The 55,295-nt window shown below is 67.7% G+C and carries 53 protein-coding genes (1 of these 53 running past the window's edge); 24 read left to right on the forward strand and 29 right to left on the reverse strand.

Features of this window, described 5'->3' with window-relative positions:
* Positions 1-192 precede the first annotated feature (192 nt).
* The 4 genes from L3N39_RS18205 to L3N39_RS18220 all read left to right on the forward strand — a co-directional run bounded on the left by L3N39_RS18205 (position 193) and on the right by L3N39_RS18220 (position 3,791).
* Positions 193-1,530 (forward strand): TRZ/ATZ family hydrolase, encoded by a 1,338-nt coding sequence (locus tag L3N39_RS18205; RefSeq protein WP_237258834.1) that lies wholly within the window; start codon positions 193-195, stop codon positions 1,528-1,530.
* 109 nt (positions 1,531-1,639) lie between these two features.
* Complete coding sequence (ubiG, locus tag L3N39_RS18210; RefSeq protein ID WP_237258835.1) at positions 1,640-2,338, forward strand: bifunctional 2-polyprenyl-6-hydroxyphenol methylase/3-demethylubiquinol 3-O-methyltransferase UbiG; 699 nt, start codon at positions 1,640-1,642, stop codon at positions 2,336-2,338.
* The gene (mupP, locus tag L3N39_RS18215; protein WP_237258836.1) at positions 2,338-3,009 is read left to right on the forward strand and encodes an N-acetylmuramic acid 6-phosphate phosphatase MupP; all 672 of its coding nucleotides are present in this window, start codon (positions 2,338-2,340) and stop codon (positions 3,007-3,009) included. The genes ubiG and mupP overlap by 1 nt, the downstream gene beginning before the upstream one ends.
* A gap of 38 nt (positions 3,010-3,047) precedes the next feature.
* Entirely contained in the window at positions 3,048-3,791 is a 744-nt protein-coding gene (locus tag L3N39_RS18220; RefSeq protein WP_237258837.1) for a YciK family oxidoreductase, read from the forward strand.
* Between the two features lie 54 nt (positions 3,792-3,845).
* Here the strand turns inward: L3N39_RS18220 and rluB are convergent, their stop codons facing one another.
* From rluB to zwf, 4 genes are all read right to left on the reverse strand, one after another.
* Entirely contained in the window at positions 3,846-4,928 is a 1,083-nt protein-coding gene (gene rluB / locus L3N39_RS18225; RefSeq protein WP_237258838.1) for a 23S rRNA pseudouridine(2605) synthase RluB, read from the reverse strand.
* A gap of 84 nt (positions 4,929-5,012) precedes the next feature.
* Positions 5,013-5,657: a bifunctional 4-hydroxy-2-oxoglutarate aldolase/2-dehydro-3-deoxy-phosphogluconate aldolase gene (locus L3N39_RS18230; RefSeq protein WP_237258839.1), complete on the reverse strand. Its 645-nt coding sequence runs from the start codon at positions 5,655-5,657 to the stop codon at positions 5,013-5,015.
* A 17-nt stretch (positions 5,658-5,674) separates the two neighbouring features.
* A complete protein-coding gene (pgl, locus tag L3N39_RS18235) occupies positions 5,675-6,388 on the reverse strand; it encodes a 6-phosphogluconolactonase (protein ID WP_237258840.1) in 714 nt (237 codons plus the stop codon).
* Positions 6,375-7,844, reverse strand: coding sequence for a glucose-6-phosphate dehydrogenase (gene zwf, locus L3N39_RS18240; protein ID WP_237258841.1), 1,470 nt, complete (start codon positions 7,842-7,844; stop codon positions 6,375-6,377). Before zwf ends, pgl begins: the two co-directional genes overlap by 14 nt.
* 173 nt (positions 7,845-8,017) lie before the next feature.
* Between zwf and L3N39_RS18245 the strand changes: the two genes are divergently transcribed.
* The gene (locus L3N39_RS18245) at positions 8,018-8,884 is read left to right on the forward strand and encodes a MurR/RpiR family transcriptional regulator (RefSeq protein WP_237258842.1); all 867 of its coding nucleotides are present in this window, start codon (positions 8,018-8,020) and stop codon (positions 8,882-8,884) included.
* 41 nt (positions 8,885-8,925) lie between these two features.
* Here L3N39_RS18245 and L3N39_RS18250 read toward each other — a convergent pair whose 3' ends face one another.
* From L3N39_RS18250 to edd, 9 genes are all read right to left on the reverse strand, one after another.
* A complete protein-coding gene (locus L3N39_RS18250) occupies positions 8,926-10,107 on the reverse strand; it encodes a maltoporin (RefSeq protein ID WP_237258933.1) in 1,182 nt (393 codons plus the stop codon).
* Positions 10,108-10,427: 320 nt separating this feature from the next.
* Complete coding sequence (locus L3N39_RS18255; RefSeq protein WP_237258843.1) at positions 10,428-11,588, reverse strand: ABC transporter ATP-binding protein; 1,161 nt, start codon at positions 11,586-11,588, stop codon at positions 10,428-10,430.
* Positions 11,589-11,599: 11 nt separating this feature from the next.
* Positions 11,600-12,445, reverse strand: a complete 846-nt coding sequence (locus L3N39_RS18260) for a carbohydrate ABC transporter permease (protein ID WP_237258844.1) — start codon at positions 12,443-12,445, stop codon at positions 11,600-11,602.
* Positions 12,438-13,346 carry a carbohydrate ABC transporter permease gene (locus tag L3N39_RS18265; RefSeq protein ID WP_237258845.1) on the reverse strand — a complete coding sequence of 303 codons (909 nt, stop codon included), beginning with the start codon at positions 13,344-13,346 and terminating at the stop codon, positions 12,438-12,440. The genes L3N39_RS18260 and L3N39_RS18265 overlap by 8 nt, the downstream gene beginning before the upstream one ends.
* 131 nt (positions 13,347-13,477) lie before the next feature.
* Positions 13,478-14,731, reverse strand: coding sequence for an ABC transporter substrate-binding protein (locus L3N39_RS18270; protein ID WP_237258846.1), 1,254 nt, complete (start codon positions 14,729-14,731; stop codon positions 13,478-13,480).
* A gap of 138 nt (positions 14,732-14,869) precedes the next feature.
* Positions 14,870-16,288 (reverse strand): ATP-binding protein, encoded by a 1,419-nt coding sequence (locus L3N39_RS18275; protein WP_237258934.1) that lies wholly within the window; start codon positions 16,286-16,288, stop codon positions 14,870-14,872.
* 50 nt (positions 16,289-16,338) lie between these two features.
* A complete protein-coding gene (locus L3N39_RS18280) occupies positions 16,339-17,079 on the reverse strand; it encodes a response regulator (RefSeq protein WP_237258847.1) in 741 nt (246 codons plus the stop codon).
* Between the two features lie 85 nt (positions 17,080-17,164).
* On the reverse strand, positions 17,165-18,118 hold the full coding sequence (locus L3N39_RS18285; protein ID WP_237258848.1) for a glucokinase: 954 nt from the start codon (positions 18,116-18,118) through the stop codon (positions 17,165-17,167).
* Entirely contained in the window at positions 18,115-19,944 is a 1,830-nt protein-coding gene (gene edd, locus L3N39_RS18290; protein WP_237258849.1) for a phosphogluconate dehydratase, read from the reverse strand. Before edd ends, L3N39_RS18285 begins: the two co-directional genes overlap by 4 nt.
* Before the next feature lie 128 nt (positions 19,945-20,072).
* Here edd and gap point away from each other — a divergent pair, with 128 nt between their 5' ends.
* Positions 20,073-21,077, forward strand: a complete 1,005-nt coding sequence (gene gap, locus L3N39_RS18295; protein WP_237258850.1) for a type I glyceraldehyde-3-phosphate dehydrogenase — start codon at positions 20,073-20,075, stop codon at positions 21,075-21,077.
* Positions 21,078-21,099: 22 nt separating this feature from the next.
* Positions 21,100-21,573 (forward strand): methylglyoxal synthase, encoded by a 474-nt coding sequence (locus tag L3N39_RS18300; RefSeq protein WP_237258851.1) that lies wholly within the window; start codon positions 21,100-21,102, stop codon positions 21,571-21,573.
* A 35-nt stretch (positions 21,574-21,608) separates the two neighbouring features.
* Here L3N39_RS18300 and L3N39_RS18305 read toward each other — a convergent pair whose 3' ends face one another.
* From L3N39_RS18305 to L3N39_RS18330, 6 genes are all read right to left on the reverse strand, one after another.
* Entirely contained in the window at positions 21,609-21,794 is a 186-nt protein-coding gene (locus L3N39_RS18305; RefSeq protein ID WP_237258852.1) for a DUF1289 domain-containing protein, read from the reverse strand.
* Positions 21,791-22,591, reverse strand: coding sequence for an SMC-Scp complex subunit ScpB (gene scpB, locus L3N39_RS18310; RefSeq protein WP_237258853.1), 801 nt, complete (start codon positions 22,589-22,591; stop codon positions 21,791-21,793). The genes L3N39_RS18305 and scpB overlap by 4 nt, the downstream gene beginning before the upstream one ends.
* 17 nt (positions 22,592-22,608) lie before the next feature.
* A complete protein-coding gene (locus L3N39_RS18315; RefSeq protein ID WP_237258935.1) occupies positions 22,609-23,307 on the reverse strand; it encodes a segregation and condensation protein A in 699 nt (232 codons plus the stop codon).
* A gap of 164 nt (positions 23,308-23,471) precedes the next feature.
* Positions 23,472-24,686, reverse strand: a complete 1,215-nt coding sequence (locus L3N39_RS18320; RefSeq protein WP_284691955.1) for a tryptophan--tRNA ligase — start codon at positions 24,684-24,686, stop codon at positions 23,472-23,474.
* A 40-nt stretch (positions 24,687-24,726) separates the two neighbouring features.
* Positions 24,727-25,350: an L-threonylcarbamoyladenylate synthase gene (locus L3N39_RS18325; protein ID WP_237258854.1), complete on the reverse strand. Its 624-nt coding sequence runs from the start codon at positions 25,348-25,350 to the stop codon at positions 24,727-24,729.
* Positions 25,351-25,364: 14 nt separating this feature from the next.
* On the reverse strand, positions 25,365-26,231 hold the full coding sequence (locus L3N39_RS18330; RefSeq protein ID WP_237258855.1) for a PHP domain-containing protein: 867 nt from the start codon (positions 26,229-26,231) through the stop codon (positions 25,365-25,367).
* A 253-nt stretch (positions 26,232-26,484) separates the two neighbouring features.
* On the opposite strand from L3N39_RS18330, the gene L3N39_RS18335 reads away from it, so the two are divergent.
* The 5 genes from L3N39_RS18335 (at position 26,485) to L3N39_RS18355 (ending at position 29,873) form a co-directional block, all read left to right on the forward strand.
* A complete protein-coding gene (locus tag L3N39_RS18335) occupies positions 26,485-26,784 on the forward strand; it encodes a YciI family protein (RefSeq protein WP_237258856.1) in 300 nt (99 codons plus the stop codon).
* Between the two features lie 59 nt (positions 26,785-26,843).
* Positions 26,844-27,224: an SH3 domain-containing protein gene (locus L3N39_RS18340; RefSeq protein WP_237258857.1), complete on the forward strand. Its 381-nt coding sequence runs from the start codon at positions 26,844-26,846 to the stop codon at positions 27,222-27,224.
* A 10-nt stretch (positions 27,225-27,234) separates the two neighbouring features.
* Positions 27,235-27,912: a response regulator transcription factor gene (locus L3N39_RS18345; protein WP_237258858.1), complete on the forward strand. Its 678-nt coding sequence runs from the start codon at positions 27,235-27,237 to the stop codon at positions 27,910-27,912.
* Between the two features lie 131 nt (positions 27,913-28,043).
* Positions 28,044-28,454 carry a Spy/CpxP family protein refolding chaperone gene (locus L3N39_RS18350; RefSeq protein ID WP_237258859.1) on the forward strand — a complete coding sequence of 137 codons (411 nt, stop codon included), beginning with the start codon at positions 28,044-28,046 and terminating at the stop codon, positions 28,452-28,454.
* Between the two features lie 81 nt (positions 28,455-28,535).
* A complete protein-coding gene (locus L3N39_RS18355) occupies positions 28,536-29,873 on the forward strand; it encodes a sensor histidine kinase (protein ID WP_237258860.1) in 1,338 nt (445 codons plus the stop codon).
* A 3-nt stretch (positions 29,874-29,876) separates the two neighbouring features.
* Here L3N39_RS18355 and L3N39_RS18360 read toward each other — a convergent pair whose 3' ends face one another.
* Positions 29,877-30,443 (reverse strand): NAD(P)H nitroreductase, encoded by a 567-nt coding sequence (locus L3N39_RS18360; protein ID WP_237258861.1) that lies wholly within the window; start codon positions 30,441-30,443, stop codon positions 29,877-29,879.
* 71 nt (positions 30,444-30,514) lie between these two features.
* Positions 30,515-30,886 carry a YkgJ family cysteine cluster protein gene (locus L3N39_RS18365; protein WP_237258862.1) on the reverse strand — a complete coding sequence of 124 codons (372 nt, stop codon included), beginning with the start codon at positions 30,884-30,886 and terminating at the stop codon, positions 30,515-30,517.
* Positions 30,887-31,074: 188 nt separating this feature from the next.
* Between L3N39_RS18365 and L3N39_RS18370 the strand changes: the two genes are divergently transcribed.
* Positions 31,075-32,526: a TrkH family potassium uptake protein gene (locus tag L3N39_RS18370; RefSeq protein WP_237258863.1), complete on the forward strand. Its 1,452-nt coding sequence runs from the start codon at positions 31,075-31,077 to the stop codon at positions 32,524-32,526.
* On the opposite strand, the gene L3N39_RS18375 is transcribed toward L3N39_RS18370, so the two are convergent.
* Both L3N39_RS18375 and L3N39_RS18380 read right to left on the reverse strand, forming a co-directional pair.
* Positions 32,520-33,455, reverse strand: a complete 936-nt coding sequence (locus L3N39_RS18375) for a DUF808 domain-containing protein (protein WP_237258864.1) — start codon at positions 33,453-33,455, stop codon at positions 32,520-32,522. The two genes, L3N39_RS18370 and L3N39_RS18375, sit on opposite strands and share 7 nt — an antisense overlap.
* 4 nt (positions 33,456-33,459) lie before the next feature.
* Positions 33,460-34,554 (reverse strand): AraC family transcriptional regulator, encoded by a 1,095-nt coding sequence (locus L3N39_RS18380; protein ID WP_237258865.1) that lies wholly within the window; start codon positions 34,552-34,554, stop codon positions 33,460-33,462.
* Between the two features lie 155 nt (positions 34,555-34,709).
* On the opposite strand from L3N39_RS18380, the gene L3N39_RS18385 reads away from it, so the two are divergent.
* From L3N39_RS18385 to L3N39_RS18395, 3 genes are all read left to right on the forward strand, one after another.
* Positions 34,710-35,027: an Mpo1-like protein gene (locus L3N39_RS18385; RefSeq protein WP_237258866.1), complete on the forward strand. Its 318-nt coding sequence runs from the start codon at positions 34,710-34,712 to the stop codon at positions 35,025-35,027.
* 214 nt (positions 35,028-35,241) lie between these two features.
* Positions 35,242-36,630 (forward strand): adenylate/guanylate cyclase domain-containing protein, encoded by a 1,389-nt coding sequence (locus L3N39_RS18390; RefSeq protein WP_237258867.1) that lies wholly within the window; start codon positions 35,242-35,244, stop codon positions 36,628-36,630.
* A gap of 55 nt (positions 36,631-36,685) precedes the next feature.
* Entirely contained in the window at positions 36,686-37,555 is an 870-nt protein-coding gene (locus L3N39_RS18395) for a DMT family transporter (RefSeq protein WP_237258868.1), read from the forward strand.
* Positions 37,556-37,560: 5 nt separating this feature from the next.
* On the opposite strand, the gene L3N39_RS18400 is transcribed toward L3N39_RS18395, so the two are convergent.
* On the reverse strand, positions 37,561-37,845 hold the full coding sequence (locus L3N39_RS18400; RefSeq protein WP_237258869.1) for an Rdx family protein: 285 nt from the start codon (positions 37,843-37,845) through the stop codon (positions 37,561-37,563).
* A 73-nt stretch (positions 37,846-37,918) separates the two neighbouring features.
* Between L3N39_RS18400 and L3N39_RS18405 the strand changes: the two genes are divergently transcribed.
* Positions 37,919-40,102 carry a patatin-like phospholipase family protein gene (locus tag L3N39_RS18405; protein WP_237258870.1) on the forward strand — a complete coding sequence of 728 codons (2,184 nt, stop codon included), beginning with the start codon at positions 37,919-37,921 and terminating at the stop codon, positions 40,100-40,102.
* Between the two features lie 8 nt (positions 40,103-40,110).
* On the opposite strand, the gene L3N39_RS18410 is transcribed toward L3N39_RS18405, so the two are convergent.
* Positions 40,111-40,542 carry a MarR family transcriptional regulator gene (locus L3N39_RS18410; protein WP_237258871.1) on the reverse strand — a complete coding sequence of 144 codons (432 nt, stop codon included), beginning with the start codon at positions 40,540-40,542 and terminating at the stop codon, positions 40,111-40,113.
* Between the two features lie 171 nt (positions 40,543-40,713).
* Entirely contained in the window at positions 40,714-42,837 is a 2,124-nt protein-coding gene (gene recQ, locus L3N39_RS18415) for a DNA helicase RecQ (protein WP_237258872.1), read from the reverse strand.
* 163 nt (positions 42,838-43,000) lie between these two features.
* Here recQ and L3N39_RS18420 point away from each other — a divergent pair, with 163 nt between their 5' ends.
* From L3N39_RS18420 to L3N39_RS18435, 4 genes are read left to right on the forward strand one after another with little or no spacing between them, the layout of a single operon-like run.
* Positions 43,001-43,588, forward strand: a complete 588-nt coding sequence (locus L3N39_RS18420) for a UPF0149 family protein (protein ID WP_237258873.1) — start codon at positions 43,001-43,003, stop codon at positions 43,586-43,588.
* A gap of 16 nt (positions 43,589-43,604) precedes the next feature.
* Positions 43,605-44,024: a YbaN family protein gene (locus L3N39_RS18425; protein ID WP_237258874.1), complete on the forward strand. Its 420-nt coding sequence runs from the start codon at positions 43,605-43,607 to the stop codon at positions 44,022-44,024.
* A 46-nt stretch (positions 44,025-44,070) separates the two neighbouring features.
* A complete protein-coding gene (gene lapG, locus L3N39_RS18430) occupies positions 44,071-44,784 on the forward strand; it encodes a cysteine protease LapG (protein ID WP_237258875.1) in 714 nt (237 codons plus the stop codon).
* Positions 44,785-44,792: 8 nt separating this feature from the next.
* Positions 44,793-46,739, forward strand: coding sequence for a bifunctional diguanylate cyclase/phosphodiesterase (locus tag L3N39_RS18435; RefSeq protein ID WP_237258876.1), 1,947 nt, complete (start codon positions 44,793-44,795; stop codon positions 46,737-46,739).
* A gap of 91 nt (positions 46,740-46,830) precedes the next feature.
* Here L3N39_RS18435 and L3N39_RS18440 read toward each other — a convergent pair whose 3' ends face one another.
* The 3 genes from L3N39_RS18440 to L3N39_RS18450 form a co-directional block, all read right to left on the reverse strand.
* Positions 46,831-47,175, reverse strand: a complete 345-nt coding sequence (locus L3N39_RS18440) for a tryptophan synthase subunit beta (protein ID WP_237258877.1) — start codon at positions 47,173-47,175, stop codon at positions 46,831-46,833.
* Positions 47,176-47,237: 62 nt separating this feature from the next.
* Positions 47,238-49,460 carry a type I secretion C-terminal target domain-containing protein gene (locus L3N39_RS18930; RefSeq protein ID WP_237258878.1) on the reverse strand — a complete coding sequence of 741 codons (2,223 nt, stop codon included), beginning with the start codon at positions 49,458-49,460 and terminating at the stop codon, positions 47,238-47,240.
* Between the two features lie 41 nt (positions 49,461-49,501).
* On the reverse strand, positions 49,502-50,668 hold the full coding sequence (locus tag L3N39_RS18450; RefSeq protein WP_237258879.1) for a retention module-containing protein: 1,167 nt from the start codon (positions 50,666-50,668) through the stop codon (positions 49,502-49,504).
* Positions 50,669-51,100: 432 nt separating this feature from the next.
* Here L3N39_RS18450 and L3N39_RS18455 point away from each other — a divergent pair, with 432 nt between their 5' ends.
* The 3 genes in view from L3N39_RS18455 to L3N39_RS18465 are tightly spaced (at most 49 nt apart) and all read left to right on the forward strand, a layout consistent with a single transcriptional unit that may run on beyond the window.
* Positions 51,101-52,453: a TolC family outer membrane protein gene (locus tag L3N39_RS18455; RefSeq protein ID WP_237258880.1), complete on the forward strand. Its 1,353-nt coding sequence runs from the start codon at positions 51,101-51,103 to the stop codon at positions 52,451-52,453.
* A gap of 27 nt (positions 52,454-52,480) precedes the next feature.
* Entirely contained in the window at positions 52,481-54,631 is a 2,151-nt protein-coding gene (locus L3N39_RS18460) for a type I secretion system permease/ATPase (RefSeq protein WP_237258937.1), read from the forward strand.
* A gap of 49 nt (positions 54,632-54,680) precedes the next feature.
* Positions 54,681-55,295, forward strand: the beginning of a protein-coding gene (locus tag L3N39_RS18465; RefSeq protein WP_237258881.1) for an HlyD family type I secretion periplasmic adaptor subunit. The gene runs 738 nt beyond the window's last position; only the first 615 of its 1,353 coding nucleotides appear in the window; the start codon lies at positions 54,681-54,683; its stop codon lies beyond the right edge, outside the window.

The raw sequence follows: 55,295 nt of genomic DNA on the forward strand, positions 1-55,295 counted from the left end.
TGATTTATCAGGCTTTTCCATCGAAGTGCGCTGCGAAAGTGGTGCGCATTATAGGCGGGTTTCGGAGGGCGTCAACAATTGAGAGCAAAATAAATAATGGTCGGGTTCGGGTGACCAGCGCTACTTCCATTTCCTTCAAAGGTCAGATGACAGCCGATAAACTGATAACCCACTTCCGCGATGCCTCCCTATATGTATAAAGCCGACGCCGCGCCGCTGGATCTCGTTCTGTTTCCAACCTGGCTCGTGCCGGTGGAGCCAGCCGGGGTCGTTCTGACGAATCATGCCCTGGGCGTGCGCGATGGGCGCATTGCGCTGATTGCCGCTCGCGCCGAAGCAGAGGCATATCCCGCTCGGCAGAGGCTCGAGTTGCCGGGGATGCTGCTCGCGCCCGGACTGGTGAACGCTCACGGCCATGCGGCGATGACCTTGTTCCGCGGCCTCGCTGATGACCTATCGCTGCGGACCTGGCTTTCGGATCATATCTGGCCCGCAGAGCGACGCTGGGTCGATGAGGCCTTCATCCGGGTCGGCACCGAACTGGCGATCGCCGAGCAGCTCCAGGGCGGTATCACCTGCTTCTCCGACATGTATTTCCACCCGGAAGCCGTCAGCGAGGTCGTCCATCGCACAGGCGTCAGGGCTCAGATCACCATACCGATCATGGACTTCCCCGTCCCTGGCGCACGGGATTCGGCCGAGTCGCTGCGCAAGGGCCTGGCGCTGTTCGACGACCTGAAGCACCACCCGAGGATAACTGTCGCATTCGGGCCCCATGCGCCGTACTCGGTGAGCGATGACAAGCTCAGTGCACTCCAGGTGCTGATAGGGGAGATGGATGCAGGCATCCACATGCATGTTCACGAAACGGCGCACGAGATCGACGAGGGCATGCGCCTGTATGGCGAACGACCGCTGGCCCGACTGGCGCGCCGGCAGTTGCTTGGCCCGCGTTTCCAGGCCGTGCACATGACCCAGGTGAACGAAGCGGACCTGGCGCTGCTCGTCGAGCACAACTGCAGTGTGATCCACTGTCCTGAATCCAATCTCAAGCTGGCCAGCGGCTTCTGTCCGGTGGAGCGACTGTGGGAAGCAGGCGTCAACGTCGCCATCGGTACTGATGGCGCGGCGAGCAACAATGATCTCGACCTGCTTGGCGAAACCCGCACCGCGGCACTGCTGGCCAAGGCGGTGGCTGGCTCTGCTACCGCACTCGACGCCCATCGCGCCCTGCGTATGGCGACGCTGAACGGAGCACGCGCGCTGGGTCTCGAAGACAGCATCGGTTCGCTGGAAGTCGGCAAGGCCGCAGACCTGGTCGCATTCGACCTGTCCGGCCTGGCCCAGCAGCCAATCTACGATCCCGTCTCGCAGCTCATCTATTCCTGCAGCCGCGACCAGGTGCGCCACGTCTGGGTCGCGGGAAAGCAGCTGCTGGACAACCGCCGACTGAGCCGAATCGATGAGCAATCCCTCGCCGGACAGGTACGCGACTGGGGCGAGCGCATCGCCAGCGGAGACAAATCTTGACCCACGAGGGCGGCCACTGCCGGAATGTCGTGTACAGTGCCGTTTTCAGAACGAAGCCGGGCACCAAGCGACTGCGCTGCCCCATCTACAGCTTGCAACGGACCTGATCATGAGCAACGTCGACCACGCCGAAATCGCGAAATTCGAAGCCCTGGCCCATCGCTGGTGGGACCGCGAGAGCGAGTTCAAGCCCCTGCACGAAATCAATCCGCTACGGGTCAACTGGATCGACGACCACATCAGGCTCGCCGGCAAGAAGGTACTGGATGTCGGGTGTGGCGGCGGCATCCTCAGCGAGGCCATGGCCCGTCGCGGCGCTACAGTCACCGGCATCGACATGGGCGAGGCGCCCCTGGCGGTGGCTCGCCTGCACCAGCTCGAATCCGAACTGGAAATCGACTATCGGCAGACCACCGCCGAAGCGATGGCAGCCGAATGTCCCGGACAGTTCGACGTGGTGACCTGCCTGGAGATGCTCGAGCACGTCCCCGACCCGGCATCGGTCATTCGCGCCTGCCATGCGCTGGTCAAGCCCGGCGGCCAGGTGTTCTTTTCGACCATCAATCGCAATCCGAAGGCCTACGCCCTGGCAATCGTCGGCGCCGAGTACGTACTGCAACTGCTGCCCAGGGGTACCCACGACTACCGCAAGTTCATCCGCCCTTCCGAACTGGGCGCCTGGAGCCGGGCGACCGGCCTTGCCGTCCACGAGATGATCGGCCTCACCTACAACCCGCTGACCAAGCAGTACAAGCTCACCGACGACGTCGATGTGAACTACATGGTCCGCACCGTCAAGGAGGCCTGATGCGCCTGCGCGCCGTACTGTTCGACATGGATGGCACCCTGCTGGACACCGCGCCGGACTTCGTCGCCGTGATCCAGGCCATGCGCCAGGCTCGCGGCCTGCCACCGGTCGAAGAAGACTGCGTACGCGACGTGGTGTCCGGTGGCGCCCGCGCGATGGTCCTCGGCGCCTTCGAAGTGGACCCGCAGTCGGCCGAGTTCGAACAGCTTCGGCTGGAATTCCTCGATCGCTACCAGGATCACTGCGCCATTTACAGCCGGCTCTACGACGGCATGGAGCAGCTGCTGGCCGATATCGAACGCGCCGGGCTGCTCTGGGGCGTCGTGACCAACAAGCCGGTGCGCTTCGCCGAACCGATCATGCATCGGCTCGGCCTGGCCGAGCGTTCTGCCGTACTGGTCTGCCCCGATCACGTATCGCGCAGCAAGCCGGACCCGGAGCCCATGCTGCTCGCCTGCAGCAAGCTGAATCTGGACCCTGCCAGCGTGCTCTTCGTCGGCGACGACCTGCGCGACATCGAGTCCGGGCGAGCCGCCGGCAGCCGGACCGCCGCGGTGCGCTACGGCTACATCCACCCGGCCGACAATCCGGGCAACTGGGGCGCCGACGTGGTGGTGTCCCACCCGCTGGAGCTTCGCACCGTTCTCGACCACGCGCTTTGCCGCTGCTGACCACCACCGCCTCAACCTTCATCGCTGTGAGACATTCCATGTTCGACTACACCGCCCGCCCCGAGCTGCTCGCCGGCCGCATCATCCTCGTGACCGGCGCTGGCCGCGGTATCGGCGAAGCCGCCGCCAAGGCCTATGCAGCCCACGGCGCCACGGTGCTGCTGCTGGGCAAGACCGAAGAGAACCTCAATCGGGTGTACGACGAGATCGAGGCGGCCGGCCATCCGCAGCCGGCGGTCATTCCGTTCAACCTGGAAACGGCGCTGCCACACCAGTACGACGAACTGGCAGCGATGATCGAGCGGGAGTTCGGCCGCCTCGACGGCCTGCTGCACAACGCCTCGATCGTCGGCCCGCGCACACCGGTCGAGCAGCTGTCCGGCGAGAACTTCATGCGTGTCATGCAGGTGAACGTCAATGCGACCTTCATGCTCACCAGCACCCTGTTGCCGCTGTTGAAGCTGTCGCCGGATGCCTCGATCGTCTTCACCTCGAGCAGCGTGGGCCGCAAGGGCCGCGCCTACTGGGGCGCCTATGCGGTGTCGAAATTCGCCACCGAAGGCCTGGTGCAGGTCGTTGCCGACGAACTGGACGGCACCGCCTCCGTGCGTGCCAACAGTGTCAACCCGGGGGCGACGCGCACGGACATGCGGGCCAAGGCCTACCCGGGCGAGAACCCGATGGTCAACCCGTTGCCCGCCGAGATCATGCCGGTCTACCTCTACCTGATGGGGCCGGACAGCGCTGGCATCAACGGCCAGGCCTTCGACGCCCAGGGCTGAGCAGGTACGCCGGCCGAAGCCCCATGAAAAAGCGCCCCGAGGGGCGCTTTTTTTTCAGCTGTCGCGTCGACGACCGCCACGACCGCCGGGCTTGTCGGACGAACCGCCACGACTCGGCGCCGGCTTGCGCCGGTTGTCGCTCGGACGCTCGGCCAGTGGCGTACCCCGTCCTTCGGCCGGACGCGGCTTGCGCGCGGCCGGCTCACGCGGCGCGCGGCTGCCTTCGGGGCGCACATCGGCATCCTCGGCGGGCCGCAATACACGCGCGCGGCGGTCAGTACGGGCGACGGGCTTGGCGATCTTGCGCTGCATGCGCTCGATCTTCTCCTTGGTGCGCGTCTTCATTTCCGGCAGCGCCACCGGCTTGAGGCCGACTTCCTCGCTGAGGATGTCCACCTCGGCCTGGGCCATTTCCCGCCAGCGTCCCATGGGCAGGTCGGAGGTCATGAACACCGGGCCGAAGCGCACGCGCTTGAGCCGGCTCACCACCACGCCCTGGGATTCCCACAAGCGGCGTACTTCGCGGTTGCGGCCTTCCATCACCACGCAGTGGTACCAGTGGTTGAGCCCCTCGCCGCCGGGCGCCTGCTTGATGTCGGTGAAGCGCGCCGGGCCGTCTTCGAGCATGACGCCGGTCTTCAACTGCTCGAGCATCTCCTCGGTCACCTCGCCACGCACGCGCACGGCGTACTCGCGATCCATCTCGTAGGACGGATGCATCAGCCGGTTGGCCAGTTCGCCATCGGTGGTGAACAGCAGCAAGCCGGTGGTGTTGATGTCGAGACGACCGACATTGATCCAGCGCCCGTCCTTCAGGCGCGGCAGGCGATCGAAAATGGTCGGCCGGCCTTCCGGGTCGCTGCGCGTGCAGATCTCGCCTTCGGGCTTGTTGTAGATCAGTACGCGGCGAACGACCTGGCCCGCGTCCTCGCGCTTGATCAGGCGGCCATCGACAGCGATGGCATCCTGCGGCTCCACGCGCTGGCCGAGGCTGGCCACCACGCCGTTGACCTTCACCCGGCCTTCGCTGATCCAGGCCTCGGCGTCGCGTCGCGAGGCCAGGCCCATACGCGCCAGCACCTTCTGCAGCTTCTCGCCGCTGGTGGTATGGGGAACGGAATCTTCGTGTTCGGTCATCCTGGCACCTCCCGGTGTGTCATATCCGATGGAAAAGGGCGCGCATCATACTCGCATCCCCGACGAATCACGAGCGCCGCCCGTTCAGCCCAGTGCGGCCAGCGCCGCTGCACTGGCCTGCTCGATCGCCGCCCACTGGCCGCCCTTGAGCGCGGCCGGTTCGATCATCCAGGTCCCGCCGACGCACATGACGCTGCCCAGCGCCAGATAGTTCGACGCGTTGCCGGCATTCACCCCACCCGTGGGGCAGAAGCGCACGTCCGGGAAGGGCCCGGCGAACGCCTTCAGCGCGCCGATGCCGCCGCAGACCTCGGCCGGGAACAGCTTGAAGCGTCGATAGCCCAGCGCGTAGCCCTCCATCAGCTCGCTGGCGGTGGCCACGCCGGGCAGCAGCGGGACGGAGCAGACCACGCCGGCCTCGAGCAGCTCGCGGCTGGCGCCCGGCGAGACGATGAACTGCGCGCCGGCAGCTTCGACCTCGTCCATCATCCGTCGGTCGAGCACCGTGCCGGCGCCGACCACCAGTTCCGGCCGCTGCTCGCGCAGCAGGCGGATGGCGGTCAACCCATGGGCCGAGCGCAGGGTGATCTCCAGGGTTTTCAGGCCACCGGCGGCCAGCGCATCGGCCAGCGGGAGGATCTGCTCCTCGCTGGCGATGGTGATGACCGGCAGGATGCGCGCTCGATTGCAGATCGCTTCGATCAGGGCAGCCTTCTGCTCCATCGACATATCAGGACTCCTCGGCCTCAGGGGCACCAGTAGATTTCCAGGGGGGAATGCAGGAACGCACGGATCGGCATGCGCAGCGGATCGGCGGTGAGCGCCAGGCGCAGGGTCTCCAGCTTGGCCATTCCCTGAATGGCCAGGTACTGGGTGCGCGCGGCAGACAACAGCGGGTAGCTCATGCTCAGCCGCTCGCGCGGCTCGCTCGGCGCCTGGGTCGGCACGCACAGCTGCGGGCAGTCGTCGCCCAGCGCATGCGCCAGGTTGTCGTTACCGGGGAACAGCGACGCGGTGTGCCCGTCCTCGCCCATGCCCAGCACCAGCACGTCGATCGGCTGGGCCAGCGCCTCGAGACGCGCATCCGCCAGGCGTGCGGCCGCGGCCAGGCTGGCCGCCGGCTGGTACAGGCCGATAAACTGGGCCTGCGCCGCACGGCCCTGCAGCAGATGGCGACGCACCAGGCCTTCGTTGCTGGCTGCATCGGTCGGCGGCACCCAGCGTTCGTCGGCGAGGCTGACCTGGACTTTGCTCCAGTCCAGCTCGCGCCGGCACAACGCCTCGAAGAACGGCACCGGGCTGCGCCCACCGGAGACCACCAGGCTCGCCACGCCATGGGTGTGCACCGCGTAGTCGAGCACTTGGGCCGCGCCATCGGCCATGACCTCGGCCATGCGCTCGGCGTCAGCCAGGCTGTGGGCCACGACGCCAGTGGGTAGATCGAGTTCAGAGATCGCCATACCAGGACCTCCCGTCACGTGTGATCAGTGCGATGGATGCGACCGGCCCCCAGGAGCCGGCCGGGTAGTGCTTGAGGCTGTCGCCCATGCGCGTCCAGCCGTCGATCAGCTGGTCGCACCATTGCCAGGCGTACTCCACCTCGTCGCGCCGGACGAACAGGTTCTGGTTGCCCTGCATGACTTCCAGCAGCAGCCGCTCGTAGGCGTCGGGAATCCGCGAGCTCTTGTAGGTTTCGGAGAAATTCAGCTGCAAAGGGCCGCTGCGCAGGTGCATGCCCTTGTCCAGGCCCTGCTCCTTGGTCATCACCTGCAGCGAGATGCCCTCGTCCGGCTGCAGGCGGATGATCAGCCGGTTGCTGATCAGCGAGCGCTGTTCGGGGGCGAAAATGTAGAACGGCGGTTCCTTGAAGTGGATGACGATCTGCGACAGCTTCTGCGCCATGCGCTTGCCGGTGCGCAGGTAGAACGGCACCCCGGACCAGCGCCAGTTGCAGATGTCCGCCCGCAGCGCGACGAAGGTTTCCGTGCTGCTTTCGGCGTTGGCGTTGTCTTCCTCCAGGTAGCCGGGTACCGGCTTGCCGCCGGCGATCCCGGTGGCGTACTGGCCGCGCACCACGCGCTGGCCGATCAGCTCGGGGGTGATCGGCGCCAGCGCCTTGAGCACCTTGACCTTCTCGTCGCGGATGCTGTCGGCGGTGAGGTTGCTCGGCGGGTCCATGGCGATCAGGCAGAGCAGCTGCAGCAGGTGGTTCTGCACCATGTCGCGCAGCTGGCCGGCCTGGTCGAAGTAGCCCCAGCGCCCCTCGATCCCCACGGTCTCGGCGACGGTGATCTCGACGTGGGAAATGTGGTGCTGGTTCCACTGGGTCTCGAACAGGCTGTTGGCGAAGCGCAGGGCGATCAGGTTCTGCACCGTCTCCTTGCCCAGGTAGTGGTCGATCCGATAGATGCGGTTTTCCGGGAAGAACCGCGCGACCGCCTCGTTGACCACACGCGACGACGCCAGGTCGTGGCCGATGGGTTTCTCCAGCACCACCCGCGTGCGTTCGGCGAGGCCGGCCGCCGAGAGGTTCTCGCAGATCGCCCCGTAGACGGACGCCGGCGTGGCGAAATAGGCGATCAGCGTCTCGGCATCGGCGACCCGCTCGGCTAGCGCGGCATAGGCCTGGGCATCGCGGAAATCCATGGTCAGGTAGCTCAGGCGCGCCTGGAAGCGCTGCATGCTCGCCTCGTCGACCTCCCTGGCCGGTACGTGGCGGCGCAGGTGCTCGTCGATGCTGGCCAGGTACTGCCGCTCGTCGCCGGCGTCGCGGGCCAGCGCCAGGATGCGTGTGTCGGCGTGCAGCAGGCCGGCACGATCCAGTTGGTAGAGCGCCGGGAACAGCTTGCGCAACGCCAGGTCGCCAAGCGCGCCGAACAGGGCAAAGGTAGAGGGATCAACCGTAATCGCTGGCATAATTTGATTCTACTAACAAGGTAACGGAAGTACACGCCAAAGCCCGGATTGAATCAAGCCTCAAACGTAGTAATAAATACAACATTTCCAGAAAACGATATCCCGTTGGTGGGAAACCGGGCGCACCAGTAGGATAGGCCACCGAATCCGTAGCCCCAGACAAAGGAACAGACATGGAGCGCGCGAGAAATCTCCTGGAGCAGATCCAGAATCGTCTCGACGACCTGAACAAGGCCGAACGCAAGGTCGCCGAGGCGATCCTGCAGGATCCCCAGCAGGCGACCCGCTACAGCATCGCCGCGCTCGCCCAGGCGGCGAAGGTCAGCGAGCCGACGGTCAACCGCTTCTGCCGCTCGTTCAACGTCGGCGGCTACCCCGAGCTGAAGATGCAGCTGGCGCAGAGCCTGGCCAGCGGCGCCGCCTATGTCAGCCGCGCGGTGGAAGCCGACGACGGCCCCGAGGCCTATACCCGCAAGATCTTCGGCAGCACCATCGCCTCGCTCGACGCCGCCTGCCAGAGCCTCGACCCGCAGCTGATCAGCCGCGCCGTGGACCTGTTGATCCAGGCGCGGCAGATCCACTTCTTCGGCCTCGGCGCCTCGGCCCCGGTGGCGCTGGATGCGCAGCACAAGTTCTTCCGCTTCAACCTCGCGGTGTCGGCGCATTCCGACGTACTGATGCAGCGCATGCTCGCCTCGGTGGCGCATACCGGCGACCTGTTCGTGATCATTTCCTACACCGGGCGCACCCGCGAACTGGTGGACGTCGCCCGGCTGGCGCGGGAGAACGGCGCCTCGGTGCTCGGCCTGACCGCCGCCGGCTCGCCGCTGGCCCGGGTCTGCACCCTGAGCCTGGACATCCCGTTGCCGGAGGACACCGACATCTACATGCCGATGACCTCGCGGATCGTCCAGCTGACCGTGCTCGACGTGCTGGCCACCGGGGTGACCCTGCGCCGCGGCGTGGACTTCCAACCGCACCTGCGCAAGGTCAAGGAGAGCCTGGTGCCGACCCGCTACCCGGGCGAGGAAGGCCACTGAGGCCGCGCCCGCCCGCCTAGCGGCGGCGGGCCCGGCACCCATCACTTCCACCAGTACTCGACCTGCACGCCGAAGTTGGAGCCATGCCGCGCACTGCCGAAGGCACCGGTGTCGGACAGCGCCGCCCCCGGATCGAGCTGGCTCGCCGCGACCTGCGCCGCCTTGTTCCAACTCGCATAGGTGTAGTACAGGCGGACCTCGGGACGCGCCCAGAAGCCCGGACCCGAAGGCGACCAGGTTGGCGCGACGGTGAACTTGGTCAGCTTGCGGGTGCCATCGCTGGCGTCCACCTGGTCGTGGCCAAGCTCGGTGACCAGCTTGAACTGCTCGCTGAGCGCATAGGCCGGCCGCACACCGATGGACAGCCAGTCCTGGTCGGCGCCATCGGCGCGGGTGTCCTTCTGGTAGACCACCTGGAACTGCCCGCCGAAGCGCGGCGTGACCTGCCAATCGAAGAACTCCACCACCCGCCAGCTTTTGGCGCTGTCATCCAGGGTCACGTCGCCGGTATAGCCCAGCCCGGTACCCGGCCCACGCCCGTACTGCACGGCGAAGGTGTTGCCGCCGCCGAGGAAACCGGCCTGCTTGTGCTGCGCGGTCACCGCCCAGCCGCTGTGGGCACCGGTGCGGTCGGGCTTGTCGATGTAGCTGACGCCGAACTCCAGCTCACCGCCGGGGTTGGTGTCGAAGCCGCCGACGTTGAAGTCATGCCGGTTGACGTAGTCCTCCTGGAACAGGTTGTCCTTGCGCGAGAAGGCGTAGCTGTACTTCAACCCGCCCAGCTCGTAGTCCTCGATGCCGGCACCGGTAGCGCTCTGGTTCCAGTAGTAGAAGTCGGAGATATGGATGTCGTTGCGCTTGTAGAAACGCCGCCCGGCCCACAGGGAGCCGCCATTGAGCGCCGGCACCTTGCTCCACTCGGCATACATCTGGTTCATCCGCGCGAAGCCATGGTCGCCGGTGAACTTGGGCGTATGGCCGTACTGGTTGTACAGCTGGGCCATGCCCTCGACGCTGAGGACCGAGCCGTCGTCCAGGGTGAACAGGTCCTGGCGCAGGTCCAGCTCGATGTACTGCTCGCACTCGTTGCCGAGGCGGTACTTGCTCTGCGCGCCGGGCAACTGGAAGCAGGACTGCGTCCCGCCTTCGCTCGAGCCGCCGACGCCGCTGCGCAGATAGCCGCTGAACTCCAGGGCCTGCGCCTGCGGCGCGGCGAGCGCCATCACCAGCAGGCTGGGTGCGCCGCACGCGGCGAGGAAACCACGGGACAGCACTGGGTTGGTACTGATCTTCATGCTTGCTCCTGATTATTCTTATTTGCGGATGCCGCGGATTACCGCCGCGGCGACGGGTTCCTTGCGTTGCCCTTGTGCGTATGCGCACCTCACCGAACAGTGGGTACGCATGGCGCGGCCAGGCCGAGCACGCGGGGCACTCGGCAGGCGGTGTGGCGATTGGTTGCGCGGCGCAGCCTACGGTCGGCTGGCCCTGTGCGCGGGGCGCGCCATGCGCACGGCGCTGTTCGCGGAGGCCGCGGCGGCGCTCAGCCGCGCTTCAGCTGGGCCACCTTGCGCTCAGTGGCCTGGCGCTTTCCCGGCCGCAGGCGCTCGCCGCTGGCGGCGTCGAACAGCAGCACCCGAGCGGGATCGAACTGGAGCTGGAGGCGCGCCCCGGCCTGCGGCGCGGCGTCCGGTGCGACGCGGCAGCAGACCTTGGTGTCGTTGAGCGAGACGAACACCAGGGTGTCCGGGCCGGTCGGCTCGACCACCTCGACCTCGGCAGTCAGGCTCGGCAGCGTCGAGTCGGCGCCGGCCAGCTGGATCTGCTCGGGACGCACGCCAAGCAGCAGCTCGCGCCCTTCCAGCTCGGCGGCCTCGCCCAGCGCCAGTTCGCAGCGCGCCTGCCCCGCCACCCCGGTCGCCGACTCGAGCAGGCCGAAGCACTGGCCGTCGTGCAGCCGGGTGCGCAGCGGGACGAAGTTCATCGGCGGCGAGCCGATGAAGCTCGCCACGAACTGGTTGGCCGGGTCGTTGTAGATCTCGTGCGGCGTGCCGAACTGCTGGACGATGCCATCCTTCATCACCGCGACTTTGTCGCCGAGCGTCATCGCCTCGATCTGATCGTGGGTGACATACACGGTGGTGGTCTTCAGCCGCTGGTGCATCAGCTTGATTTCGGTGCGCATCTCCACGCGCAGCTTGGCATCGAGGTTCGACAGCGGCTCGTCGAACAGGTAGATCTTCGGTCGCCGCGCCAGCGCCCGGCCCATGGCCACGCGCTGCTGCTGGCCGCCGGACAGCTGCGACGGCTTGCGCATCAGCAGGTGTTCGATCTGCAAGAGCTTGGCGACCCGCGCCACCTCCTCGTCGATCTTCTCCTGCGCCACCTTGCGCATCTTCAGGCCGAAGGCGATGTTGTCGCGCACGTTCATGGTCGGGTACAGCGCGTAGGACTGGAACACCATGGCGATGTCGCGATCCTTCGGGCTCATGCCGCTGACGTCCTGGCCGTCAACCAGGATCTGCCCGCCGGTGATGTCCTCCAAGCCGGCGATGGAGTTCATCAGCGTGGATTTGCCGCAGCCGGACGGGCCGACCAGGATCAGGAACTCGCCGGAGTCGATCTTCAGCTCGATGTTCTTCAGGGTGTCGGGTTGGCCGGCGCCGTAACGCTTGTGGACGTTGCACAGTTGCAGGGATGCCATCGTGAATCACCTCAGCCTTTGACGGCGCCGGCCGTCAGGCCGCGCAGGAAGTACTTGCCGGCCAGCACATAGACGACCAGCGTGGGGAGGCCGGCGATCATCGCGGCGGCCATGTCGACGTTGTATTGCTTGGCCCCGGTGCTGGTGTTCACCAGGTTGTTCAGCGCCACGGTGATCGGCTGCGAGTCGCCGCTGGCGAACACCACGCCGAACAGAAAGTCGTTCCAGATCTGGGTGAACTGCCAGATCAGGCAGACCATGATGGTCGGCACCGACATCGGCAGCAGGATGCGCCCGAAGATGGTGAAGAAGCCGGCGCCATCGAGCCGCGCGGCACGCACCAGGGCATCCGGGATGCTCACGTAGAAGTTGCGGAAGAACAGCGTGGTGAAGGCCAGGCCGTAGACCACGTGGACCAGCACCAGCCCCGCCGTGGTGTCGGCCAGGCCGAGCTTGCCGAGGGTGAACGAGGCCGGCAGCAGGATCACCTGGAACGGCAGGAAGCAGCCGAACAGCAAGAGGCCGAAGAACAGCTGCGAGCCGCGGAAGCGCCACATCGACAGCACGTAGCCGTTCAGCGCGCCGAGCAGCGTGGAGATCAGCACCGCCGGCACGGTGATCTTCACCGAGTTCCAGAAGTAGCCGCCGACGCTGTCCCAGGCCTTGATCCAGCCGATCAGGCTGAACACCTCCGGCAGCGACAGCAGGTTGCCGGCGCGGATGTCGTCCGGCGTCTTGAAGCTGGTCAGCAGCATCACCAGCAGGGGGACGAGATAGACCGCGCAGGCCAGCAGCAGGGTGGCGTGGATCGCCACGCGGCCGAGGCTCAGGGGCTTGTGCCCGACGACACTAGTCATGGCGCTTGTTCCTCAGTTCCGAATACAGGTAGGGCACGATGATGGCCAGCACGGCGCCAAGCATGAGCATCGCGCTCGCCGCCCCCAAGCCCATCTGGCCGCGGGTAAAGGTGTGGGCGTACATGAACATCGCCGGCAGGTCGGAGGCGTAGCCGGGGCCGCCGGCGGTCATCGCCGCGACCAGGTCGAAGCTCTTGATGGCGATGTGGGCGAGGATCATCAGCGCGCTGAAGAACACCGGGCGCAGGCTCGGCAGGACGATGCGCAGGTAGATGCTCGGCAGGCTGGCGCCGTCGACCTGGGCGGAACGGATGATCGACGGGTCGACGCCACGCAGGCCGGCAAGGAACAGCGCCATGACGAAGCCCGAGGACTGCCACACCGCAGCGATCACCAGGCAGTAGACGACCCGCTCCGGGTCCACCAGCCAGTCGAAGCGGAAACCCTCCCAGCCCCAGTCACGCAGCAGCTTGTCCAGGCCCAGGCCGGGGTTGAGCAGCCACTTCCAGGCGGTGCCGGTGACGATCATCGACAGCGCCATGGGGTACAGGTAGACGGTGCGGATGAAGCCCTCGCGGCGCACGCGCTGGTCGAGCAGCACGGCCAGCAGCACGCCGATCACCAGGCTGATGCCGATGAACAGGCCGCCGAACAGCAGCAGGTTCTTGCTCGCCACCCACCAGCGGTCGTTGTCCCACAGGCGCAGGTACTGCTGCAGGCCCACCCACTTGTAGCTGGGCATGAAGCGCGAGTTGGTGAACGACAGCAGGAAGGTCCAGAAGATGTAGCCGTAGAAGCCGACCAGCACGATCAGCATGCTCGGTGCCAGCACCAGCCGGGGCAGCCAGTTTTGCAACGCATCCAGCGGCGAGGCCTTGGCGAAGACAGCGGTTGAGCTCATGGGAAACAGCTCCGTAGTCGGTGGAAGTCGTCCCGCACGGGTTTCTTGCGGGTGCAGGCAGCCGTGGCGCCTGGCCGGCACCTTGAAAAACCAGGGGGAGAGTTGCGGGGCCGCCTAGGCAGCCCGCTGCGTCACTGCACGGCCTGGATCGCCGCGGCCAGCTGCTGCACGGCCTTGTTCGGATCGGCCGCCGGGTCGTTGAAGAAGTTGGTCACGACATCGAACACTGCGCCCTGCACGTAGCTGGAGGCAGCCATGCCGTGGGCCAGGCTGGGCTGCAGGCCCGGCCCCTTGGCAGCCGCCTTGAAGTCGGCCATGGACTGCTGGGCGCAGCTGTCGAAGCTGCTCATGTCCTCGTCCAGGCGCACCGGGATCGAGCCCTTGTTCTGGTTGAAGAACTGCTGGAACTTCGAGCCGAGCACGGTGCGGGCGAGGTCGTCCTGGGCCTTGCGGTCGTCGTCGTCGGTCAGCTTGAACATGGCCAGGGAATCGACGTTGAAGGCGAAGCTGCCCTGGGTGCCGGGGAACGGCAGGCACTGGTAGTCCTTGCCGGCGACCTTGTTGGCGGCCGACCACTCGCTCTTGGCCCAGTCGCCCATGATCTGCATGCCGGCCTTGCCGTTGATCAGCATCACCGTGGCGGTGTTCCAGTCGCGACCGGCGGCATCGGCGTCGATGTAGTCGCGCAGCTTCTTCAGGGTGGCGAAGGCCTGGACCATCTTGTCGCCGGTGAGGACGTCGCGGTCGAGGTCGACGAAGGCCTTGCGATAGTCCTGCGGGCCGAGGACGCTGATGACGATGTCCTCGAACACGGTGCCGTCCTGCCAGGGCTGGCCGCCGTGGGCGATGGGCACGAAGCCGGCGGCCTTGAGCTTGTCGGCAGCGGCGAAGAACTCGTCGAGGGTGGCCGGCGGCGTGGCATCGGCCTTGGCGAACACCTCGGGGTTGATCCACAGCCAGTTGACCCGGTGCACGTTGACCGGCACGGCGACGTAGGCATCGTCATATTTCATGATGCGGGCGACCTGCTCGGGCAGGATCTGGTCCCAGTTGCCTTCGGCGGCCACCTCGTCGAGCTCGGTGAGCAGGCCCAGCTCGCCCCACTCCTGGATGTCCGGGCCCTTGATCTGCGCGGCAGCGGGCGGGTTGCCGGATACCGCGCGGGTCTTCAGTACGGTCATGGCCGCCTCGCCACCGCCGCCGGCGACGGCGAAGTCCTTCCAGGTGTGCCCCTGTTCCTCGACCAGTTGCTTGAGGGTATCGGCCGCGCGCTTCTCGCCACCGGAGGTCCACCAGTGGAGCACTTCGACTTCGCCGGCCTGGGCGGCGAACGGGAGCAGGGAAGCAAGGGAAACAGCCGCGGCAAGATGCGTGAACGCTTTCATGGGTGTGTTCCTTTCTTGTTTTTATCGAGGCAAGTCGGGGCTTGCGTTGCCTGGATTCTATGCACGGCCGCTGCGCGCCCGGGTAACGAAGGGAGGGGAGTTGGTCACAGGCTCGTTACATTCGCGTGCCTTGAGGGTTCAACGCGGCAACGCCAGGGTGACCCGCAGCCCACCCTCACGCAGGTTCTGCAGGGTGACCTCGCCACCGTGGGCGTGGGCGATGTTGCGCGCGATGCCCAGGCCCAGGCCGTAGCCCTGCTGGTTGCCGGCCAGGCGGAAGTGCGGCTCGAAGATCTTCTCCAGACGCTGCTCGGGCACGCCCGGCCCTTCGTCGTCGACGTGCAGGACGAACGCACGGTCATCGTCCTCGATGTGCAGGTGGGCCTTTTCGCCGTACTTCAGCGCGTTGTCCAGCAGGTTGCCGATGCAGCGCTTGAGCGCCAGCGGCTTGCCCGGATAGGGCGCCAGCGCCCTGCCCTGCAGCGTCACCCGGCCGTTGCCGGCCGGCGCCAGATAGGGCTCGGTGACGGTATCGAGCAGCAGGTTGAGGTCGACCGGCTCGATGTTCTCGTGGATGTCGGTGTCCTTGACGCACTGCAGCGCGCCCTTGACCAGCAGCTCCAGCTCGTCGAGGTCGCGGCCGAACTTGGCCTGCAGGGCTTCGTCCTCGAGCAGCTCCACGCGCAGGCGCAGGCGCGTGATCGGCGTGCGCAGGTCGTGGGAAATCGCGCTGAACAGCTGGCTGCGCTCGTTCAGGTAGCGGCCGATGCGCTCGCGCATGCTGTTGAACGCCCGGCTCACTTCCACCACCTCGCTGCCGCCATGCGCGGGCAGCGGTTCCACCTCGCTGCCCAGCGACATTTCCCGTGCTGCCCGCGCCAGGCGCTTGAGCGGCCGGCTCTGCCAGTGCACCAGGAGGCCGATGAACAGCAGCAGGAAGGCGCTGGTCAGCACGATGAAGCCGATCTGCTGCGCCGGCAGCCCTTCCTGCTCGAGGCTGACGTAGGGCGCCGGCATCAGCGAGGCCAGGTACAGCCATTCGTTCGGTGCGATCTGGATCTGCGTGACCAGCACCGGCGGGTTCAGCGGCTCCAGGCTCAGCGCGTAATGGGCCCAGGAGCGCGGCAGCTCGTCCAGGCTGATGCCACTGTTGAAGATGCGCAGGTCATCGGGGCTGACGAATTGCACCGAGAGATCCGCCTGCTTGCCCAGCCGCTGGCGCAAGGCGCCTTCCACCGTTTCCAGCACCGCGCGCTTGCGCGGCGTTTCCGGCAGGACCTGCATGCCCAGCGGGCGGTCGTTGAGCGAGACGAAGAAGCGCGTGCCGCCCATGCTGCGCAACTGGTCGAGCACCAGCGGCCGGTAGCCGACCGGCAGCGACTGGAAGTAGCTGACGCTGGCGCCCATCGACTGCGCCAGGCTGCGGGCGCTGGTCAGCAAGCCCTCCATCTGGCTGGCACGCAGCTGCGAGACCCAGATCAGGCTGGACAGCGTCTGCGCCAGCAGCACCGCCAGCAGGGTCAGCAGCAGCATGCGCCCGAGCAGCGAGCGCGGCACCGGCAGGCGCCAGCGCCTGGCCTCGCGCGCGGCTGGCTCCTCGTCCTCGATCATGGGCGGCCGGCCTCGGCGCAGGGCACCACCTGGGCGGCCAGCAGGTAACCGGCGCCGCGCACGGTACGGATCAGCCGCGGCGCCTTGCCGGTGTCGCGCAGGCGCTGGCGCAGGCGGCTGACCGCCATGTCGACGATGCGCTCGAGCGGCATCACCTCGCGGCCGCGGGTGGCGTTGCCGATGGTGTCGCGGTCGAGGATCTGCATGGGGTGGTCGAGGAACAGCTTGAGCAGGGCGAAGTCGGCACCGGAGAGGAATACCTCCTCGCCATCGGCATGGAACAGCCGGTGGCTGACCAGGTCCAGCCGCCACTCGTCGAACGCCAGCACGTCGCCGGAGGGGCGCTCCTGGGCGAACTGGGCGCGACGCAGCAGCGCCTTGATCCGCGCCAGCAGTTCGCGCGGGCTGAACGGCTTGCCCAGGTAGTCGTCGGCGCCCAGCTCCAGGCCGATCACCCGGTCGGCCTCGTCGGAACTGGCGGTGAGCATGATCACCGGCATCTGCGCCAGGCGCTGGTGCTCGCGCACCCAGCGGCAGAGGCTGAAGCCGTCCTCGTCGGGCAGCATGACATCGAGGATCACCAAGTCAGCGGCTTCGTCCTGCAGGGCCTGGCGAAAGCCGGCGCCATCGCCGACCGTGCGCACCTGGAAGCCGGCACGGCTCAGGTAGGCCTGCAGCAGCTCGCGGATCTCCTGGTCGTCGTCGACCAAGAGGATGGTTCTAGCGGATGGGCTCACGACGGCCTTCCTTGTTGTTCTGACTCATACGACGGACCGGGCACACACCGCGCATCCCTTCCTTGCACCTCAACCGCCCCGGCCCCTAGAGCGACTGCTGCAGTGCCACGCCGGCGCCCTCCAGCCCGGGGTACTCGGCGGTCACCAGCCACACCGGGATGCCGTCGAAGTAGCCGCTCATGCAGCCCTTGTCGGCCAGGGCGCGGGCGAAGCCGCTGGCCTTGAACAGCTCGGCGAAGCGCGGCACCACGCCACCCACTATATACACGCCGCCCCGCGCGCCAAGGGTCAGCACGTCATCGCCGGCGACCCGACCGAGCCACACGCAGAACTGCTCGAGCACCGCGGCGGCCCGGGCGTCGCCGGCCAGCGCGGCGGCGGTGATCTGCGCCGGCGAGGCCAGCACCGGCTCCTCGCCGGCGACGCTGCAGCTGGCGCGATACAACTGCAGCAGGCCGTTGCCGCTGAGCACATCCTCGGCGCGCACGTGGCCGAGGCGCTGGTACAGCACCTGCCACAAGGCCATCTCGCGCAGGTTGCCGATCGGCAGGTCGACATGCCCGCCTTCGCCCGGCAAGGCTCGCCAGCGGCCATCGCCGAGCGGCAGCAGGGTACCGACGCCGAGCCCGGTGCCCGGCCCGATCACCAGGCGCGGGCGCTCGGGGTCGGCGCTGCCCGGGCAGATCTCCATCAGCTCGTCCGGCCGGAGCCGGGTCATGCCCAGCGCCATGGCCGAGAAATCGTTGATCAGCAGCAGCTCGCAGAGCCCCAGTCGACGGCAGAATTCGGCACGCGACAGCCGCCAGTGATTGTTGGTAAAGCGGAACTCGTCGCCCTGCACCGGCCCGGCGCAGGCCAGGCAGACCGCCTCGACCTCCGCCACATCCTGCCCGATCGTCTCCAGGTAGCTGCGGATCGCCTGCTCGGGGGTGGGAAAGTCCGCCACCGCCAGCACCCGCACCGCCTCCAGCCGCTCGTTGCGCCACAGCGCGAAGCGCGCGTTGGTACCGCCGATATCGCCAACCAGCCCGAGCTTCACTTGAGACCCTCCAGGCTGGAGGTGAAGGCGCTGGCGCCCTGCTCCGCCGAACTGAACGCGGCGCGCATGAAGGCAAACAGCTCGCGGCCGCAACCGACGCCCTTGTCTTCCGGCGCCGCCACGGCTTCGCGCGCCGCCCAGTCGGTCGGATCGACCAGCACCTCCAGCCGCCCCTCGATGCCATCGACGCGGATCAGGTCGCCATCGCGCACCCTGGCCAGCGGGCCGCCATCGATCGCCTCCGGGCACACGTGGATCGCCGCCGGTACCTTGCCGGAGGCGCCGGACATGCGCCCGTCGGTGACCAGCGCGACCTTGAAGCCGCGGTCCTGCAGCACGCCGAGGAAGGGCGTGAGCTTGTGCAGTTCCGGCATGCCGTTGGCCTTCGGCCCCTGGAAGCGCACCACGGCAATGAAGTCGCGCTCCAGCTCGCCGGCCTTGAAGGCCGCGGCCAGCTCGGCCTGGTCATGGAAGACCCGCGCCGGCGCCTCGACCACCTGGTGCTCGGGCGCCACCGCCGAGACCTTGGTCACCCCGCGGCCGAGGTTGCCTTGCATCACCCGCAGGCCGCCTTCGGCCGAGAACGGCCTGGAGACCGGCCGCAGGATGCTTTCGTCCAGGCTCTGCGCGCTGCCGTCGCGCCAGGCCAGCCGGCCATCCTCGAGGAATGGCTCGCGGGTGTAGCGCTGCAGGCCGTGCCCGGCCACGGTGTTGACGTCCTCGTGCAGCAGCCCGGCCTCGAGCAGCGTGCGCACCAGGAAGCCGACGCCGCCGGCGGCATGGAAGTGGTTCACGTCGTCCTTGCCGTTGGGATAGACCCTGGCCAGCAGCGGCACCACTTCGGACAGCTCGGCCATGTCCTGCCAGGTCAGCTGGATGCCGGCCGCCTGGGCGATCGCCGGAATGTGCAGCGTGTGATTGGTCGAGCCGCCGGTGGCGTTCAGCGCGACCACCGAGTTGATGATCGCCTTCTCGTCGATGATCCGCCCCAGCGGCATGAACTCGCCGCCCTGCCGGCTCATGCGCGCGGCCCGGCGGGCGGCTTCGCGGGTCAGCTCGTCGCGCAGCGGGGTGTAGGGATTGACGAAGGAGGAGCCGGGCAGCTGCAGGCCCATGATCTCCACCATCATCTGGTTGGTGTTGGCGGTGCCGTAGAAGGTGCAGGTGCCGGGGCTGTGGTAGGACTTCATCTCCGATTCGAGCAGTTGCTCGCGGGTCGCCTTGCCCTCGGCGAACAGCTGGCGCACCTCGGCCTTTTCCTTGTTGGAGATGCCCGAGGGCATCGGCCCGCCCGGCACGAACACGCCCGGCAGGTGGCCGAAGCGCAGCGCGCCGAGCAGCAGGCCGGGGACGATCTTGTCGCAGATGCCGAGGTACAGCGCGGCGTCGAACATGTTGTGCGACAGCGCGATCGCGGTGGACAGGGCGATCACCTCGCGGCTGGCCAGGCTCAGCTCCATCCCCGCCTCGCCCTGGGTAACGCCGTCGCACATGGCCGGCACGCCGCCGGCGAACTGGCCCACCGAGCCGATCTCGCGCAGCGCCTGCTTGATGAGCTCGGGGAAGTGCTCGTAGGGCTGGTGCGCCGAGAGCATGTCGTTATAGGCCGAGACGATGGCCACGTTGGCTTCGTCCATCAGCCGCAGGCGCTGCTTGTCGGTGGTCGAGGTACAGCCGGCCACGCCGTGGGCGAAGTTGGCGCACTGCAGCCGACCGCGCTGCGGGCCCTCGCTGGCCGCGGCGTCGATCAACGCCAGATAGCGCTCGCGGGTGGGTCGGCTGCGCTCGATCAGCCGCTGGGTTACCTCAAGCACACGGGGATGCATGTCACGACTCCTGGCTTCGATGTATTTATGTTTTTACGACAAAAATTCTGCCATCCAAAAGGCTTGATTTCTAGGCTCACGGGAATAATCTTGTAATTCCAACAACAAATAACTCGGGACCGTGACCCATGACCCTACGCATTGCCATCAACGGCTTCGGCCGTATCGGCCGTAACGTTCTGCGCGCCCTCTACAGCGGCGCATACCGACAGCAACTGCAGGTGGTGGCCATCAACGACCTGGGCGATACCGCCCTCAACGCCCACCTCCTGCGCTATGACAGTGTGCACGGCGCCTTCGACGGTGTCGTCGAAACCGACGAGGAACACCTGATCGTCAACGGCGACCGCATCGCCGTCAGCGCCATCCGCAACCCGGCCGAACTGCCCTGGCGCCGCCTCGGCGTGGACGTGGTGTTCGAATGCACCGGCCTGTTCACCGAACGCGACAAGGCGAGCGCCCATCTGACCGCCGGCGCCGGCAAAGTGATCATCTCCGCGCCGGCCAAGGGTGCCGACTACACGGTGGTCTACGGGGTCAACCACGACGGGCTGCGCCAGCACCACCAGATCGTCTCCAACGCCTCCTGTACCACCAACTGCCTGGCGCCGGTGGCCCAGGTGCTGCACCGCGAGCTGGGCATCGAGCATGGCCTGATGACCACCATCCATGCCTACACCAACGACCAGAACCTGTCCGACGTCTATCACAGCGACCCGTACCGCGCGCGCTCGGCTACCCAGTCGATGATCCCGACCAAGACCGGCGCCGCCGAAGCCGTCGGCCTGGTGCTGCCGGAGCTGGCCGGCAAGCTGACCGGCATGGCCGTGCGGGTGCCGGTGATCAACGTCTCGCTGGTCGACCTGACGGTGGAGCTGCGCCGCGAAACCAGCGCCGCGGAAGTCAACGCGCTGCTCAAGGCCGCCAGCGAACACTCCACGGTGCTCGGCTACAACAGCCTGCCGCTGGTGTCCTGCGACTTCAACCACAACCCGCTGTCGTCGATCTTCGACGCCAGCCACACCAAGGTCAGCGGCAAGCTGCTCAAGGTGATGGCCTGGTACGACAACGAGTGGGGCTTCTCCAATCGCATGCTCGACAGTTGCCTGGCGCTCTGCCAGGCGCCAGGGTAAGCGCCATCACCGGGACCTGCACATGAGCCGCATCGCCTTCACCAGCGCCAGCCTGCCGGCGCGCAAGCGCATCGCCCTGGTCGCCCACGACCATTGCAAGGGTTTCCTGCTGGACTGGGCCGGGCGCCAGCGCGAGCGCCTGGCGCGCCACGAACTGGTCGCCACCGGTACCACCGGCATGCTCCTGCGCGAGCGACTCGGCCTGCCGGTGGAGAGCCTGATCAGCGGCCCGCTCGGCGGCGACCAGCAGATCGGCGCGCGCATCGCCGAGCGGCGGGTGGACCTCCTGGTGTTTTTCTGGGACCCGTTCGAGCCGCAGCCCCACGACCCGGACGTCAAGGCCCTGCTGCGGGTCGCCGCGGTATGGAACATTCCGGTGGCCAGCAACGAGAGCACGGCCGACTACCTGCTCAGCAGCGCGTTGCTGAAGCAGGCGCATGAGTACCGGATTCCCGACTATGCCAGCTACCTGCGGGGACGCCAGGCCGCGGACTGAGCCGCCGGCGAGGCGCCAGGCCCCGGGCAACGCGCCTAGCGCTTCTTCTTGCGCCGACCGGTGGCCTGCAGGGCGAGCAGGCGCAGCTCGGCCTCGGCCAGGACGACGCGCCGCCCGGGTTTGTCGAGCTTCTTCCAGGCACGGATTTCCTGGCGCGTGCGCCCGCAGCCGCGGCAGACCTCGTCGTCGAAGGCGCAGACGCCGATGCAGGGGTCCTTCACCGGCGTGCGTCCGGCGCCCCGGACGCCTCCTCGGCGATGTCCTCGTCGTCGGCCTGCGGCTCGGCGGTCGGCAGGTCGTCGAAGTCGGTCTTCAAGCCCTGTTCCATGGAATCGAGGTCGGCCAGCAGGCTGCGGAAGCTGGTCTCCTCGCGCGGCCCGGCCGGCGCCGCGTCGCCCTCCTCCAAGGCCAGGTCGGCCCGCGCCTGCAACCCGGCCGGCACCGGCGCCTCGTCATCGAGTGCCGACTGCGGCTCGGGCTCCATCTCGCGCAGCACGGCGAGCGGCGGCAGCTCGTCGAGACTGGCCAGGTTGAAGTGGTCGAGGAACAGCCGGGTGGTGGCGAACATCGCCGGGCGGCCGGGCACGTCGCGGTGGCCGACCACGCGGATCCACTCGCGCTCGAGCAAGGTCTTGACGATCTGGCTGTTGACCGCCACGCCACGGATGTCCTCGATCTCGCCGCGGGTGATCGGCTGGCGATAGGCGATCAGCGCCAGGGTCTCGAGCAGCGCGCGCGAATAGCGCTGCGGACGCTCCTCCCAGAGACGGCCGACCCAGGGCGCGAAATGCTCGCGCACCTGCAGGCGATAGCCGCTGGCCACCGCCTTGAGCTCGAAGGCGCGCCCCCGGCAGGACTTGTCCAGCACCTCCAGCGCCTTCTTCAGTTGCGCCGTCGACGGCCGTTCGGCCTCCTCGAAGAGCTCGCCCAGGCGCTCCAGCGACAGGGGCTTGCCGGCGGCCAGCAGGAAGGCCTCGAGCAGGGAAGCGAGTGCCTTGGGGTCGGAAAGATCGAGCACGGGGTTACCTCGGGAAATCAATCGCTGCGGCTGCGCACATGGATCGGCGCGAAGGGCTCATTCTGCACCAGCTCGACCAGCGATTCCTTGATGAGCTCGAGCACCGCCATGAAGGTGACGACCACGCCGAGGCGGCCTTCCTCCACGGCGAACAGCTCGACGAAGGGCACGAAGCCGCCACCCTTGAGGCGCTCGAGCACCTGGCTCATGCGCTCGCGGGTCGACAGCGCCTCGCGTGTGACCTGGTGGCTTTCGAACATGTCGGCGCGGCGCAGCACCTCGGCCATCGACAGCAGCAGCTCTTCCAGGCTGACCTGCGGCAACAGCTTGCGCGCCCGCGCCTCGGGCGCATCCAGGCGCGGCACATGCAGTTCGCGGCCGACGCGCGGCAGCTCGTCCAGCCCCTCGGCCGCGGCCTTGAAGCGCTCGTATTCCTGCAACCGGCGGATCAGCTCGGCACGCGGGTCGTCCTCTTCCTCCAGCGCCTCGCTGGAACGCGGCAGCAGCATGCGCGACTTGATTTCGGCGAGCATGGCCGCCATCACCAGGTACTCGGCGGCCAGTTCCAGGCGCACCGACTTCATCAGCTCGACGTAGCCCATGTACTGGCGGGTGATCTCGGCCACCGGGATGTCGAGGATGTCGATGTTCTGCTTGCGGATCAGGTAGAGCAGCAGGTCCAGCGGCCCCTCGAACGCCTCGAGGAACACCTCCAGCGCATCCGGCGGGATGTACAGGTCCTGCGGCAGCTCGGTGACCGCCTCGCCGTAGACCAGCGCCAGGCGCAGCTGCTCCGGGCCGGACGGCGCGGATGCGGGGAGTTCGGCGTCGGCCGGTGTGTGCTGCATCGAAGGCTCCGCAAAAGAGCCGAGCCGGCGGCTCAGCGGTGATTCATGCCCATCGCCTGGCGCACTTCGGCCAGGGTGTCGCGCGCCTCGTCGCGGGCGCGCTCGGCGCCTTCGGCAAGGATGCTGCGCACCACATCGGGGCTCTGCTCGTAGTCCAGCGCGCGTTCGCGCAGCGGCGCGAGGTCGGTGGTGATCGCCTCGATCAGCGGCGCCTTGCACTCCAGGCAGCCGATGGACGCGCTGCGACAGCCCTGCTCGGCCCACTGGCAGACCTCGGCGCTGGAGTGGGTCAGGTGCATCGGCCACACCGGGCAGCGCGTCGGCTCGCCCGCATCCTCGCGGTGCACGCGCGCCGGGTCGGTGGGCATGCGGCGGATTTTCTCGTCGATCTGCGCCGGCGTGTCGCGCAGGAAGATCGCATTGCTGGTCGAGTTGGACATCTTGGCCCCATCCAGGCCGGCGAACTTCGGCATGTCGCCAAGCATGGCGGCCGGCTCGGGCAGCACCAGCTTGCCGCCGCCTTCGAGGTAGCCGTACAGCCGCTCGCGGTCGCCGATGGTTATGGTCTGCTGTTCCTTGAGGATCGCCCGCGCGGTGTTCAGCGCCTCGACGTCGCCCTGCTCCTGGTAGCTCTTGCGCAGGCTGGCGTAGAGCTTGGAGGTCTTGCGCCCCAGCCGGCGGATCGCCGCCTCGGCCTTGAGCTCGAAGTCCTCCTCCTTGCCGTACAGGTGGTTGAAGCGCCGCGCGATGTCGCGGGCGAACTCGACGTGGGGCAACTGGTCGGCGCCGACCGGCACCTGCCCGGCGCGGTAGAGCAGGATGTCGGCCGCCTGCAGCAGCGGGTAACCGAGGAAGCCGTAGGTATCCAGCTCGCGCCCGGCCAGGCGCTGCTGCAGCTCGCGGTAGGACGGCACGCGCTCCAGCCAGCCGAGCGGGCAGATCATTGACAGCAGCAGATGCAACTCGGCGTGCTCGGGCACGTGCGACTGCACGAACAGGGTCGCCGAGCTCGGGCTGACGCCGGCGGCCAGCCAGTCGATGGCCATCTCCTGCGCGTGGCGGCCGATCTCGCCGCTGTGTTCGTAGTGGGTGGTCAGCGCATGCCAGTCGACGATGCAGAAATAGCAGTCGTACTCGTGCTGCAGCCTGATCCAGTCCTTCAGCACGCCATGGTAGTGGCCCAGGTGCAGCGGGCCGGTCGGCCGCATGCCGGACACCACGCGGCGCTGGAAATCGATCGAACTCAAAAGGCTGTCCTTGTCGGGGGTCGCATGGCCTGCCGGTCACTCAGAGCATGAAGGGGGCCGGATCGCCGGCGCCGGCGCGCAGGACTTCCGGCTGATCATCGACCAGGCTGATGACGGTCGATGCCTCGACGCCGCCGTAGCCGCCATCGATGATCAGGTCCACCTGGTGCTCCAGCACGTCGCGCATCTCGTAGGGATCGCTCATCGGCAGCTCTTCGCCGGGCAGGATCAGGCTGACGCTCATCAGCGGCTCGCCCAGCTCGGCCAGCAGCGCCTGGGCGATGGGCTTGCTCGGCACGCGCAGGCCGATGGTGCGGCGCTTGGGATGCAGCAGCATGCGCGGCACCTCGCGGGTGGCCGGCAGGATGATGGTGTAGAGCCCTGGCAGGTTGGCCTTGAGCAGGCGGAACGCGGCGGTGTCGACCTTGGCGAACACGCCGAGCTGCGACAGGTCGCGGCAGGCCAGGGTGAAGTTGTGCTTGTCGTCGAGCTGGCGGATCCGGCGGATGCGCTCGATGCCCGCCTTGTTGCCGATCGCGCAACCCAGGGCGTAGCTGGCATCGGTGGGATAGACCACCACACCGCCGCCGCGGATGATTTCCACCGCCTGCTTGATCAGCCGCGGCTGCGGGTTGTCCGGATGGATCTGGAAGAACTGGCTCATCTGCTGCTCCCTGTTCAGCCGGCGGCCGGTAGCCGGCCGTCATCTCCGAAATGCCGCCACAGCGGCGCGAGGTCCTCGGGCAACGGCCGGTACAGGCCCAGCTCGGACCACTGCCCCGGCCCGTGGAAGTCGCTGCCGGCGCTGGCCATCAGGCCGAACTCGCGGGCCAGGATCGACAGCCCGCCGACCTGCTCGGCCGGCTGCATGCCGTTGGAAACTTCCAGCGCATGACCGCCCGCCTCGGCGAACGCGGCGACCAGCCGGCGGCGCTTGCTGCGGGTGAACTCGTACTGCCAGGGATGCGCCAGGCTGATCCAGGCGCCCGAATCCTGCAGCGTCGACATCGTCTGCTCCAGCGAGGGCCAGTGTTGCTTGACGTCGCCCAGCTTGCCGGCACCCAGCCATTTGCGGAACGCCTCGGCGCGGTCGCGCACGTGGCCGGCGCGCACCAGCGCCTCGGCGAAATGCGGCCGGGCCGGGGCGTTGTCGCTCTCGCCGAGTTCCTGCTGCACCGCGCGGGCACCCTCGAGCATGCCGGCCATGCCCTTGGCCTCCAGGCGCTGGGCAATCAGTCGTGCGCGCTGCCAGCGCCCGTCATGGAGGGCCGCGATGGCGTGCTGCAGCGCCGGCGCCTGGGGCTCGAAGGCGTATCCCAGTACATGAATGGTAGCCCCGTTCCACTGGCAGGACAGCTCGATGCCGCTGACCAGCGAGACCCCCAGGCGCGCCGCGGCCTGGCCTGCCTGCTCCAGGCCGTCGAGCGTGTCATGGTCGGTCAGCGCCAGCAGGCGCACGCCCTGGGCGTGGGCGCGGGCCACCACCTCGGCCGGCGCCAGCGTGCCATCGGAAGCGGTGCTGTGGCAGTGCAGATCCACGCTCATCAAAATCGAAACTCTCCTGGTGACCTCGCCGCAGCGCCTGCGACGAGTGCGAAGGCGCCGAAGTGTAACGCCGGGCGCCACGGCTGTCCGGGCTTTCGCTGCTGAGCCTTTGACCCACGGCCCCGGCAGAGGTGCGACGGCAGCCGCCAGCCCTTGCCGGGCCCGCTTTTCTGCAACAGCCGGTTTGCTATTATCGCCGGCTTCATCCCCGCGGCCGGCACGCCCGCCGGCCGCCGCTGCCCAGGAGTCCTCCATGCTCTACGCCATCATCGCCACCGACGCCCCCGGCTCGCTGAACGAGCGCCTGGCTACCCGTCCGGCCCACCTCGCCCGCCTCGAGCAGCTCAAGCAGGAAGGCCGCCTGGTGCTGGCCGGCCCGCATCCGGCAGTCGACAGCAACGACCCGGGCGAAGCAGGCTTCAGCGGCAGCCTGGTGGTCGCCGAATTCGACTCCCTGGAGGCCGCCCGCCAGTGGGCCGACGCCGATCCGTACAAGGCCGCCGGCGTCTACAGCGACGTGCTGGTCAAACCCTTCAAGAAAGTGCTGCCCTGAGCCGATAGCGGACCAAGCGGTGCCTCCTGTCGAGGCGCCGAGACCGGAAAGGAGTCCCGATGCGTCCTGCCCCGCTGATCACCTCGCTCGCCCTGCTGCTGGCGCCTTCGCTGACCCATGCCCAGGCGCTCGAGCCGGCGCCTGATACCGCCGAAGCCAGCACCAGCGCCGCGCTCGTCCAGCCGGCGGCGCCGCTGGAGCAAGCCCACGCCAGCGACTTCGATATCGAGGCCACGCGCACGCTGCTGACACGGCTGCGCCAGGAAAACCAGCGGCTGAAACTGCAGCTGGAGGAAGCCCGCCAGGAGGTCGGCGAGCTGGCACCGCTGCTCGACGAGCGCCAGCAGTGGTTCGTGACCGGCGCGGGCGTCGGCGTGGTCAGCTTCATTCTCGGCCTGCTGGTCACGCGCAACCGCCGCCGGCGGGAATGGATCAACTGATCGGAACACCATGACCGAACTATTGCTGATCGACGACGACCAGGAGCTGTGCGAGCTGCTTGGCAGCTGGCTCGCCCAGGAAGGCTTCGTCACCCACGCCTGCCATGACGGCCAGAGCGCCCGCCAGGCGCTGGCCGAGCTGCAACCGGCGGCGGTGGTGCTCGACGTGATGCTGCCCGACGGCAGCGGCCTCGAGCTGCTCAAGCAGTTGCGCAGCGACCATCCCGGCCTGCCGGTGCTGATGCTGTCCGGGCGCGGCGAGCCGCTGGACCGGATCCTCGGCCTCGAACTCGGCGCCGACGACTACCTCGCCAAGCCCTGCGACCCGCGCGAGCTGACCGCCCGCCTGCGCGCCGTGCTGCGCCGCAGCCAGCCACCGGCGACCCCCTCGCAACTGGAGCTGGACGATCTCTGCTACAGCCCGGCACGCGGCGTGGCGAGCATCGACGGCCACGAGGTCAGCCTGACGCTGTCCGAGGGCCGGATCCTCGAAGCGCTGCTCGCCCAGCCCGGCGAGCCGCTGGACAAGCAGGCGCTGGCGCAGCATGCGCTGGGGCGCAAGCTCACCCTCTACGACCGCAGCCTGGACATGCACGTCAGCAACCTGCGGCGCAAGCTCGGCCCGCACGCCGACGGCCGCCCGCGCATCGTCGCGCTGCGCAGCCGCGGCTATCTGTATGCCCCCTGAGGCTTTACCCAGGCTTTACCGAGCACTGACGGCAGCTGACCTTGCGCTACCTAGACTGGGCTCCATCCGGTGCAAGCGGGCCTGAACCCGCACCACCAGGCACCGGTCACGGAACCAGGAGAACCCAGACCATGCGCAAGACCCTCACCGCCGTACTGTTCGCCGCTGCCCTGCCCACCCTCGCCTTCGCCATGCCCGATGCCGGCCCCGGCGAGCACCACGGCAAGCGCGGCCAGCACATGTTCCAGGCGCTCGACCTCAGCCGCGACCAGCAGAGCGAGATCCGCAAGCTGATGGGCGAGCAGATGAAGAGCCGCCACGACATCACCCAGCGCTACCTCGACAAGCTGCCCGATGCCGAGCGCAAGGCCATGCAGGACGAACTGGCGAGCAGCCAGGAGAAGACCCGCCAGCAGATCAACGCCTTGCTCAAGCCCGAGCAGCAGAAGCAGTTCGAGGAACTGCAGAAGAAGATGGAAGACAAGCGCGCCGAGCGCGAGGAATTCCTCAAGTGGAAAGCCGAGCAGAACAAGCAGAGCTGACCGCCGCAACCCTGACCGCCCGCTGCCGACCGGTCGCCCGTGCGACCGGCCCGGCCGCGGGCTTTGCCGTGGAGGACCACCGTGCGCTCACTGTTCTGGCGAATCTTCGCGACCTTCTGGCTGGCCATCGCGCTGGTCGCCGGCCTGGCCCTGCTGCTCGGCCACGCGCTCAACCAGGACGCCTGGATCCTCAGCCGCCATCCGGGCGTCAACCGCCTCGCGCCGACCTGGACCGCGGTCTACGAGATGCACGGCCCGACCGCCGCCCAGCTCTACCTGGAGGAGCACCGGCGGCGTTTTCGCATCGACGTGCAGGTGCTGGCCGAGAATGGCCAGCCGGTGATCCGCGGCACCTTCCCGGCGCGCGCGGCGATCTTCGAAGCCCGCCAGAACCAGCATGACCAGCGCCTGCCCTGGCGCCGCCTGACCGACGACTACACCAGCCCGGCCACCGGCGCCACCTACCTGTTCATCTACCGTATCCCGCTGCCTGAATTGCAGGCGTGGCACCGCGGCAGCCTGCTCTGGCCGATCAGCGCGCTGGGCATCGCGCTGGTGGTGCTGGCCGGCTTCAGCCTGCTGCTGACCCTGTCGATCACCCGCCCGCTGGGCCGGTTGCGCAGCGCGGTGCACGACCTCGGCCAGACCACCTACCAGCAGAACTCGCTGGCGCGGCTGTCGCGCCGCCGCGACGAACTGGGCACCCTGGCGCGCGACTTCAACCGCATGGGTGCGCGCCTGCAGAGCTTGATCAACAGCCAGCGCCAGCTGTTGCGCGACGTCTCCCACGAGCTGCGCTCGCCGCTGGCACGCCTGCGCATCGCCCTGGCGCTGGCCGAACGGGCGACGCCCAGCGAGCGCGAGGCGATCTGGCCGCGCCTGCGCCTGGAGTGCGACCGCCTGGAGGCGCTGATCCAGGAGATTCTCGAACTGGCGCGCCTGGACGCCGACCCGGGCGATGCCGTGCCCGTCGAGCTGGAGCGGATCTTCGAACAACTGAAGGAAAATGCGCGACTGGTCGCGCCGGACCAGCGCATCAATAGCCACCTGCAGGCCGACATCGCCCTGCGCGGCTGGCCGGACATGCTGGAGCGGGCGCTGGACAATCTGTTGCGCAACGCCCTGCGCTTCAATCCCGAAGGCCAACCCATCGAGCTCAGCGCCACGACGGTCGACGGTCAGCTGGAACTCGCCGTACGCGACCATGGCCCGGGCGTCGAGGCCGACCACCTGCCGCAGCTCAGCGAACCCTTCTTCCGCGCCCCGGGCCAAACCGCTGCCGGCCACGGCCTGGGCCTGGCCATCGCCCGCCGCGCCGCGGAACGCCACGGCGGCAGGCTGCTCCTGGGCAACCACCCGCAGGGCGGCTTCGTCGCGACGCTGCAGCTGCCGCTGCAAGGCACCGCGAAAGGCGCCTGAGCCCTACTGCTGGCGCGGCGGCCAGGACGAGACGAAGTCCAGCGGGTCGAGCTGCGGCGCACTGCGCAGGCGGCCCTCGGGCGTGCCGAGATAAATGAAGCCGAGCAGGCGCTCGTCGGCGGCGAGGCCGAGCCCGGTGGCCACGTGCGGATCGAAGGCCAGCTCACCGCTGCGCCAGATGCCGCCGAAGCCGAGCGCCTGGGCCGCCAGCAGCAGCCCGTGGGCCGCGCAACCCGCCGCCAGCAGCTGCTCGCTCTCCGGCACCTTCGGGTGCGCCTGCAGACGCGCGATGATGGCCACCAGCAGGGGCGCGCGCAGCGGCATGTTGCGCGCCTTGGCCTGGGCCTCGGCCGCCGCCGGGTCGCGCTGGCGCACGGCATCGGCGAACAGCTCGCCGAGCGCCTGGCGCGCCTCGCCCGCGATGGTCAGGAAGCGCCAGGGGCGCAACTGGCCATGGTCCGGCGCACGCAGCGCCGCACGAAACATCAGGTCAAGCTGGTCGGCAGCCGGTGCCGGGTCGCCGAGGCGGGGCACCGATACACGGTTGAGCAGCAGGTCGAGCGCATCCATCCATCAACTCCTCGAGAGGTTGGCCGCCCATTAGAGGCGCATCTGCCGCGCCGTACAACCGCCGGCCCGGCTCAGGCCACCCGGTCCGGCGACAGCTGCGGCTGCAACGGCGGCACCAGCGGTGGCAGCCCGTGGGCGGCGCGCGCGGCATCGCAACGCTCGTTCGGCTCGCCGTTGCTCCAGGCCGCCTCGAACTCACGGCAGGCCGAGGAGCGCTGTTCGTAGACCGTGCAGCGTACGCCGCAGCCGACCTCGCCGAGCAGGCCGACACAGCGCGCCGGCTTGCTTTCGGTGCCGCGCATGGCGACGTGGAAGGGGCTGACCTGCACCGTCAGGTCGTCGGGCACGCTGCCGCCGGAAGAGGCGCATTCGCCCCAGAAGAAGGACACACGAAAGTGCGCGCAGCAGGCGCCGCACGTGAGGCAGGGATTGTTCGCGGACATGTGGGGTTACTACGGAAGAACCGGAAAGGGCCGGCGCCCGAGCGCGCTATTCTATTCATCGCCAGGCGCTTGGGAAGATGCCCGCGGCGTCGGCGCAAAAGCCGCCGGCAAAGCATTCGATGGACGGTTTACTGGCCCGAAGGCGCAGGTACAATGTGCGGCCTCGTTCACCTGAGCCGAGCCCCCGAATGGCCCTGCCGACCCTGCGCATCATCGGTTTCATCCTCGGCATCTTCCTCATCACCCTGGCCGCCAGCATGGGCGTCCCGATGGGCACCCTGCTGGTCTTCGACCGCACCGAGGAACTCAACGCCTTCCTCTGGGCCAGCCTGATCACCTTCGGCTGCGGCATGGCGCTGGTGATTCCCGGCCGCCCGGCGATGACCCAGTTGCGCCCGCGCGACATGTACTTCCTCACCACGGTCAGCTGGCTGGTGGTGTGCTGCTTCGCGGCGCTGCCGATGATGCTGCTGCAGCACATCAGCTACACGGACGCCTTCTTCGAGACCATGTCGGGCATCACCACCACTGGCTCGACGGTGCTCACCGGGCTGGATCACGCCTCGCCGGGAGTGTTGATGTGGCGCTCCATGCTGCAGTGGCTGGGCGGCATCGGCTTCATCGGCATGGCGGTGGCGATCCTGCCGCTGCTGCGCGTCGGTGGCATGCGGCTGTTCCAGACCGAGTCGTCGGACTGGTCGCAGAAGGCCCTGCCCCGCTCGCACGTGATGGCCAAGGCGATCCTCATCGTCTACCTGGGGCTGACGCTGGCCTGCGGCATCGCCTACTGGCTCAGCGGGATGACGCCCTTCGAGGCGATCAACCACGCGATGACCACCATCGCCACCGGCGGCTACTCGACCTCCGACAACTCGATGGCCAACTTCAGCCCCTCGGCGCACTGGGTCGCGGTGGTGTTCATGGCGCTCGGCGGCATGCCGTTCATCCTCATGGTCTCGACGTTGCGCGGCAACCGCTATGCGCTGCTCAAGGACCAGCAGGTCCAAGGCTTCGTGGTCATGCTGGTGCTGATCTGCCTGGGCTTCTCGCTGTGGCTGTGGGCCAAATCGGAGCACGCCTACCTCGATGCCCTGCGCATCGTTTCGCTGAACGTGGTCTCCGTCGTCACCACCACCGGCTACGCCCTGGGCGACTACACCCTGTGGGGCGAGTTCGCCGTGCTGGTGTTCTTCTACCTGACCTTCATCGGCGGCTGCTCGGGCTCGACCTCCGGCGGCCTGAAGATCTTCCGCTTCCAGGTCGCCTATTCGCTGCTAAGGGCCAACCTGCAGCAGCTGGTGCATCCGCGCGCGGTGATCAAGCAGCAGTACAACCGCCACCCGCTGGACGAGGAAATCGTCCGCTCGATCCTGACCTTCTCGTTCTTCTTCACCATTTCCATCGGCGCGCTGGCCCTGGCCCTGGCCCTGCTCGGCCTGGACATGCTCACCGCGCTGACCGGCGCCGCCACCGCGGTGTGCAATGTCGGCCCGGGCCTGGGCAGCATCATCGGCCCGGCCGGCAACTTCTCCACCCTGCCGGACGCCGCCAAGTGGCTGCTGTCGGCCGGCATGCTGCTCGGCCGCCTGGAAATCATCACCGTGCTGGTGCTGCTCACCCCGGCCTTCTGGCGTCACTGAGCAGGCGTCTCGCGCCTGCTGCCGAACAGGCGCTTGCCAAGACCGACCAGTGCCAACACCAAGCCGCCGGCGAGCACGCCGAACAGCGCGTTGAGCAGCGTCGGCAGCAGGCCGCCGAGCACGCTGCCGACGTAGGGGATGGCCAGGCTCTGCTCGGCGCTGTTCTCGATCAGGTGATGCACGGCGCCGATGCCGTGGGCGAGGATGCCGCCGCCGACCATGAACATCGCCGCGGTACCGACCACCGACAGCCCCTTCATCAGCCAGGGCGCCACCGCCAGGATGCCGTGGCCGATGCCCTGCAGCGCCGCGCTGCCGGCCCTGCTCAGCGCCAGGCCGAGGTCGTCGAGCTTGACGATGCCGGCCACCAGCCCGTAGACGCCGACGGTCATGATCAGCGCGATGCCGACCAGCACCGCCACCTGCGTGGCGAAGGTCGCTTCGGCCACCGTGCCCAGGGTGATGGCGATGATCTCGGCCGAGAGAATGAAGTCGGTACGCACCGCACCGCTGATCTTGCGCTTCTCGAAGGCGACCATGTCCACCGTCGGGTCCAGCAGCGCTTCGCGGCTGCCGGCGTGCTCGTCCTGGCCGCGGTGCAGGAAGCGGTGCGCGAGCTTCTCGAAGCCCTCGTAGCAGAGGAAGGCACCACCGAGCATCAACAGCGGCGTGATCAGCCAGGGCGCCAGCGCGCTGATCAGCAGCGCCGCCGGCACCAGGATCGCCTTGTTGCGCAGCGAGCCCTTGCACACCGCCCAGACCACCGGCAACTCGCGGTCGGCGCGCACACCGGCGACCTGCTGGGCGTTGAGCGCCAGGTCGTCGCCCAGCACGCCGGAAGTCTTCTTGGCGGCCACCTTGGTCATGACCGATACGTCGTCGAGGATGGATGCGATGTCGTCGAGCAGTGCCAGCAGACTGGAAGCCAATTGATCACCTGTCTTGCAAGTCGGAGGGGCGCGGCCTCGGCAGCCGCTCTGTGTTTAGGGCCGCGTGCTCGGACGTGGGTTCCTCGCCGGCACAGCGGGCGGCACGGAATTCGCTCGGCGTCAGCCGGTACCAGCGCTTGAACGCGCGGTAGAAGTTGCTCGGATCGGCAAAGCCCAGCAGGTAGGCGACTTCGAGCAGCGCCATGTCCGCCTGCGCCAGGTACTGGCCGGCCAGGTCGCGGCGGGTATCGTCCAGCAGGCGCTGGAAGCTGCTGCCTTCGGCGTGCAGGCGGCGCTGCAGCGTGCGTTCGGACAGGTGCAGCGCCTGGGCCACCGCGTCGCGGCGCGGCTCGCCATGCGGCAGCAACCTGCAGAGCACCTGGCGCACGCGATGGCTGATGCGACTGCCGGCGAAGCGCGCCAGGTAGTCACCGGCGAAACGGTCGTGCAGCTGCGCCAGCGCCTCGTTGGCGGTAGGCAGTGGCCGCTCGAGATCGGCAGCGGCGAACAGCAGCCGGTAGTCCGCACAGTCGAAGCGCAGCGGGGCCTGGAACAGTGCCTGGTAGGGCTTTGCATCCGCCGGAGGCGGGCTGGCGAAGCAGACCTCGAGGGGCTGCAGCGCGCGGCCGGCCAGCCAGCGGCAGAAGGCCAGGCAGGCAGCCAGCGAGGCCTCTGCCGCCTGCGGCGCTGCCGGCAGGTCGTCGCCGTGTACGCTGAGCACCAGCGCATAGCCCTCGGCCACCGGCTGCAGCCGCAGGTCGGCCGCCTCGGCGATGATCCGCTGGTAGCGCACCAGCCGGGCCAGGCCGTCCCTGAGGTTCTGACTGGCCATCAAGGCATAGCCGACGACGTGCAGGCTGCCCGGGTGGGTGACCTCGGCCAGGCTCAGGCCGATGGCCGGGTTGCCGGAGCGCTGCACCGCGCGCTGCCACAGCCGGGTCATGTCATCCTGGGCGAAACGGGCATCGGGGTCGGCCAGCGCGCCATGGTCCAGCCCCAGTTCGGCGAACAGGCTGCGCCCATCCAGGCCGCTTCGCTCCAGCGCCTGGACAATCGCACCGGCCCAACTGGAGGAGGTCGTGCGTGGAGTGCTCGTCATGGTCGTTGCGGTCTTCATCCGGCGGCAGGGCTGCGCTGCAAGGCTACTAAACTGGCACCGGCGGACACTGGCCTGCAAGCCCGGCGTTGCTAGGGTGCGCAGGCCCCGGGCGCAACGCCGGCCCGGACAATTACAACAACAACAGGAGGTTCGCCATGCGCAGCCAGACCACCGAGCGCTTCACCAGCTTCGCCGAGTTCTACCCCTTCTACCTCGCCGAGCATCGCAACCGTACCTGCCGCCGCCTGCACTTCGCCGGCAGCCTGCTGGTGCTGGCCATCCTGGCCTATGCCCTGGCCAGTGGCCAGTGGCTCTGGCTGCTGGCGATGCCGGTCGCCGGCTACGGCTTCGCCTGGGTCGGCCACTTCGTCTTCGAGAAGAACCGCCCGGCCACCTTCCAATACCCGCTGTACAGCTTCATGGGCGACTGGGTAATGCTGCGCGACATGCTGACCGGTCGCCTGCCCCTCTGATTCCAGGCGTCTAGACCGGGCCGTTGCGCGCGTTTGGCGTGGACGCGGGGCTTGGTTATCATCGCTGCCTCGGTCTGGCCGGGAAGGGCTGGTGCGATGCTTGCATCCAGCCGCCGGACCACCCAGATGTGCCTGGTTCGCCAAATAACCGTCGCGACCGGCCGCCAACAGCGCCTGGAACAGGGCGTCGTACAAATTCAGGGAAGCACGCCAGATGAGCACCATCACGGTCGAACGCCGCAACGGCCTCGCCACTCGCACGTTGCGCGAGTACTACTCGCGCGTCCTGGCCTACCTGGCCTGCGCCGCCACCCTGGCCGCCGGCACCTATACCCAGTTCTTTTCCGCCGACCTGCTGTGGATGGTGCCCTACGCCCTGCTCTACCCGCACTTCGCCTATCACCTGTCCTACCGTTTCAAACGCGACCACGCCGAGCGCACCTCGCAGGTACTGATCTGCCTGGACGCCTTCAACGCCGGCACCGGGGTCGTGCTGCTGGGCTTTGCCGTGGTGCCGAGCCTGATGTTCCTGCTCGCGCTGTGCTTCAGCGCGCTGGTTGGCGGCAGCCTGCATCGCATGCTGCTGGCGATGTTCTGCGCCGGCCTGGCGATCGGCGCCGGCTACCTGCTGCTGCCGTTCGAGTACCTGGGCACCACGCCGGCGCTCGTCTCGCTGGTGAGCATCCTGGTCACCTCGCTGTACATCTGTGCCACCGCCTACTACGTGCACCAGCAGGGCCTGCGCCTGGCGCAGGCGCGCAGCGAGATCGAGGCCGAGCAGGCCAAGGCCGCACGCCTGGCGCGCAGCCTCGCCAAATACCTGTCGCCGCAGGTGTGGGAATCGATCTTCAGCGGCAAGCGGCACGTGCGCCTGGAGACCCAGCGCAAGAAGCTCTCGGTGTTCTTTTCCGACATCAAGGGCTTCACCGAACTGTCCGAGGAGCTGGAAGCCGAGGCGCTGACCGACCTGCTCAACAACTACCTCAACGAGATGTCGAAGATCGCCCTCAAGTACGGCGGCACCATCGACAAGTTCGTCGGCGACTGCGTGATGGTGTTCTTCGGCGACCCCACCAGCCAGGGCGCCAAGAAGGACGCCGTCGCCGCGGTGTCCATGGCCATCGCCATGCGCAAGCACATGAAGGTGCTGCGCCAGCAGTGGCGCGCCCAGGGCATCACCAAGCCCATGGAGATTCGCATGGGCATCAACACCGGCTACTGCACGGTCGGCAACTTCGGCGCCGACACGCGCATGGACTACACCATCATCGGCCGCGAAGTGAACCTCGCCAGCCGCCTGGAAAGCGCCGCCGAAGCCAGCGAGATCCTCATCTCCCACGAGACCTACTCGCTGGTCAAGGACGTGATCATGTGCCGCGACAAGGGCCAGATCGGCGTCAAGGGCTTCTCGCGGCCGGTGCAGATCTACCAGGTGGTCGATTTCCGCCGTGACCTGGGCGCGACCTCCAGCTTCGTCGAGCACGAGATGCCGGGCTTCTCCATGTACCTGGACACCAACGGCGTGGAGAACTTCGACAAGGAACGCGTCATCCAGGCGCTGAACCTAGCCGCACAGAAGCTGCGCGACAAGGTCATACTCTGACCCGCATCGGCGTACGGCCAGCCTCGACCCGCACGCCATCGCCACCGGAACCACGATGACCCCACGCAACGCCCTGCTGGCGATCCACCTCGGCGCGCTGATGTTCGGCCTGTCCGGCGTGCTCGGCAAGCTGGCCGCCAGCACCCCGCTGACCATCACTTTCGGCCGCGCCCTGTTCGCCGTGCTGGCGTTGCTGCTGGTCGCCGCGCTGCTGCCGCGCAGCGGTGCCCTGCCCGACTGGCGCCAGCGCGGCCGGCTGCTGTTCGGCGGCCTGCTGCTCGGCGGGCACTGGCTGACCTTCTTCATCGCGGTCAAGACGGCCGGGGTCGGCATCGCCACCCTCGGCTTCGCCAGCTTCCCTGCCTTCACCATCCTGCTCGAGGGCCTGCTCTTCGGTGAACGCACGCGGCCGGCCGAACATGCCCTGGTCGCCCTGGTGAGCCTCGGCCTGCTGCTGGTCGCGCCCAACTTCGATCTCGCCAGCCAGGCCACCGGCGGGCTGCTCTACGGCGTCGCCTCGGGCCTGCTGTTCGCCCTGCTTTCGCTGCTCAACCGCGCGGTGACCCGCGGCCTCGACCCGGTGCAGTGCGCGCTCTGGCAGAACCTGGCCATCGTCGCCGTGCTGGCGTTGCCGAGCGCGCCCGCCTGGCGCCAGGTCCCGGCGCTGGACTGGCTGTGGATCGCCCTGCTCGGCGTGCTCTGCACCGGCCTGGCCCACAGCCTGTTCGTCGCCAGCCTGCGGGTGCTCAAGGCGCGCACCACCTCGGTGATCTTCGCCCTGGAGCCGGTCTATGGCATCGCCATCGCCTGGTGGCTGTTCGACGAACAGCCCGGCCCGCGCATGCTGGCCGGCGGTGCGCTGATCATCCTTGCCAGCATCATTGCCAGTCGCCTGAAGGCCTCCGCGCCAAGCGCCGGGGCCTGAGCCGTTCAGGGCCGGTCGTTGTGGCCGAGCGAGCGCTCCGGGTCGATGCGATCGCGCACCCGCTGCTTGAGCACCTTGGCCTCCGGGAAGCCGCCGTCGAGCTTGCGTTCCCAGAGCTGCTCGCCGTCGCAGGTAATCCGGAAGACACCGCCGCTGCCGGGCTCCAGGGCAACCCGGCCGAGGTCGTCGGCGAAGGTCGACAGCAGTTCCTGCGCCAGCCAGGCCGCGCGAAGCAACCACTGGCACTGCGTGCAATAGGTGATGACGATTTCCGGCTTGGCACGGTTCATGGCGGGGCTCCTGGCGATGGTGGCGGACCTATAATGCCCGAGCTCCGTCCCCCTTCGCTCGCCGGGTTCCGCCATGTACCGCCTGTTCTCGCTCCTGCTGCTCAGTTGCCTGCCGCTGTTGGCCAGCGCTGCCGACCTGCCTCGCACCGGCCTGGTGCTGTCCGGCGGTGCCGCTCGCGGGCTGGCGCACATCGGCGTGCTCAAGGCCCTGGAGGAACAGGACGTGCGCATCGACGCCATCGCCGGCACCAGCATGGGCGCGGTGATCGGCGGGCTCTACGCCTCGGGCTATACCGTCGCGGAACTGGAGCAGCTGGCCCGCACGCTCGACTGGCAGCAGGTGCTCTCCGACGACCCGCCGCGCGCCGACGTGCCCTTCCGCCGCAAGCAGGACGACCGCGACTTCCTGGTCAAGCGCAAGCTCAGCTTCCGTGACGACGGCAGCCTCGGCCTGCCGCTGGGGGTGATCCAGGGCCAGAACCTGGCCCTGCTGCTCGAACGCCTGCTGGTTCATGTCAGCGACACCCGCGACTTCGATCGCCTGCCGATCCCCTTCCGCGCGGTGGCCACCGACATCGCCAACGACGCCAAGGTGGTGTTTCGCAGTGGCCACCTGCCCCAGGCCATCCGCGCCAGCATGTCGATCCCGGCGGTGTTCGCGCCGGTGGAGGTCGACGGTCGCCTGCTGGTCGACGGCGGCATGGTCGACAACATCCCCATGGACGTGGCCCGCCAGATGGGCGTCGACCGCCTCATCGTGGTCGACATCGGCACGCCGCTGATGGCGCGCGACCAGTTGCTCACCGTGGTCGATGTGCTGAACCAGACGACCACCATGATGACCCGGCGCAACTCCGAGGCCCAGCTGGCCACCCAGCGCCCGGAAGACGTCCTCATCCAGCCGCCGCTGGCGGCCTACGGCTCCACCGACTTCGGCAGCACCGAGCAGCTGATGGATGCCGGCTACCGCGCCGCACAGGCGCTGCAAGGCCGCCTCGCCGAACTGCGCAGCCCCGCCGGTGGCAACCCGGCGCTGACCCTGGCGCGCAGCGCCGAGCCGCGGGCGCCGGTGATTTCGGCCATCCGCATCGAGAACGACTCCGAGGTGGCCGATGCGGTGATCCGCCGGCACATCCGCCAGCGCCTCGGCGAGCCGCTCGACCTCGGCGACCTGCAGAAGGACATGGGCACGCTCTATGGCCTGGACTACTTCGAGCAGGTCGAATACCGCGTGGTACACGGCCAGGTCGGCAACACCCTGGTGGTCAGCGCCAAGCAGAAGCGCGCCGGCACCGACTACCTGCGCCTGGGGCTGAACCTGTCCGACGATTTTCGCGGCGACAGCGCGTACAACATCGGCGCGAGCTTTCGCAAGAACGGCATCAACCCGCTAGGCGCCGAATGGCTCACGCGCCTGCAACTGGGCGACCGCCAGGAACTGTTCAGCGAGTTCTACCAGCCGCTGGACGCCGGCTCGCGCTGGTTCGCCGCGCCCAACCTGTATCTCGAGGCGCAGAACGTCGAAGCCATTCTCGATAACGACCCGATCGCCGAATACCGCCTGCAGCGCTATGGCTACGGGCTGAACCTCGGTCGCCAGATCGCCAACAACGGCGAGCTCCGCTTCGGCATCGGCCAGGCCTGGGGCGATGCCGACGTGCGGGTCGGCGAGCGCGACCTGCCGGACTTCAGCTTCAGCGAGGGCTACTACGAGCTGCGCTACTCCTTCGACACCCTCGATGACGTCGACTTCCCCCACGAGGGCGAGGACATCGGCCTGACGCTGCGGCAGTACACCCCCGGGCTCGGTTCCGACGAACGCTACCGGCAGTGGCAGCTGCGCCTGGACAAGGCGCTCGGGCTGGGGCCGAACACCTGGGTGATCGGCGGCCGCTACGGCCGCACGCTGGACGACACCGAAGTGGTCACCTCCAGCTTCCTGCTGGGCGGTGCTCGCCAGTTGTCGGGCTTTCGCCAGGACGCCGTGGCCGGGCAGAACATCAGCCTCGGCCGCGTCGTCTACTACCGCCGCATGACCCCGCGCGCCTTCCTGCCGCTGGATTTCCCCGTCTACCTAGGCGCCTCGCTCGAGCGCGGCCGCGCCTGGAACAACGACAACGACTTCGACAGCGGCTACATCAACGCGGCCAGCATCTTCCTCGGCTACGACACCCCGCTCGGCCCGCTGAACATCGGCTACGGCGCCAACGACCAGGAGGAGCAGGCGCTCTACCTGGACCTCGGGCGCAGCTTCTGAGGGCCGACTCAGCGCTTGTTGAGGTTGGCGAGGATCCGCGCGTGGACCTGCTGGCATTTGCGCAGGTCTTCCTCGGAGATGCCGGCGAAGAGTTCTTCGCGCACCTGGGTGGAGATCGCCTCGATGCGGCGGATCAGCGGCATCGCCGGTTCGCCGAGGACGATGCGCTTGGCGCGCCGGTCCTCGGGCGAGGCCTGGCGGTGCACCAGGCCCTGCGCTTCCAGGCTGTCGAGCAGCCGGGCCAGGGTCGGGCCTTCCACGGCGACGCTCTGCGCCAGTTCGCGCTGGGTCGGCAGGTGATCGAAACGGGCGAGATGCAGGAGAACCAGCCAGCGGGCCTGGGAAAGGCCAAGATCGGCCAGGCGGCGATCCAGTTCGGCGCGCCAGCCACGCGACAGTTGCGCCAGTTGCATGGCGAAGCGGTGTTGCTCGGTATACATGGGACCTGGAGTTCCAGAATTACTAATTATTAGCGAGCTAACCACAGCCCCGGAACACAAGGCAAGACTACCAATGGCGCGATGCAATCAACGAAACGGGCCGTCGCCCAGGCAGGCCGCGCGAAACCGGGCGCCGCGCCCGCCGGAGCGACGTCCGTCTGACGCAGCCGGTTACAGTTCGAACTCGGCCTGCAGCGCGGCACGCACGCAGAACAGCACCGCCTCGGGAACGCGGCCGGCGAACCGCGGCGCCAGCTCGGCGACCGCCGGCAGCTCGCCTTCGCCATCGAGGAACGCCGCCTGGATCTCCTCGAGCAGCGCCTCGGGCAGGTCCAGCGCCTGCTCCAGGCTCAGCTGCTGCTCGGCGATGGCCTCGGCGAGCATGGCGTAGACGTTCTTCTCGGTGCAGTCGAGCTGCCGGGCGATCTGCGCCGGGGTCATGCCGGCGCGCGCCAGGGACACCAGTTCGTGGCGCAGGTCGCCAGCCGACCGCACCGGCGCGGTGGCACCCTGCAGCGCATCGAGGAAGGCCTGGCCGTAGCGCTCGAGCTTGCGCGCGCCGACGCCGCTGACCCGCGCCATGTCGGCGAGCGAGCGCGGGTTGCTGCGCAGCATCTCCAGCAGCGTCGCATCGGGGAAGATCACGTAGGGCGGTACGCCATGCTCCTCGGCCAGCTTGCGGCGCAGCGCACGCAGCGTTTCCCAGGTTTCGCGTTCCTCGCCGCGCACCAGGCTGCTCGCCGGGCTGGCGCCGGGCTTGGCGGCCTTGCTCGGGATTTCCCGGCGCAGCTCCAGACGCACATCGCCGCGCAGCAGCGGCCGGCAGCTTTCGCTCAGGCGTAGCCCGCCGAAGCCTTCCAGATCGACGTCGGCCAGGCCGCGCGCCACCAGCTGGCGGAACAGCGTGCGCCACTCGCCTTCGGAGAGCGCCTTGCCGACGCCGAATACCGACAGCTGCTGGTGGCCGAAACTCCTGATCTTCTCGTTGTCCTTGCCCAGCAGGATGTCGACCAGATGGCCGACGCCGTAGCGCTGGCCGCTGCGGTAGATCGCCGACAGCGCCTGGCGCGCCGGCTCGGTGGCGTCCCAGGTCTGCACGCCGTCGATGCAGTTGTCACAGTGGCCGCAGGGCTGGTCGAGCACTTCGTCGAAGTAGGCCAGCAGTGCCTGGCGCCGGCAGCGGGTTTCCTCGCAGAGCGCCAGCATAGCGTCGAGCTTGTGCAGCTCGACGCGCTTGTGCTGCTCGTCGCCCTCGGAGTTGGCCAGCATCTGCTTGAGAAACACCACATCCTGCAGGCCGTAGGCCATCCAGGCGTCGGCCGGCAGGCCATCGCGGCCGGCACGCCCGGTCTCCTGGTAGTAGGCCTCCAGCGACTTGGGCAGGTCCAGGTGGGCGACGAAGCGCACGTTGGGCTTGTCGATGCCCATGCCGAAGGCGATGGTGGCGACCATGATCAGGCCTTCCTCGTTGAGGAAGCGCTTCTGGTGATAGCCGCGCAGCTCGTTGGACAGGCCCGCATGGTAGGGCAGCGCGGGAAAGCCCTGGGCGCAGAGGAACTCGGCGACCTCCTCGACCTTCTTGCGCGACAGGCAGTAGACGATCCCCGCGTCGCCACGGCGCTCGGCAAGGAAGCCCAGCAGCTGCTTGCGCGGCTGGTCCTTGGGCAGGATGCGGTAGAAGATGTTCGGCCGGTCGAAGCTGGACAGGAAGCGCTCGGCGTCCTGCAGGTGCAGGCGGCGGACGATTTCCTCGCGGGTACGCTTGTCGGCGGTCGCCGTCAGGGCGATGCGCGGCACCTGCGGGAACAGCTCGGCGAGCTGGCCGAGCTGCAGGTACTCGGGGCGGAAATCGTGACCCCACTGCGACACGCAGTGCGCCTCGTCGATGGCGAACAGGGCGATCTCGAGCCGCTGCAGGAACGCCAGCATGCGTGGCTGCACCAGGCGCTCCGGGGCGAGATAGAGCAGCTTGATCTCCTTGCGGCGGATCCGCTCGGCGATCTCGCGCTGCGCGTCGGCCTCGAGCATCGAGTTGAGCGCGACGGCCGGCACGCCGAGTTCGTCCAGCGTGGCGACCTGGTCCTCCATCAGCGCGATCAGCGGCGAGACCACCACCGTCAGCCCCTCGCGCAGCAGCGCCGGAACCTGGTAGCAGAGCGACTTGCCGCCGCCGGTGGGCATCAGCACCAGGGCGTCGCCGCCACTGGCGACCCGCTCGATGATCGCCGCCTGGTTGCCGCGGAAGGCGTCGTAGCCGAAAACGTCTTTGAGGATGCGTTGTGCCTGGTCGAGCATGCCGGTCTCCGAAACAAGGCGCGCAGTATACGCCAGGCGCCGCCCGCAGGCCGTCGCTCGACCGCCGGCCGGTCGCGCGGCGGCAAGCCCCGCGCCCGGCGAGTGGCCTCTAGGCCGCGGCTCGTCTAGAATCCGCCTGAATTCTTCCTCAAGGTAGTTCCCGATGTCCTTCGCCGAGCAACTCGCCCGTCTGCAAGTCTTCCTCGATGCCGATGACCTGCATGAGGAAGCGCTTGATTACATCGCTGCGCATGGCTACCTGACCGCGCTGTCCATCTGCTCCGAGCAGGTGCCCGAGCGCGAGTGGATCGACGCCCTGTTCGCCGAGCCGCCGAAATACCAGGACGACACCGAACGCGACGCCATCGAGGCGACGCTGGTCCAGCTCAAGGCCCACATCGCCCGCCAACTGGCCAGCGACGAGGACATGGAGCTGCCCTGCGAGCTCGACCTGGGCGACGATCCGGACGACTCCGAGCTGCGCGGCTGGTGCATCGGCTTCATGGAAGGGGTGTTCCTGCGCGAGGAAGCCTGGTTCGAGGACGCCGAGGAGGAAGTCAGCGAGCTGCTGCTGCCGATCATGGTCGGCTCGGGCCTGTTCGACGAGCAGCCCGAGTTCGCCGAGATCGCCGCCAGCCCCGAACTGGTCGCCGAGATGGTCGCGCAGATTCCGGAAATCCTCACCGCGCTCTATCTGATCTGCCATGCGCCCGAGGAAAAGCCCGCCCTGCTCAAGCCGCGGCGTCACTGACCACGGGCCGACCGCCATGAGCCGGCGCGAGGTGCGGCGCTATCGCAACCCGCTGTTGCGCTACGCGCTGCTCTCGTTCGGCTGGCTGGCGGTCGCGCTCGGCGTGATCGGCATCTTCCTGCCGGTCCTGCCTACCACGCCCTTTCTACTACTCGCCGCGGCGTGCTTCATGCGCAGCTCCGAGCGCTTCTACCTGTGGCTGGTCGAGCATCCCCGGCTCGGCCCCTGGTTCCGCGACTACCTGGAAGGCAACGGCATCCCGCTCAAGGGCAAGGCCTACACCATCGCCACCATGTGGCTGAGCATCGGTATTTCCTGCTGGCTGGTGCCCGTCGTCTGGGGGCGGATCGCGATGCTGCTCAGCGCCAGCCTGGTCACGCTGTATATCGTCAAACAGAAAACCCTGCGCACGGTCCAAGCCAAACCCCGCCAGTGAGCGCCCATCCCGCCGCTGGCGCCGGAATCGCTATGGAGAGCCGCCCATGCAGTTGTTGCACCCTGGTCGTGCAAGCCGCCACCGCCGCGGGTCGATGTGCCTGCTGCTCATCCTGCTGAGCACGTCGGCCTGGGACCTGGCACGCTCCACCGGCTGGCAGCGCTGGGACTTCGCCCGCATCTACCCCACCCTGGAAAAGCGCTACGGCCCGCTCGACGGCGCCCTGCCGCGCATCGAGGCCTGGCAGGCCTTGCTGCAGCAGGGCGGCGGGCTGTCCGAGCTCGAGCAGTTGGCCGAGGTCAACCGCTTCTTCAACCGCCACGTCCGCTTCAGCGATGACGTCCGCGTCTGGGCGCAGGAGGACTACTGGGCCACCCCCGCCGAGTCGCTGATCCGCGGCGCCGGCGACTGCGAGGACTATGCGCTGGCCAAGTACTTCACCCTGCGCCGGTTGGGCGTGCCCAGCGATCGGCTGCGCATTACCTATGTCAAGGCGCTGCGGCTGAATCAGGCGCATATGGTGCTGACCTACTACGCGACGCCCGGCGCCGACCCGCTGGTACTGGACAATATCGACGGCATCATCCGCCCTGCCTCGCAGCGCCGCGACCTGCTGCCGGTCTACGCCTTCAATGCCGAAGGCCTGTACATCCCGGGCGCCGGTGGCGGCAAACGTAGCGGAGATAGCAAAAGGCTGTCACGCTGGCAGGACGTCTTGCAAAGGATGCGGGCAGAGGGATTCGTCGTCGGTGAGGGCTAGGGGGACCTATGTCGTTACTCAAGCAGCTATTTCTCGCCATCTGCCTGTTTCTGGTGGTGGCCTTTGCGGGAAGCTTCTTCGCCAGCGTCGAGCATTCACGCGAACAATCGATCAGCCAGCTTCGCTCCCACGCCCAGGACGCGGCCACCGCGCTGGCCCTGTCGATGACGCCGCACGTGGACGACCCGGTGATGCTCGAACTGCTGGTCAACTCGATCTTCGACAGCGGCTACTTCAGCAGCATTCGCGTGGTGTCGATCAGCGACGAGCAGCCGATCGTCGAACGCACCAGCAACATCGCCAGCGAACAGGTGCCGGGCTGGTTCGCCGCGCTGGTGGACCTGCCGGCGCAGGGCGGCGACGCGCTGATCATGCGCGGCTGGGAACAGGCGGCGCGGGTCGAGGTGGTCAGCCACCCCGAATTCGCGCTGGCCAAGGTCTGGGACAGCACCATGGCCATCCTCTTCTGGCTGCTGGGCTGCGGCCTGCTGAGTGCCCTGCTCGGCGGTTGGCTGCTGCGACGCCAGCTCAAGCCGCTCGATCGCATGGTCGAGCAGGCGCATGCCATCAGCCGGCGCGAATTCGTCATCCTGCCCGAGCTGCCGCGCACCCCGGAACTGCGCCGCGTGGTCCTGGCGATGAACCAGATGGTCGCCAAGTTGCAGGGGCTGTTCGCCGAGGAAGCGGCACGCAGCGAGAAGCTGCACCAGCAGGCCTACCAGGACGACCTCACCGGCCTGGCCAACCGCCGTCTGCTGGGCCAGCGCCTGGCCACCCTGCTGAGCCCGGCGGAGCACCACGGCAGCGGCTACCTGGTCCTGATCCGCATCAACGACCTGCATGGCCTCAACCAGCGCCTCGGCAGCCAGTACAGCGACCGGCTGATCGGGGCGATCGGCGACCTGCTGCGACGTCTTCAGCGTGAGCGCGGGCAGCCCGACTGGCTGGCCGGTCGCAGCCGCGGCAGCGATTTCCTGCTGCTCGCCCCGGGGCTGCACGAAGCACAGGCTGGCGAGCTGGCCGAGGAGCTGAGCGCCGAGCTGGAAACCCTGCGCCCCACCGGCGCGAGCGACAGCGAGCCGGTCGCCTATATCGGCCTCACCGAATTCGGTGTCGGCGAAACCTCGGGCGAGGTGCTGGAGCGGGCCGACCAGGCCCTGGCGCTGGCGCAGAACGGCAGCGCGCCGAACTGGCAGGAATTCAGCCACCAGCATCCCGTCGCACACAGCGAACACGACTGGTACCAGATGCTTGACGAGGCTTTCCAGCGCCGGACCCTGGCGGTCTTCGTCCAGCCGGTGGTGCGGGCCTCCGACCCCGGCCAGGTCCTCCATCACAAGCTGCTCGCGCGCCTGCCGGCCGCGGGTGGCGAGCTGCTGACCGCCGGGCGCTTCCTGCCCTGGGTTGAACGGCTGGGTTGGGCGGCCCGCTTCGACCTGCTGATGCTCGAGCGTGCCATCGAGCATCTGCGAAGCCACCCGGCCGCGGTGGCCGTCAGCCTTTCCAGCACGACGCTACGCGACACCGGCACGCTCGACCGCATCGTCCAGTTGCTGCGCGACAACAGCCAGCAGGCCGGCTACCTCTACCTCGAGCTGGATGCGCGCCACCTGCCGACCAGCACCGTCCTGCAGCAGAGCAGCCAGGCCCTGCGAGCTACCGGAGCGCACGTCGGCCTGCAGCACTTCGGCGGCGACTTCAGCAGGCTCACCCACCTGGCCCACCTCGGATTCGTCCACCTGAAGATCGACGGCACCTACGTCCGCGGCATCGACCAGGACGAGGACAAGCGCCTGTTCATCGAGGCGCTCTACCGAACCACCCACAGCATCGAAGTACCGCTGATCGCCGAGATGGTGGAAACCGAGGCCGAGCGCACGACGCTGGCCGCGCTGGGGGTGGTTGGCGTGATGGGGCATGCGGTAGGTGCGCCGCAGCCGGCGCCTGATTACTGAGCGGCGTCATCGACCGCCGGCACGGCGCCGCGCGGCCCCGGCCGGGTGCGTGGCAACTTCGCAGGGTCGCGGCCAGCGGCGCCAAAGGTAACTAGAGCAAGCGCGGCTCGTCGTCGTCGCCAAGCAAGCCCATCAGACCGCCGAGGCGTGCGCGTTTCTGCTCGCGCGCGCGCAGCTTGCGTTGCGCCGCTGCCGGCAGATCGGTGAAGCGGATGACGCCACGCTCGATCAGCACGCCGATGAGGTCCTCCAGTACCCGCACCATCTCCAGGTCGGAAGCCTGCAAGCCGACCCGCTGCGCATGCTCGTCGTTGCTGGCCGCGAGCCAGTCCTGGGCTTCCTCGCTGTCGGCCAGCATGGTGCCGGTCATGCCTTCGAAGGGCTCCGCCTCGACCCGCAGGAGCCGCCCGTCCCGATTGCGCTCGATATAGAGCATGCAGTTTCCCCCGGATGAACGAACCCGCCGCCGTTGCGGGCGGCGGGTCCAGGCTACCCCGATCAGGTGTTGTCGACCTTCAGGGCGTTGTCGGCGATCAGGCTGTCGATTACCGCCGCCTCGTTGGTGGTGCCGTACAGCTGCGCCAGGTCCACGCCGGCCAGGGTAATGTCCTGCACCGGCGCTCCGCCGGGCGTGACGCTGACCGAGATGGTGGTGCTATCGCCGAAGGCGAAGGTCAGGTAGCTGTCCAATGTGGCGCCGTCGGAATCCACGCCTACCAGCAGCTCCGACAGGTCGAGCACGTCCGACGTCGCGCCATCGGGATCGATGTGGAAGTCGGTGATGGTGTCGCTGCCATTGTCGCCCATGCGCCAGACGAAGGTGTCCCGGCCGGCGCCGCCGGTCATGCTGTCGTCGCCCAGGCCGCCAATCAGGATATCGTCGCCGCCGCCGCCGAGCAGCGTGTCGTCACCGGCTCCGCCATCCAGGTAGTTGGCCTGCGCATCACCGGTCAGCAGGTCGTCGCCGCTGCCGCCGGTGACTCCTTCGATGTCGACATAGCTGTCGCCGTCGGCCAGACCGCCGATCCCTACTCCGGTCGCCAGGTTCACCGTGACACCGACCTCGTCGGCACTGTAGTCGGCGATATCCATGCCGGTGCCGCCGTCGAGCGAGTCGGCACCGGCCCCGCCGATCAGTACATCATCGCCTGCGCCACCGACCAGCACATCGTCGCCCAGCCCGCCGACCAGCAGGTCATTGCCGTCGCCGCCGACCAGGGTGTCGTCGCCAGCACCGCCGGCCAGGTAGTTGTCGGACTCATCGCCGACCAGGCTGTCGTTGCCGGAACCGCCGATGAACCCTTCGATGCCTGTGTAGCTGTCGCCCGCGGCCGTGCCAAGGGTGCCGATACCCACGCCCACCCCGCCGGCCGCCAGGCTGGCAGCGATGCCGGTGGTGTCGTCGCTGTAGTCGACGATATCGAAGCCCATGCCGCCGTTGATGGTGTCGACCAGGCTGCTGCCGGCAATCACGTCATCGGCCGTTGTGCCATCGAGCACGAAGGTGGTCGTGGTGTCCTCCGCCACGACATGCACGTTCAGCGTGGAGGTCGCGCTGAGGTCGCCATCGCCGTCCACCGCCACCACGTCGAATGCCAGTTGCTGGTCGCTGGGCAGCAGCGTCGTGTCGATGGTCGTGTTGGAGAAGCGAACTCGGCCATCGCCCGACGTGCCGGTGAAGGTCAGCTGGTTGAAGCTGATGGTCGGATCGATCTCGATCATCGTGCTGGTCGAGCCGATGCTCACCGTGCCGCTCTGCGTCTGGTTGGTGATGGTGTTGGTGGCCACCCAGGTGACCAACAGGGAGCCGCTGACCTGGTTGATGCCGAGCGTCACCTTGTCCACCAGCCGGTAATCGGTGCCAGCCGGCGCATCACCGACCGAGCCGATCTCGTGGAACTCCATGGTGAAATTCTCGCCGAGGCTGAAGAACTGGTTGTCGATACCGAACCCCTGAACCGACGAGTTGATCGCACCCGAGGTGCTGCTGAACTCGATCTTGCCATCCGGTGTTTCGGCAAAGTACGGGGAGTGCCCGGCTGCCAGGTTGGTCAACGAGTAGGTCAGCTGCGTCGACGCCTCCGGCTGGACGAGGTTGAAGCTATAGGTGCCGTTGGCATACACCGTCAGCGTGAACACGGTTTCGCTGGCATCCGACAGCGCCGTCAGGGTGGTGCTGACCAGGTTGCCATCGCCATCGAAGCTCGAGACCGTCTGGTAGGTAATGCCGCTGAGCACCGGACCGGTGATCTGGAACGGAGCCAGGCCATCGGCACCCGGCACGACGCTGAACGTCCCGTTCACCGAGCCGACCTCGTTGGGGATGACCGCGTTGACGAAGCTGCCCAGCGTCGGCAGGTCGTCCAGCACGCCGATGACCAGGTCGCTCGAGGCACTGGCCAGGCCATCCGAGACGCTGACCGAGAAGGTGTCGCTCTCCGTCCCTGCCAGGTCCTCGGTGGCATCGGTCAGTTGGTACTGGTAGCTGACCACGCCGGTCGTGCTGTCGTAGCCGAGGATGGTCAGCATGCCGTAGGCACCGGCAAAGGTACTGCCGATCAGGTTGGCGATATCGACCACCGTGGAGTTGATCGTGACGGTCTTGATGTCGTCCAGCCCATCCACGTCGCCCAGCGTGAAGGTGCCATAGCCGAATTCGCTGTAGCTGGTGGGATCGGAGCCAAACGGCAGCCCCGTTTCGGAAACCGTCGCGCCGACCACGCTCAGCGTCGGGCCGTCGTTGTTGCCGGTGATGGTGATGGTCAGGGTCGCGCTGGACGGTCGGGCACGTCGGTGGTCGGGCTGGTCAGCTGGTACTGGTAGCTGACCACGCCGGTCGTGCTGTCGTAGCCGGTGATGGTCAGGGTGCCGTGGTCACCGGCGAAAGTCTCGCCCTGCAGGCTGGCGATGGCCACGGTCTTGCCGTTGATGGTCACGCTCTGCAGGTCGTCCAGGCCGTCGCTGTCGCCCAGGGTGAAGCTGCCGGAGGCGAACTCGCCGTTGCCGGCCGCCGCCGAGCCGCCGCTCAGCCCGGCTTCGTCGGCGAAGCTATCGGTAGGTCCGAGACTCAGTGTGGGAGCGTCGTTGCTGCCGGTGATGGTGATGGTCAGCGTCGCCGTCGAAGGATCGCCGTCGGCGTCCTGGATGGTGTAGCTGAAGGTCTCGGTCAGCGTTTCGCCGTCGTCCAGCGCCTGGACCGCGGGCAGGCCATTATTGAGCACATAGGTGAAGCTGCCATCGGCATTCAGGGTCAGCTGGCCATAGGCGCCGGCGCTGGCGCCTACGGTCACCACGCGGATGCCGCCGTCGCTACCAGGCTGGTCGTTGCTCAGCACGTTACCGACCACGCTCGGGGTGTCTTCACCGATACCCAGCAGGTCATCGATGGCCAGCGGGACTCCGTCGACCGGTTCCGGCGTTTCCTCGGCCCGCACCACATCCGGCTCCGGGAATTCCGGAACGTTGCCCAGCCCCGCGGTGGGAAAGCCGATGCTCGGGTCGATGGCCCCGCCCACCTCGTTCAGCATCACGAAGGAGATCCCGCCGCCAGCGGCGCCGCCCGTGCCGCCCCCCGGCCCCGCAGCGGTGGCCGGTGCGATCTGGGTGGGGTCTTCGCCTGCGGCGATGGCGCGTTGCAGGGCCTCGGCGTCGGCCAGTTCGGCGGCAGTTGCCGCGGTGGGCTCGGGCGCGGGCCCGCCGCCGCTTCCTGCCGCCAGCAGTTGCTCGTCGAGCAACAGGTCGGAGTCACGACCGAGCATCAGCTCACCGCTACCGACCAGGTCGATATCCACCGCGCCGCCCGCGCTGGTGATTACCCGTTCACCGGCATACAAGCGATCCCCTTCGATAAGCAGCCGCCGCACGCCGTCCTCGCCGACAACGAACGCATCGCCTACTACCTGCCTGACGGTACCGATCAACTTGGCCATGTTTCCTCCGAATCGCCTTCGCGGCTAAAGCACCAGCCGCCGCAACCGGCAACTAGTGGCAATCTGCTTTCAGAACGGTGTTTTTTATAGTTTTGATCTATCAAACAACTAAACAGACACGGCCTCGATGCAACTATCAGAGGTCGCCTTAATTAATACCGTAGCAGCGGTTTTCAGGCTTTCACGCTACCCCACAAAAAAGCGCCAGACACTGACAATAATCAATTAAAACCCCACGCCACGGGGCCTACACTGAATATCAAGTGGCTATCAAATCGTGGTTTCAAGGGCAAAATTTTTATATCGGTTGCCTGGATAGCTCTGCTTATACTCAAAAAAGAATAGAAAGAATTAATGCCAACGGCAGTCGGTCGTTATTTGTTTTCGCTATGAATGCCAACCGTTAACCAACCAACAAGGTAGGGCCCGGAAATGCACAAGATGACCCCTCTCTGGAGCGCGATGCTGATTGCCATGGTCGGCACTCAGGCACAGGCGATGAACCTTACCGAGGCCATTCAGAGCACCCTCACCAACCACCCGGAACTGCGCGCGGACATCAACAGCCGGCTGACGGCCGATGAGCAGGCCAAGATGGCCAAGGGCGGCTACCTGCCCACCGTCGACCTGTTGCTGGCCTACGGCCGCGAGAACACCGACAGCCCGACCACACGCGTAGGCGGCGATCACTCCGAGACACTGAATGCGCGCAACGCGGAGCTGCGCCTGCGGCAGATGCTGTTCGACGGCTTCAACACGCCGAACGAGGTCGACCGCACCGAGGCAGTCGTCAATGCCCGTGCCTACCAGGTGCTGGGCACCACCGAAAGCCTGGCGCTGCGCACCGCGCAGGTGTACCTGGAAGTGCTCAAGCGCCGCGAGATGGTCGCCCTGGCGGAAAACAACCTGAAGGCGCACCTGCGCATCAACGACCAGATCGGCCTGCGCCGCCAGCGCGGCGTCGGCAGCACCGCCGATGCGGATCAGTCCGAAGCCCGTCGGGCCTTGGCCGAGAACAACCTGTACACCGAACAGGTAAACCTGGCCGATGCCGAGGCCAACTTCGTCAGTGTCGTCGGGCGCCTGCCTGACGAGCTGGAAACCCCCGCCTCGCTGAAGGGCGAGATGCCGGCCAACCTGCTGGATGCACGGCAGCGCGTGGTCGAGAACAACCCCTACCTGAAATCCGCGCAAGCCGACGTGAATGCCGCGGAGAAGCAGTACGAGATCGCCAAGTCACCGTTCTACCCGCGCTTCGACGTCGAGCTGGCGACCATGGCAAACGACAACATCAGCGGCGAGGAAGGTCACTACAACAAGTGGCGGGCGGCCGTGGTGATGAACTACAACCTGTTCAACGGCAACCGTGACAAGGCCCGGCTGCGCGCGACCTCGCACCAGATCAACCAGGCCATGGACATCCGCAACAACGCCCTGCGCCAGCTGAACGAGAACCTCTCGCTGGCCTGGAACGCCATGGAGAACGCCCGCCTGCAGACGCCCAAGGCGCGCGAGTACGCCGATTACACCAGCAACGTCCGCGAGGCCTACCAGCAACAGTTCGGCCTGGGCCAGCGCACCCTGCTCGACCTGCTGGACAGCGAGAACGAACTGTTCACTGCCAACCGCCGCTACACCGAGGTGCGCTACACCGAGGAATACTCGATGTACCGCGTGATGGCCTCGATGGGCGATCTGCTGCGCATGAAGAACGTCGTGGTTCCAGCCGAAGCCACCGCTCTCACGGAAGTGAGAAGCGAGGCGCAACTGCCGGATCTTCGCTGATCGCCTGGAGCGTGCAATTTGACGACGATGGAGCGGGTCGCCCCGACGAGCGACCCGAGGCTCAGCCATGACGATCCGCTGCTGGACGGCCTGCTGATCCTCTGCAAGCAGCACGGTTGCATCGCCAGTCGGGCCAGCCTGAGCGCTGGCCTGCCCATGCCCGAGCAACGCCTGTCACCGGCCCTGCTGGCTCGCGCCGCGGCGCGAGCGGGGTTGCAGGGGCGCGTGCTCAAGCGCGAGCTGGGTTCGATCTCCGCGCTCAATCTGCCGGTGCTGCTGTTGCTACGCGACGGCCGCAGCGCGGTGCTCAGCAAGTGGGGCGACGACAACCAGGCGCTGATCCTGCCTTGCGAGACCGATGGCGGCGAGCAATGGGTCGATGTCGCCGCATTGCAGGCCGAGTACAGCGGCCAGGCCTTCTTCGCCCGGCCGCGGCATACGCTGGAGGAAACCCGCAACCCGCTGCTGCCGCGGGTGCACGCGTGGTTCCGCGACACCCTGAAGCTGTCGCGCTGGCTCTATGCCGACGCGATGCTGGCCTCGCTGCTGGTCAACATCCTCGGCCTGATGGTCCCGCTGTTCGTCATGCAGACCTACGACCGCGTGGTGCCCAACCAGGCCACCGCCACGCTCTGGGTGCTGGCCATCGGCCTGTTCATCGGTACCTCGTTCGAACTGCTGTTGCGCGTGCTGCGCTCGCATCTGCTCGACAGCGCCGGCAAGAAGACCGACATGGTGCTTTCGGCCACCCTGTTCGAACGCATCACCGGAATGAACATGAGCGCACGGCCAGCCACCGTCGGTGGCTTCGCGCAAAGCATCCACGACTTCCAGGGCCTGCGCGACTTCCTTACCGCGGTGACGCTCACCAGCCTGATCGACCTGCCGTTCGCCCTGTTGATCATCCTCGTGATCGGCCTGATCGGCAGCTGGCTGGTGGTGATTCCGCTGCTGGCGTTCCCGATCACCGCCCTGTTCGCCTTCATCATCCAGACCCGCCTGCGCGACACCGTGCAGAAGAGCCTGGCCCTGGCCGCCGAACGCCAGGCGCTGCTGGTGGAAACCCTCGGCGGCCTGGAAACCCTCAAGGTCTGCGGCGCCGAAAGCGAGCGCCAGCATCGCTGGGAAAGCACCCATGGCGCCCTCACCCGGCTCGACAGCCATGCGCGCCTGCTCTCGGCGGTCGCCATCAACGGCACGCTGTTCCTGCAGCAGTTCGCCGGCATGGCGACCATCGTCGGCGGCGTCTACCTGATCATCGCCGGCGAACTCAGCGTCGGCGCCCTGGTGGCCTGCTACATGCTCGGCAGCCGCGTGCTCTCGCCGCTGGGACAGATCGCCAGCCTGATCACCCGCCTGCAGCAGGCGCGGCTGACGATGAAGAGCACCGACGCGCTGATGGCCCTGCCGCAGGAGCGCCGGGAGCACCAGCGTCCGCTGGAGCGCACCCGGTTGAAAGGCGCGCTGGACATCAGCCAGCTCACCTTCACCTACCCCGGGCTCGGCACGCCGTCGCTGCGCGGCATCAACCTGCATATCGCGCCTGGCGAGCGGGTCGCGATCATCGGGCGCAGTGGCTCGGGCAAGAGCACCCTGGCGCGGCTGATCATGGGCCTGCACACGCCCGACGAGGGCCAGATCCTGCTGGACGGGCTGGACCTGCGGCAGATCGACGTCGCCGACCTGCGCAGCCAGATCGGCTATGTCTCCCATGACATGCCACTGCTGGCCGGCAGCCTGCGCGACAACCTGACCCTCGGTGCGCGCTACGTCTCGGACGAGCGCATGCTGGAAATGGCCAAGCTGACCGGTGCGCACCAGTTGGCGCGCCAGCATCCGCTGGGCTTCGACCGCCCGGTTGGCGAGCGCGGCCAACTGCTTTCCGGCGGCCAGCGCCAACTGGTGCTGATGGCCCGCGCGTTGCTGCTCGACCCGCCGATCCTCTTGCTCGACGAGCCGACCAGCGCGATGGACAACAGCACCGAGGATGCCCTGCGCCTGCACCTGCAGAACTGGAGCAAAGGCAAGACGGTGCTGCTGATCACCCATCGCATGTCCATGCTCAGCCTGGTGGAGCGCCTGGTGGTGCTGGACAACGGCCGCGTGGTCGCCGACGGGCCGAAGGACGCGGTGGTCGAGGCGCTGCGCAAGGGCCACATCGGCCAGGCCTCGGTATGAGCGACGCAGGCGCCAGGCGCAGTCATTCGTTGGTTTGCGGAGTCCCGACATGACGCTTTTCCCGTGGATCTACTTCGCCCGCACCGCCCGCACCCGGGAGGACACCGAGTACATGCCCGCCCTGCAGGGCGCGATCCTCGAGGATTCGCCGTGGATGACGCGGCTGACGGTGTGGCTGGTGGCACTGCTGCTCGCCGCGACCCTGACCTGGGCGCATTTCGCCGTGCTCGAGGAAGTCACCACCGGCGAGGGCAAGGCCATCCCCTCGAGCAAGGTCCAGACGATCCAGAACCTGGAGGGCGGCATCGTCGCCGAGATCTTCGTGCGCGAAGGCCAGGTGGTGAACAAGGGCGACATCCTGCTGCGCCTGGACGACACGCGCTTCGTCTCCAACCAGGAGGAGTCGGAGGTCGAGCGCCTGGCCCTGCTCGCGCATGTCGAGCGGCTCGCCGCCGAAGCCGAAGGCAGGCCGCTGGTGCTCTCCGAAACGATCACGCGCAACGAACCGCAGCTGGCCGAGGACCAGATGGCGCTGTACCAGTCGCGCCAGCAACAACTGCAGAGCGAGCAGCGGATCCTGCGCGAGCAGCTGGCGCAGAAGCAGCAGGAAGTCGCCGAGTTCCGCTCCAAGCAGCAGCAGTACCGCTCCAGCCTCGGGCTGATC

This window comes from Pseudomonas oligotrophica (assembly GCF_021726475.1).
Taxonomy (GTDB): domain Bacteria; phylum Pseudomonadota; class Gammaproteobacteria; order Pseudomonadales; family Pseudomonadaceae; genus Stutzerimonas; species Stutzerimonas oligotrophica.

What these genes read in the sequence shown, in the direction of transcription:
- L3N39_RS18365 (WP_237258862.1), bottom strand. Translation starts at nt 30,886, where the DNA reads ATGTCCGCGAACAATCCCTGCCTCACGTGCGGCGCCTGCTGCGCGCAC.
- rluB (WP_237258838.1), bottom strand. Translation starts at nt 4,928, where the DNA reads ATGACCGAACACGAAGATTCCGTTCCCCATACCACCAGCGGCGAGAAG.
- L3N39_RS18265 (WP_237258845.1), bottom strand. Translation starts at nt 13,346, where the DNA reads ATGAGCTCAACCGCTGTCTTCGCCAAGGCCTCGCCGCTGGATGCGTTG.
- L3N39_RS18410 (WP_237258871.1), bottom strand. Translation starts at nt 40,542, where the DNA reads ATGTATACCGAGCAACACCGCTTCGCCATGCAACTGGCGCAACTGTCG.
- mupP (WP_237258836.1), top strand. Translation starts at nt 2,338, where the DNA reads ATGCGCCTGCGCGCCGTACTGTTCGACATGGATGGCACCCTGCTGGAC.
- L3N39_RS18360 (WP_237258861.1), bottom strand. Translation starts at nt 30,443, where the DNA reads ATGGATGCGCTCGACCTGCTGCTCAACCGTGTATCGGTGCCCCGCCTC.
- L3N39_RS18325 (WP_237258854.1), bottom strand. Translation starts at nt 25,350, where the DNA reads ATGAGCCAGTTCTTCCAGATCCATCCGGACAACCCGCAGCCGCGGCTG.
- L3N39_RS18345 (WP_237258858.1), top strand. Translation starts at nt 27,235, where the DNA reads ATGACCGAACTATTGCTGATCGACGACGACCAGGAGCTGTGCGAGCTG.
- lapG (WP_237258875.1), top strand. Translation starts at nt 44,071, where the DNA reads ATGCAGTTGTTGCACCCTGGTCGTGCAAGCCGCCACCGCCGCGGGTCG.
- L3N39_RS18395 (WP_237258868.1), top strand. Translation starts at nt 36,686, where the DNA reads ATGACCCCACGCAACGCCCTGCTGGCGATCCACCTCGGCGCGCTGATG.
- L3N39_RS18205 (WP_237258834.1), top strand. Translation starts at nt 193, where the DNA reads ATGTATAAAGCCGACGCCGCGCCGCTGGATCTCGTTCTGTTTCCAACC.
- recQ (WP_237258872.1), bottom strand. Translation starts at nt 42,837, where the DNA reads ATGCTCGACCAGGCACAACGCATCCTCAAAGACGTTTTCGGCTACGAC.
- L3N39_RS18380 (WP_237258865.1), bottom strand. Translation starts at nt 34,554, where the DNA reads ATGACGAGCACTCCACGCACGACCTCCTCCAGTTGGGCCGGTGCGATT.
- L3N39_RS18350 (WP_237258859.1), top strand. Translation starts at nt 28,044, where the DNA reads ATGCGCAAGACCCTCACCGCCGTACTGTTCGCCGCTGCCCTGCCCACC.
- L3N39_RS18400 (WP_237258869.1), bottom strand. Translation starts at nt 37,845, where the DNA reads ATGAACCGTGCCAAGCCGGAAATCGTCATCACCTATTGCACGCAGTGC.
- L3N39_RS18260 (WP_237258844.1), bottom strand. Translation starts at nt 12,445, where the DNA reads ATGACTAGTGTCGTCGGGCACAAGCCCCTGAGCCTCGGCCGCGTGGCG.
- L3N39_RS18300 (WP_237258851.1), top strand. Translation starts at nt 21,100, where the DNA reads ATGAGCCGCATCGCCTTCACCAGCGCCAGCCTGCCGGCGCGCAAGCGC.
- L3N39_RS18420 (WP_237258873.1), top strand. Translation starts at nt 43,001, where the DNA reads ATGTCCTTCGCCGAGCAACTCGCCCGTCTGCAAGTCTTCCTCGATGCC.
- L3N39_RS18385 (WP_237258866.1), top strand. Translation starts at nt 34,710, where the DNA reads ATGCGCAGCCAGACCACCGAGCGCTTCACCAGCTTCGCCGAGTTCTAC.
- L3N39_RS18390 (WP_237258867.1), top strand. Translation starts at nt 35,242, where the DNA reads ATGAGCACCATCACGGTCGAACGCCGCAACGGCCTCGCCACTCGCACG.
- L3N39_RS18255 (WP_237258843.1), bottom strand. Translation starts at nt 11,588, where the DNA reads ATGGCATCCCTGCAACTGTGCAACGTCCACAAGCGTTACGGCGCCGGC.
- L3N39_RS18450 (WP_237258879.1), bottom strand. Translation starts at nt 50,668, where the DNA reads ATGGCCAAGTTGATCGGTACCGTCAGGCAGGTAGTAGGCGATGCGTTC.
- edd (WP_237258849.1), bottom strand. Translation starts at nt 19,944, where the DNA reads ATGCATCCCCGTGTGCTTGAGGTAACCCAGCGGCTGATCGAGCGCAGC.
- L3N39_RS18220 (WP_237258837.1), top strand. Translation starts at nt 3,048, where the DNA reads ATGTTCGACTACACCGCCCGCCCCGAGCTGCTCGCCGGCCGCATCATC.
- L3N39_RS18245 (WP_237258842.1), top strand. Translation starts at nt 8,018, where the DNA reads ATGGAGCGCGCGAGAAATCTCCTGGAGCAGATCCAGAATCGTCTCGAC.
- L3N39_RS18435 (WP_237258876.1), top strand. Translation starts at nt 44,793, where the DNA reads ATGTCGTTACTCAAGCAGCTATTTCTCGCCATCTGCCTGTTTCTGGTG.
- zwf (WP_237258841.1), bottom strand. Translation starts at nt 7,844, where the DNA reads ATGCCAGCGATTACGGTTGATCCCTCTACCTTTGCCCTGTTCGGCGCG.
- L3N39_RS18405 (WP_237258870.1), top strand. Translation starts at nt 37,919, where the DNA reads ATGTACCGCCTGTTCTCGCTCCTGCTGCTCAGTTGCCTGCCGCTGTTG.
- L3N39_RS18425 (WP_237258874.1), top strand. Translation starts at nt 43,605, where the DNA reads ATGAGCCGGCGCGAGGTGCGGCGCTATCGCAACCCGCTGTTGCGCTAC.
- L3N39_RS18370 (WP_237258863.1), top strand. Translation starts at nt 31,075, where the DNA reads ATGGCCCTGCCGACCCTGCGCATCATCGGTTTCATCCTCGGCATCTTC.
- gap (WP_237258850.1), top strand. Translation starts at nt 20,073, where the DNA reads ATGACCCTACGCATTGCCATCAACGGCTTCGGCCGTATCGGCCGTAAC.
- L3N39_RS18230 (WP_237258839.1), bottom strand. Translation starts at nt 5,657, where the DNA reads ATGTCGATGGAGCAGAAGGCTGCCCTGATCGAAGCGATCTGCAATCGA.
- L3N39_RS18440 (WP_237258877.1), bottom strand. Translation starts at nt 47,175, where the DNA reads ATGCTCTATATCGAGCGCAATCGGGACGGGCGGCTCCTGCGGGTCGAG.
- L3N39_RS18335 (WP_237258856.1), top strand. Translation starts at nt 26,485, where the DNA reads ATGCTCTACGCCATCATCGCCACCGACGCCCCCGGCTCGCTGAACGAG.
- L3N39_RS18330 (WP_237258855.1), bottom strand. Translation starts at nt 26,231, where the DNA reads ATGAGCGTGGATCTGCACTGCCACAGCACCGCTTCCGATGGCACGCTG.
- L3N39_RS18340 (WP_237258857.1), top strand. Translation starts at nt 26,844, where the DNA reads ATGCGTCCTGCCCCGCTGATCACCTCGCTCGCCCTGCTGCTGGCGCCT.
- L3N39_RS18460 (WP_237258937.1), top strand. Translation starts at nt 52,481, where the DNA reads ATGGAGCGGGTCGCCCCGACGAGCGACCCGAGGCTCAGCCATGACGAT.
- pgl (WP_237258840.1), bottom strand. Translation starts at nt 6,388, where the DNA reads ATGGCGATCTCTGAACTCGATCTACCCACTGGCGTCGTGGCCCACAGC.
- L3N39_RS18455 (WP_237258880.1), top strand. Translation starts at nt 51,101, where the DNA reads ATGCACAAGATGACCCCTCTCTGGAGCGCGATGCTGATTGCCATGGTC.
- L3N39_RS18270 (WP_237258846.1), bottom strand. Translation starts at nt 14,731, where the DNA reads ATGAAAGCGTTCACGCATCTTGCCGCGGCTGTTTCCCTTGCTTCCCTG.
- L3N39_RS18250 (WP_237258933.1), bottom strand. Translation starts at nt 10,107, where the DNA reads ATGGCGCTCGCCGCGCCGCAGGCGCAGGCCCTGGAGTTCAGCGGCTAT.
- ubiG (WP_237258835.1), top strand. Translation starts at nt 1,640, where the DNA reads ATGAGCAACGTCGACCACGCCGAAATCGCGAAATTCGAAGCCCTGGCC.